Genomic DNA, 57,671 nt, shown 5'->3' on the forward strand with positions numbered 1-57,671 from the left:
AGTTGTGTTTAAAACCCTGGACGGCTGAATTCGATGGAGCGCCGTGTGCGGTGAAAGTCGCATGCACGGTGTGGAGCGGGGGAAAATCCGGAGATAACTTCAAAGGATTACCTATCGCTATCGGGTGCAAAATCACAGGGAATCAAGCAGCTCATGTCCGGTGGCGGAGTAATCCTTATCGGTACACAGCTGATTCCACTGCTTAGTGGATTGTTTGGTTAAAAGGAGGGAGTAATCCATGTTCGATGGCATTTTTGATGCAATTGAAGAGTGGATGCGAGAACTTCTAACGGGGATGATCCATTCCAATCTGGACAGGATGTTTACGGATGTCAATCAAAAGACCAGTGAGATCGCTGCCCAGGTTGGACAGACTCCACAGGGGTGGAATGGCAGCATTTTCAGCATGATACAAAATCTGTCGAATTCGGTCATCATGCCGATAGCAGGAATTATCATTACTTTCGTACTTTGTTATGAGCTGATCACGATGATTACAGAGCGAAACAATATGCATGACATCGATACATGGATGTTCTTCAAGTACTTTGTAAAAATGTGGATCGCAGTTTATCTTGTGAGCAACACATTTACCATTACTATGGCAGTATTTGATGTGGGACAGCATGTGGTCAATTCAGCTACTGGTGTAATTACCGGAAATACAGCAATTGATATTACATCAGCGATTACGAATCTGGATACGACTCTGGAAGCAATGGAGATAGGGGAACTGGTCATCTTGGCATTGGAAACCCTGATCGTTAGCTTATGTATGAAGATCATGTCGGTACTGATAACAGTCATCCTGTATGGAAGAATGATTGAAATATACATCTACACTTCGGTTGCACCGATTCCGTTCGCCACGATGTCCAACAGGGAGTGGGGACAGGTCGGAACAAACTATTTCAGAGGGCTCATGGCTCTGGCATTCCAGGCATTTCTGATGATGATCTGCGTGGCTATTTATGCGGTACTGGTAGCTGGCATTCAGTATTCAGATAACTTAAGTTCCTCATTATTTGGCATTATGGCTTACACAGTTGTACTCTGTTTCAGTTTATTTAAGACTGGATCTTTGAGTAAACAGATCTTTGGAAGCCATTAATCTTTAGAAAGGAGACGATAGCTTATGGCTTATGTCAGTGTTCCCAAGGATTTGACAAAAGTAAAAAATAAACTGGCATTTAATCTGACCAGAAGACAGCTGATCTGTATCGGGATCGGAGCTGCAATAGGAATTCCATTCTATTTTCTGACCAGAAATGTCATTGGCATGTCAAACGCAGCAACGGTTATGGTGCTGTTAATGCTTCCGGCATTTATGTTTGCCATGTATGAAAAAGACGGACAGCCACTGGAAGAAATCCTGATGAATATTATCAGGGTGAAGTTCTTACGACCATCTGTCCGCAAATATGAAACTGAAAACTACTATGAGTCAGAATTAGAAAATGATGACCATGGTAATAGCAATGAGAAAGGAGGCAAAAAGCGTGTCTAAGAAAAAAGCACCTGCCATTCAGGATCCCAAGAAGGATAAGAAGAAAAAGAAGTCATCTGCGGATAAGAAGAATGAAAAAAAGATTTCTGCCCAGAAGACGATCCGATATAAGGAAATGGCAAAAGATGGTATCTGCCGGGTGCAGGGCAAAACCTATTCAAAGACAATTCGCTTTTATGATATCAACTATCAGCTGGCACAGAACGAAGACAAGAATGCTATCTTTGAGAACTGGTGTGATTTTTTAAATTACTTTGACAGCAGCATTCATTTTCAGCTCAGCTTTATCAATCATAAGAGCAATATGAAAGAATTTGAACGTGTGATTCGCATCCGTCCTCAGAATGATGCTTTTGATGATGTGCGAATGGAATATGCACAGATGCTTAAGAATCAGTTGGCAAAAGGAAATAATGGTCTGGTAAAGACAAAATACATTACTTTTTCTGTAGAAGCTGACAGCATCAAGCTTGCAAAACCGAAACTGGAACGTATTGAGTCTGATATTCTCAATAACTTTAAGATTCTGGGTGTTCCGGCTTATCCATTGAATGGTGTGGAGCGATTGCAGATCCTCTATGAAACCTTTAATCCGGATCAGACGGGATTCAACTTTGAATACAGTCAGCTGTTAAAAAGTGGTCTTGGAACCAAAGATTTTATTGCACCAACAAGCTTTGTGTTTAAGGATGGAAGCACCTTCCGTATGGGTGACACTCTGGGAAGTGTGTCATATCTGCAGATTCTGGCACCGGAACTTACAGATAAAATGCTGGCAGAATTTCTGGATATTGATAAGGATTTAAGTGTCAATCTTCATGTACAGTCTGTGGATCAGATGAAAGCGATCAAACTTGTAAAATCTAAGGTGACAGATATTAACCGAATGAAGATTGAGGAACAGAAAAAAGCAGTCAGAGCTGGTTATGACATGGATATCATTCCCTCCGATCTGAATACTTATGGCGGAGAAGCCAAGCGACTTTTGGACGATCTGCAATCCAGAAATGAGAGAATGTTCTTGGTGACAGTTCTCTTTTTAAATACCGCAAAGACAAAGCAGAATCTGGACAATGCAATTTTGCAGACTGCGGGTATTGCACAGAAATATAATTGTGTACTCCGTAAACTGGATTATTTACAGGAAGAGGGATTAATGAGCAGTGTACCATTAGGGGTCAATCATGTGCCGATCAAACGAGCACTGACCACAACAAGCACTGCTATTTTTGTGCCATTTACTACACAGGAGTTGTTCATGCCGGGCGAATCTCTTTACTACGGATTGAATGCTCTTAGCAGCAATATGATCATGGTAGACCGAAAGAAATTAAAGAACCCGAACGGACTGATCCTTGGTACACCGGGTTCCGGTAAGTCTTTTGCAGCAAAAAGAGAAATTACCAATGCTTTCTTTGTAACCAACGATGACATCATCATAGGGGATCCGGAAGGCGAGTACTACCCTCTTGTACATGCTCTTGGGGGACAGGTCATCCATATTTCACCAACCAGTAAGGATTATATCAACCCGATGGATATCAATATGGATTATTCCGATGATGATAATCCTCTTGGTGTGAAATCAGACTTTGTACTCTCTCTGTGTGAATTGATCATGGGTAGTCGAGATGGTATCGAGGCAGAAGAAAAATCCGTCATCGACCGATGTCTGCCACTGGTGTATCAGAATTACTTTGCAGATCCCAAACCAGAGAACATGCCGATTCTTGGAGATCTGTATGAATGCTTGAGAAAACAGGAAGAGCCACAGGCACAGCGTATTGCGACAGCTTTGGAAATCTATGTCAACGGTTCGCTTCGTGTATTTAATCATCAGACCAATGTGGAGCTTAACAATCGAATTGTTTGTTTTGATATCAAGGATCTTGGAAAACAGCTCAAAAAACTTGGAATGCTGATTGTTCAGGATCAGGTTTGGAACCGAGTAACCATCAACCGTGGCTCTCATAAATCCACCCGGTATTACATTGATGAGTTCCATCTGCTTCTGAAAGAGGAACAGACTGCAGCGTATTCGGTTGAAATCTGGAAGCGATTCCGTAAATGGGGAGGAATCCCAACCGGTATCACACAGAATATCAAAGATCTTCTTGCCAGCCGTGAGATTGAAAATATCTTTGGTGCGACACGTTGACGCACAAACATCGCTCTATGAGGGTAAAACTTCATAGACTTATGGCCATGCGATGCTAAAATCGTCGGGCTTACTTCCATACGAGGTAAGCAACAACTGATAATTCGAAAGGTAGAATGATGGGGTAACGCCCTGAAATGCCTTCTCTGATACTTCGACCGGCTCTGACTGTAATGGTTGGGGTCTGGAGCTCGATAAAGTCGGCGGAAGTCTGCCGAAACAGTGTAGAAATACAGCTGTCGAAAGTGCGGTAGAGGTACCGTATGCAGATGACACGTCGGGAGTCTATAAAATATCTATGGTGAGAATGTCCACGACGGACTGACGAAAACCGCGAATGTACGGGTCTAGATGTTTACCATATAGAAATGTATGGACACTTAATTGTGGGTCAGTGCGGTGGAGTAAGAATCGAAAATATGAAACTCCGTATTGTGTTATAGGCACAATCAAGCTGACAGGACTATAGCGGACACCTAAGGATATATGCACAGATAGAATTATCGGAACGTGGAAAGGTACAGAGTTGCTCATAAGCAATCTGCGGACGAATCATATAAGCCGCTTAATCTGTGCTGAAAAGCGAAGCTCGAACCTATGACAGCCCTACGAAAAAGGCGGGCTCGAGGAATGGGCTTTAGTCGGTTAGAAACAATTATTGTCATTCAATCTTATAAGGATTACGAGTATGACAAAAAGGGACACTTTCCCAAGAAAGGAGAGTGATGCCTTATGACCATGAAAAAGAAAAAGCAACTGCTATGTGAAGATAATCTGCGTCACAACGAGTATTACGGAATGCAGAATACGATTGATAATCTATACCAGGCAAGTTTGAACGGAGAAGTTTTCACAGATTTAATGTCTGTCATCCTTCAAAGGGAAAACATTCTTCTAGCGTACAGAAATATCAAGAAAAATACAGGAAGTAAAACAAATGGCACAGACAATCTCACAATCGAGGACATCGGAAGATGCTCCCCCGATGAAGTTGTTGAAAAAGTTAGATTTATTATTAATGGAAGTGAACATGGGTATCGCCCAAAACCTGTAAGGCGTAAGGAGATACCAAAACCATACGACCCAAGTAAGACAAGACCCCTAGGGATCCCATGTATTTGGGACAGGCTTGTTCAACAATGTATCAAACAGGTAATGGAACCCGTTTGTGAAGCTAAGTTCAGCAAGAACAGCTATGGATTCAGACCGAACCATTCGGTAGAGAATGCCATAGCAAGAAGTTATCAGCTGCTTCAACATGCCAATCTTCACTATGTCATTGAATTCGATATAAAAGGATTCTTTGATAATGTGAATCACGCCAAGCTGATACGACAGATATGGGCTATGGGTATTCATGACAAGAAGTTGATTTTTGTCATAAGACGAATTCTCAAAGCACCTATCAAACTGGAGGACGGGACTTTTATCACGCCCGACAAAGGAACCCCACAGGGAGGTATCATATCGCCACTCCTGGCTAATATCGTGCTTAACGAATTAGACCACTGGGTGGAAAGTCAATGGCAATGGTGTCCGATTTGCAAACGGAATACCAGACCCGACAATGGCTATCGACAGGCTAAGAAATCTAACCTGAAGGAAATGTTCATTGTCCGCTATGCAGATGATTTTCGAATCTTTTGCAGGACTAAGGACTCTGCTGAACGCACCAAATGTGCAGTCACTCTGTGGCTGAAAGAAAGGCTCAAACTGGAAATTTCTGAAAAGAAAACGAGGATTGTAAATGTAAGAAATCATTATTCTGATTTTCTCGGATTCAAAATGAAAGTGCACAGGAAGGGCAACAAACTCGTGGTTATATCTCATATCGCAGATAAAAATCTGGAGCACAAAAGGGAGAAGCTAAAAGAACAGGCAAAGAGAATTGCTCACCCTCGCAAAATATATGGCGAACAGGGTGAAATCAGACTCTATAACAGTATGGTCACTGGCATGCAGAATTACTACTGTATTGCCACACATGTTAATCATGATTGTGCTTCCCTTAACCGCACAGTCATGACCTTGCTGACAAACAGGCTTAGCACTCGCACAGGCAACCGCCTTGTGAAAACAGGGCGAGAGCTTACGGAGTTTGAAAAAGCCCGTTTTGGTAAATCCAAAATGATGCGATATGTCGCTGGTACGAATGAGCCCGTGTATCCAATAGGATACACACAGCACAAAAATCCGCTTTTCCGTAAGAAGAGCTGGAATTATTACACTCCCGAAGGACGTGAAGGTATTCACAACTGTCTGAGAATCAACATCCCTATGATGTTGGCTCTCATGCGTCAACCAGTCTATTCCAATAGTGCGGAATACGCAGACAATCGAATATCTCTCTTTTCAGCCCAATGGGGAAAATGTGCTATAACCGGTGTTGAATTCTCCTCTGTTGGGGAAATTCATTGCCATCATAAGTTACCTCGACATTTAGGCGGTACGGATGCCTATGAGAATCTTATTCTCATAAAGAATTCCGTCCATAAACTCATTCATGCTTCAAAAGCGGAAACTATTTACAAATATATGGATTTACTACAGCTAGATAACAAACAGCTTATAAAGGTTAACCACCTTCGTGAGTTGGCTTCCATGCAACCTATTTAATCTTATTTCAACTACTACAGTTTTTATTCTATTCAAAGGTTGATTGTTTAGACAATGAAAAATACTAACCGATGGAACGCCGTGTGCGGTGAAAGTCGCATGCACGGTGTGGAGTGGGGGAAAAGCCCGAGATGATATCAGAGGCTTACCTATCACTATAAAACAGCGACTTTATCCTGATGCTCAATCAGGCTGCCGGTGACAGACAGATTCTTGCAAAACAGCTGAATATTTCTCCATACCAGTTATCTTATGTAACAAATTCCGGTGAAGGTGAGGGGCTTCTGTTCTATGGAAGCACCATCATTCCATTCAAGGATAAGTTTGATAAATCTTTGAAGTTATACAGTCTGATGACAACTAAGCCGGAGGAAGTGGAAGCCCGAAAAGAATGGGAGGCTTCCCAAAAATCATGAGAAAGCTTTTTTCAGGAATCATGTTGCTACTCTCACTCTTCTGTATCTCTGTCAGTATCTACATACTGGCAGGGATGAAATTGGAAGATCATAAAAGCGATAAAGCATTTGAAGAAATCAGGGAAGTATTTGATCAGGAATATCCGGAGAATTCAAAAGATAACTCAGAGGATGAGCCAAATATCAATCCGGGTCTTCTAGAACTACATGAAAAGAATCCGGACTGTGTAGGGTGGATTCAAATTGAGGATACACACATTGATTATCCGGTCATGTATCATCCGGAAGAAAAGAATTACTACTTAAGAAAGAATTTCAACCAGAAATATGACATAAGTGGAACTCCTTTTATTGCTGAGATTTGTGACCCGGAGAATTTTGATAACCTGATCATTTACGGTCATCACATGAACAGTGGTGCAATGTTTGCAGATCTTGATAAGTATAAGAACGAATCTTTCTATCAGGAGCATAAAAAGATAATTTACAGCACTCTTCATGGCGATGAAATTTATGAGGTGATGGCTTGCTTTGCTGTTCCTGTCTATACAGGGAACGATTTTGCGTATTACGCATTTACTAAGGCAGAAACGCCTCTGGAATATAAAAACTTTGTTGATATTTGTATAAAGAAGTCCTATTACAACACAGGAGTCATGGCTGAATATGGGGATCAGTTACTTACCCTGTCTACTTGTGAGTACAGTCATAAAAACGGGCGGATGGTTGTAGTTGGGAAATTGATCAGAGAGGACGATTAAGTGATGAAAAAGTATTTTGATTATTATGAACATGAACCACTGATGGTAGATCGAGAAAGCCTTCATAAGGGAATTCGCACGATGCTGGCAGAAGAAAATCTTCTGGAATGCCAGAGAGCTTATCTGCAGCTGATTGAGGATTTGCATACCAGTCTTGCTTCAATCTATGAGCTGTATGACCGAATGAAGGAAAAAGAGTTGCTCATCAGCAAGGAAGAACTTGCGGAAATGGAACATATCGCAAAGAAAAATGAGAAAACATTGGAAGTATGGGAGCGGCATCTTCTCAGAAGTTCATTCTGCAGTGGAGAGAGCTGCTTTTAATTTGCCTGTTTTGGAGAGGAGGTGAAAGGATAAATGGCAGGACAGGAATATACGGGGAAAGATAAAATCGTTCAGAAGATGTCCAGAGACGGGCTAACAGAAGAAAACCTGCATGAAGGTACGTCAAAACGAAATAAAAAATATCAAAATACGAAAGATCTGATCCGGGAGCCCCCGTCCAGAGCTGCTCCGTCAGAAGAACCTTTCACGGAAGAAGAATCAGTGATAGAAAAAAAGATTTCCCGTAATAATTCTTCTTATCGAAAAAAGCTTCATGCTCACGAAGGTATTCCCAAGGAAGAAAGCCTCGAAAGCAAAGAAGCGATTCAAAAGAAAAGACAGAGAAAAAGGCTCACTGAGGAACAAAAGAAAGTTTCGAAGTTATCGTTTGACGATGAAGGTGGCATGATTGCCGGTGCCGGAACAAGTTTCGGAAAGAAAGCTGCTGGAATTGGTGGTGCTGCAGTCGGTGCATATGTACATGAAAAACTGCATCATGCAGAGGATGACAATGTGGGATTAGAAGGTGCCCATGCGAGTGAAATTGCTGTGGAAGAAGCTACCAGAAGCCTTCGCAGTGCACAGATCAGAATGAATCGAACCTCTGGCAGACTGGCAAAGAAAGGGTATCGTGAAACAGAATCTCCAACAAGTGGACGTTTAACGTTTGAAGAGATGGAGAAGTCAGTCAGGGAATCTGCAAAAGAAACGGCAAAGAAAAAAGTGTGGAATCGATTCTGGCAAAGAAAAAGATATAAGGATTCTTATATTGCAGCCAAAAAAGGGAAAAAAGGGATGGATACTGTCAGTGGTGCTGCTACTGCTGTTACAGAGTCTTTCACAGAAAAAGCGAAAAGAGCAACCGCAGAAATATTCCGTAAGAACAAGGCGATTTTTATTGGAATAGGTGTGTTTGCTCTTTTATTTATGCTCATCTCTACTTCCCTTACCAGCTGTTCAGCGTCTATTCAAGGTGCTGGCTCATTGATTGGCATGACAACTTATCCCAGCACAGATGATGATATCCACTCTGCGGAAAATGCTTATAAAGCATTGGAGAATGCTCTGAACCGGCAAGTCAACAACATCGAATCCAGATATCCTGACTATGACGAGTATCGCTACAACATTGATGAGATCTCCCATAATCCTTATCATCTGATTTCGTTTCTTACCGTGAAATATGGTGAGTTCAAATATACGGATGTAGAAGATGTGATTCAGGAATTGTTTGAAGCACAGTATGGCATGGATGTGGAAGGAAAAACAGAGACAGTCACAGAGACCAGAACGGTTCGAGTCGGAGAATCTCTGGGACAAGTTGTAACCAGTGGATATTGCAACTGCTCCATCTGCTGTGGCAGATGGTCTGGTGGTCCAACTGCCAGTGGAGTCATGCCAAGAGCCAATCATACCATTGCAGTAGATGCAACGAATCCTACCGTACCAATGGGAACCCGAATCGTCATGAACGGTGTGGAATACACTGTGGAGGATACAGGTGCATTTGCAAGATATGGCGTCGATTTCGATGTTTATTATGATTCGCATGCTGCAGCATCTGCCCATGGACATCAGACATGGGAAGCATTCCTTGCGGATGATAATGGAAGCCGGGAAGTCACAGTTACAAATACCACAACGAAGAAGATTCTTTCAGTGACTCTGACTAATAAAGGATTTGATGCCATTGCCAGAGCGAATCTGGATGAAGAAGAACTGATTCTCTATAACGCATTAAATACCACCTACGGAAACAGAGATTATCTGTTTGACCTTCGGACGATTTCAGGCGGCAGTGGCGGCATGAGCTATGACATTCCACCGGAGGCATTGTCGGATCAAAGATTTGCGAACATGATCCGTGAAGCAGAGAAATATCTTGGTTATCCATATGTCTGGGGCGGGGCATCCCCATCTACAAGTTTTGATTGCTCTGGATTTGTGTCCTGGGTGATTAATCACTGCGGCAATGGATGGAACTATGGTCGCAGGACTGCAGAAGGGCTTCGTGGAATCTGTACTTATGTACCGCCAAATCAGGCGAAACCGGGAGATCTGATCTTCTTTGAGAAAACTTATAACACATCAGGAGCCAGTCATGTAGGAATTTATGTTGGAAATGGAATGATGATCCATTGTGGAAATCCTATCCAGTATGCCAACATCAATTCTTCCTACTGGCAGCAACATTTTTTATGCTTCGGACGTCTGCCATAAGGCGTTCCGGAGCTTTGAAGGAAGGTGAACGAATTGAACAGGCGAATCAAGCGATATCTTGAAGAAATTGATAAAACAGAGCGAAAGATTGCAGAGCTGCAGCAATATCTCAAAGGCGTTCAATCTGCACTAAAGCAGGAAGAAAATAATGAGATGATCAAAAGTATTCGTGGTATGAAACTGAGCAGCAAGGAACTCTTTGACCTGCTCAATGGTATTCAGGATGGAAGCGTTCGTTTTCAGGTAGATGGAGATTCTGAGGAAAACATCCCCGTAGAAGAATCATCCGATGAGATGAGAGAAAGAGAGGATAACAATTATGGTGAAGATCAAGAGGATGAATAAAATGCTGGCTGTTCTTTTTTTATCGGCAAGCATGATTTTTGCAACAGGTACTACTGCTTTTGCTTATGTGGATGAATCTGCCGAAGCAAGTAAAACAGAATCTGTGGAAACAGAGGAGACAGAGAAAGATACCGTAGTGGAAGAAAACCAGATTAATACAGAAGAGCCATTCTCCGTTCCGGGAAATGCTCAGGTTCAGGATGATATCACAAACAGTAAGAATAAGGAATTTCTTACTATCACAACGAAGAATAATAATACCTTCTATTTGATTATTGACCGGTCTGCAAATGTGGATAACGTGTATATGCTGTCCCAGATTGATGAAAATGATTTGCAGGAATTCTTAGAAGAAGATTCATCTGCATCTACAATCGTGGATGTAACACCAGAGGTTGTGATCAATGAGAATACACATTCAGAGCAGGCGGAACAGCCTGCGACAGTGAGTCCGGAAAAAGAAGGGACTGCTTCTAATCTGGGAGCACTTGTAGCAATCTTCATTGCAGCAATCCTTGGTGTAGGTGCTTATGGATATATAAAATTCATCAAGCCCAAAAAAGATGAGGATGATGGTGATGACGAAGGTATCGAGATGATTGGTGAATCCGATCCATTTGAAGAGGATCAGGAATCCGAAGATTTCGATAATTAAAATTGTTCCACTGAGGGGATAGACAGTGGCATTGATATAGATATTTTGGACCGGTTGCAGATTCTGTAGCCGGTCTTTTTGGAGGTAAGACATGTATTTAGTAATTGCAGAAAAACCGAGTGTGGCGAGGAGTATTGCACAGGTAATAGGTGCTAAAGAACGCAAAGAGGGTTATCTGGAAGGGGATGACTGTATTGTGAGTTGGTGCTTAGGACATCTTGCCGGATATGCTTATCCGGAACGATACGATGAACGCTACAAAAACTGGAACTTTGAGGATCTTCCCATAATTCCAACTTCTTGGAAGGTGGAAATATCCAAAGATAAAAAGGACCAGTTTTATATTTTAAAACAGCTATTGAATCAACCGGGTATGGACTATGTGGTAAATGCCTGCGATGCAGGACGTGAGGGAGAGCTTATCTTCAAACATGTCTATGACTTATCCAGAACCAAACTGCCGGTAAAGCGTCTGTGGATCAGTTCTCTGGAAGATTCTGCTATTCTGGATGGATTTGAACATCTGAAAGATGGCGAAGAATATCGTAATTTGGCGAATGCTGCCGTGTGTAGATCTCAAGCAGACTGGCTGATCGGTATGAACGCAACAAGAGCTTTCACTTCAAAATATTATAAGCGGCTTACTGTGGGGCGTGTGCAGACACCGACTTTAGCCATGCTGGTTGAAAGAGACAATCAGATTAAAAATTTTAAAAAGCAGAAGTATTTCAACGTGGAACTGGACTGTGATGGCATGAAAGCAGTCAGAGAAAAAATCTTTGATGAACGAGAAGCGGATCAGTTGCTTTGTAAATGTGACGGGAAAGATGCATCAGTCGTATCCCTATCGGAGAAAGAAAAACGTGTCAAACCGCCAAGACTGTATGATCTTACTTCTCTTCAGAGAGATGCAAACCGTATCTATGGTATGACAGCAAAGCAGACACTGGATGCAGCACAATCCCTGTATGAAGCAAAGCTGATTACTTATCCAAGAACAGACAGCCAGTATTTGACAGAGGATATGGAAAGCACAGGAAAAAGTGTGGTTCGTAGAATTCATGAAGTATATCAGATTCTTGGTCCATTTGAGGAACCAACAAAACCAGATATGAAGAAAGTCATGAATAATGCCAAAGTATCGGATCATCATGCCATTATTCCAACGATGGAGCTGGATGGCAATGTGATTCGTGATTTGAAAGAATCTGAGGAAATGATTTTATTCATGGTAGCGATCCGGCTTTTAGCAGCTACGGATGCAGAGCATATCTTTACGGAGATTCATGCCGATGTGATTTGTGAAGGCGAGCATTTTTCAGCCGGTGGTAAAAAAATTAAACATCATGGTTGGAAGCTGTATGAAGAATGTTTTAAAAACAAAGATCGTCTTGCCATGCAGGAAATGGATGCTGTCGGTAAAGAAGAATTTCCGAATGTGACAGAGGGCAAAACCTATCACAAAGTCACTGCAGAGAAAACAGAGCATTTTACTTCTCCGCCAAAAGCATTTAATGAGGATCTTTTGCTTCATGCGATGGAAACATCTGGGAACAAAGAATTCGATGAAGATACCGAGAAAAAAGGACTTGGTACTCCTGCGACCCGTGCCGGAATCATCGAAAAACTTGTCTCTGATAAATACATCGTAAGAAAAGGAAAAACGCTCACTGTCACAGAGGATGGCAAGGCGTTGATCAGTGTGATGCCGGAGTGTTTACAATCTGCCAGTATGACTGCAGAGTGGGAAAACCAGCTTTTGCAAATGGAAAAAGGACAGATGGATCCAGAGATGTTTCTTCGGGGAATCTGCAATTTGTTATCCGTGATCTTAAATGGTCTGGAAGAACTTCCAGCGGAAGAGACAACCCGATTTTCCAAGCACAAGAGCATTGGAAACTGTCCAATCTGTGGCAGTCCTGTGTTTGAGGGAAAGAAGAACTTCTATTGCTCCAACCGGGAATGCAGATTCTCTCTCTGGAAGGAAAACCGGTATCTGGAAACGATGAAAAAGACTATAGATACTGCAACAGCGGTGGCACTTCTGGCACATGGAAGAGCCCATATGAAGGACTTGTATTCCAGAAAAAAGGATATGTATTTTGAAGCAGATCTGTTGGTGGAGTTTAAGGATGGAAGGGCAAATTTCTCTTTGGAATTTCCAAAGAATAGTAACTCAAAAACAAAGAAATAAAAGAAAGAACGAGGTAGTTTTATGGATTTTAAATCTTTTACAGAATCAATTCAGGATATGATCAAGGAATTTCTTCCAAGTGATTTTAAAGACGCAACAATGGAGCTTGTACAGCATAAAAAACTGAATGAACAGTATACCGGACTTGTGGTTCGCAAAGAAAATCAGGTGGCAGTGCCTACCATCAATCTGGAAGCACTCTATGACGCTTACGATTCCGATCACATTTCTCTGGTTGAGGCAGTAACACAGGCTGCAGCTATGGTTCAGATGCAGCCAGAAGGCTTTGAGGTGGATTCCTTACGCATCACGGATTATGATACTACAAAGCATAAGCTTTTCATCCGAGTAAGCAATGCAGAGAAAAATCAGGAAATGCTGCAGGATGCCCCACATATGCTTCGTGAGGATTTAGCGATTACATATCATATCGCTGTCAGCATGGATGACGACGCAGGCATTGCTTCTACCCTAGTCAACAATCACCTGATGAATATGTATGGTATTACACAGGAACAGCTCCATGAAGATGCGATGAAGAGTTCTCCGATTCTGTTTCCCGCAACTGTTACTTCCATGGGAGAGGTCATGAAACGTATCATGATGGCTGATATGAAAGAAGCAGGCATGGATCAGGAAATGATGGATGCCATTTTAAGTGATATATCATCAGAAGATGTTCCGATGACAGTGGTTACCAATGAGCAGGGAATCAATGGAGCTTCCACACTCTTCTATCCGGATCTTATGGATCGGCTCGCAGATAGATTAGGTGGAGATTATTTTATTCTTCCATCATCTGTGCATGAAACTTTGGTTGTCCCGGATGATGGAAAGATGTCATTCCTTGAGCTTCGCAGTATGGTGACAGAAATCAATGCAACACAGGTACGCCCATCGGAACGTCTTACGGATGAGGTATATCATTATGATTCCAAAGACAAAGTATTCGAAAAAGCAGCCACCTTTGATGCTCGCCAGAAGGCAAAAACAAAACAGCAGGAAAAGGATGTTTCCAATAAGGATCAGAATTTTGGAAATGCTGTGAAAACACCTAAGAAACATAAGAGTAACGATATGTCACTCTAATACTGATACCTCCGTTTGGTTTCGTCCAGACGGAGATTCTTTTTTTGGAGGAAAACAATGCAGGAAAGAAAAGATACAATTTCTTTTGATGATTTAAAAGAAAAGATCAATGAAATGGAATCTGAAGAATTCATCATAGAAGTGCCACTTGGAGGTGATACGGATGGCAGAGAATAATACACCAAGGATTCACGATGAAAAGAAGGATAATGTGCTGCCACAAGTTGCAATCCGAATGGTACAGGAAAGACCGTTGATCAGCACCGAAAAGATGGATTCTCCAAAAGCAGCGATCCATGTCATGAGTGAGTTCCTAAGTCAAATGGACCGGGAACTTGTTTGTGTAGTGAATCTGCAAAGCGATATGAAACCAATCAATATGAACATCGTAAGCATGGGAGCTTTGAGTGAGTCATTGGTTCATCCGAGGGAAATGATGAAGTCAGCGATTTTATCCAATGCACATTCCTTTATGATGATACACAATCATCCGTCAGGGAATCTAGTCCCTTCAAAAGACGATGTTCTAGTAACAGATCGCATGCATCAGGTTGGAGAGCTTTTGGGAATTCAAATGGTGGATCACATCATAACCGGTAGAGGAAATGAGTATTATTCTTTTCATGAGAAAGATACCATTCCTATTTCTCGGAATCATTTTACGAGCGATATCGAACAACTGCAGATTGGAAATAAAGTAGCTGAAGAACAGACTGGATATTCAACAGAATCCAACCCGGTCAAAAATGACCGTGTTCAAACAACTGCCCTGCCGGTTCAGGGAAAAGATATGAATAGCATCATGCAGTCATTAGAGATGGGTGTGCAGAATTTCTTAGAAGGTGATCAGGAACGTTATAAGGAATTTCTGAAGGTCATGACAAAGTTCCACAATTACTCCGTAAACAATACACTTCTCATTGCCATGCAGAGACCAGATGCCACACTCTGTAATTCATATAAACGATGGCAGTCTCTTGGCAGGCAGGTAAAACGAGGGGAAAAAGGAATCACGATCATTGCTCCGGCACCCGTGAAAACTAAACAGACAAGAGAACGAAAGGACCAGTATCAGCAACCGGTGATTGGTGAAGATGGACAACCGGAACTGGAAGAGGTGGAGGTTGTTATCCCAAGATTCAGACCAACTACCGTATTTGCTTATGAGCAAACAGAGGGAGAACCACTGCCCTTTCTTGTGCCAGAGGAGCTGACAGCCAGTGTTGAGAATTATGAAATATTCATGGAAGCAATCACCAGAGTATCCACAGTACCGATTCGATTCGATGAGATTACGAATGGAGCAAAGGGGTATTACAGCAATGCTACAAAAGAAATTGTTATCAATAAAGGCATGAGCGAGAGCCAGACCATGAAAACTGCAATTCATGAATGTGCCCACAGTCTTCTTCATGATAAAGACATTATGATGTCGAATCATGTCGAAAAAGACCGTATGACAAAAGAAATTGAAGCCGAAAGCTGTGCTTTTTGTGTTTGTGCTGCTTTCAATCTGGATACAGGTGATTATTCGTTTCCCTATATTTCCGGATGGAGTAAGGAGCATGACATGAAAGAGCTAAAAGGCTCTCTGGATTTGATTCGTAAAACATCCGGGGAATTCATTGATAAGGTAACACAGGAAATGCAGGCAATTATTGAAGAACGAACAAAGGCTGTGGAAGTACAGATGGAAGGAACGATTACCTTTTATGTAGCAGAATGTATGGAATTTCCGATAATGGGTGAATTTCATGACGGATTATCTTTGAATGAGGCAATCAAGGTATATGAATCCATTCCATCGGATCGGATGCATGGGATAAAAGGTATCGGTTTTGATCTGCAGGATGGCAGTATCTATTCCGGACAATATGAGCTGTTTAGCGGAGGCAAAGTCTTGTATGATGCCATAGATTTAGTGGACCACTATAAGAAGAATCCAATCATTCAGGATGCCATGAAGAAATTGGAAACCTATGCGGCGGAGAAAAAGCAAAAGAATCAATTTGTTTCAAATACCCAGGAAAAGAAACAGGAGCAGGTGGCAGACAAACCACCTATGAAGAAGGAGGCAATGTCACTATGAGAAAAATAGTATTTGAGATCTCTGAGTTAGAGCTTATTGCAATTTATGAGAGACCAACCAGAATTGAAACCATTCAATATATTTGGGAAGCAATGAAAATTATTCCCATTGAAAAAGATGATGATCTTGAACTAATTAAGCTGATGATCAGTGCTGTTTATAAGCTTGCTTTTATCAGTAATGAGATATTTCAGGAATTAAATGTAAGCTCTTATTTGCAAGATCAGGATGATGATTTCCATGAAGCTTAATCAATATGCAGTCTACCGAGTGGATCAAACCTCATCCGGTAAGGCTCTTTGGAGATTGCCCTATGATATGGTCCAAAAGAAAAAGATGCAGATTCGTATGGAATTTTACCGGCAGCAGCGTATCGAAAAAGTATCTGCAGATGATACAGCAATGACCATTTGGAATCGCAGGAAAGATACGTTTGAGGTTAGCGATGTTCTGGTTCTCAATAAAGAAGGAGAACTGACCACTTATTACATCAGTGAGGATTATCTGACACCGATTGAAGGCTTTATCCGCATGAACAGTTCCGGTGCATTGATTTCCATGGATACTGTCGATTATCATTTGGAAAATCGCAAAGGAAGCTGGATGGCAACGGATTATATCATCATTGATGGCAAGCAATTTTTCTTATTGGAGCATACCGAATATCGTGATAAGGTTCCGGCAGTTGTTTTAGATGCTTATGGAAAAATCATGGCGGACAACGTGAAAAATGGTTTTGACGATGCTGTAAAGCAACAGATTCGGGATCAGATCCGACCACAAGAACAGACAAAGCTAACGCCACAGAAACAACAGTTACAACGACTGGAAATCTGGCAGAAATATTATCAAAATGGCGAATGGCTTAGGCAGGCGGAATCCGGTGGAGAAGCCAACTATGATATGGTGGATGGTCGTGTGAATAATCTTCCAAAGCAGCCAGAAAAAACCAAAGCAAAGAAACGTAAGAAGAAAGAATCAGTAATCGGAAAGCTTCATAAAAAGCAGATTGAGATTGCGATTCGATCAGGAAAGCCAATCCCGAAATACTTGGAACAAAACAGAGAACTGAATAAACGTTAAGGTGGAGCCTTTCATTACCGTATCTGGTAGTGAAGGGCTTTTCTTTTTGAAAGGAGAAACAACATGAGTACAAAGCGAATTAAGAGTATAGAATCCAATATTTACCATAGACCAACTTGTAAATACATAGGCTTTATGAAGCCGGGAAACAGAGAAACATTGCTCTGGGAAGATGTCAAGCATCGTGGCTATTGCGCCTGTAGATACTGCAATAACATGAGCTTTCTCTGCAGTACTGAAAAGAAAACCATTGAATGGAATAAAAATACTCGGAACATGGAGTTCAAATACATAAAAGGAATTTTGTATGTGAAGACAGATATGGGATGCTGGAAACTGGTCTATTCCAGAGGTATGGAACAGATTGCTCTATATCATCGAAATTCCAGACAGGCTCCGTTAGATTTCAAACATCCGGAAATAGGAAGATACCATCAGCAGAAGGATCAGCTCTATTTCAAGAATATTGCTTTGGCACTGAATTACATTTATGACCATGACAAGTACAAGGCTGCTGTAAAACGTGGAGATAAAAGAATTGTGTATAAGAACAAGAAATATGAAAAACAGGCAAAGAAACGAGAACAACGAGCTGCGCTGCGAAGGGTGGACCGGTTGTTTGAGATGATTGAGAAAGATAATCAAAAATGTAAAAGTTTTTCTGTTAGTTAATAGTTTTTATGAGTCAAATTATTGCGTTTATATTGCGTTTTGTATTGATAAATATGTGTTGACGAAATATGATTTTTGTGATATAGAGGTGACAGGTTTGATAAATATATAGATTATTTGGATTGCAATTAAGAAGTAAAAACCCGTTAAAACTAGGCGTTTTTGAAAAAATAAAAATAAAAAAGATGAAACAGAAACGAAACAGAAACGATTTTTCGGAAAAATAAAATCAAAAAGTATTTGACATCAAAACGATACTTTGGTATTATTTCAAGTGAGAGAGGAGGTAGTTCGATGTTAGATGGATTTAAACAATACAATATGGCAGTCGGGACTTCTTCTGTGTCAATAACAGACAACGGAATCGCATTTAGCAAAGCGGCTATTGTGCGAATTGGGAAACCAGAGTATGTTATCTTTATGATTGATGAAGAAGGCAAAAGAATAGCAATTCAGAAAGCAGAAAAAGACGACGACGGAGCGATACCGTTTTACTCTGAGAAGAAAATTGTATCTGTACGCTGGAATAATAAAGAACTGCTTAAAACAATTGCGACAATGATGAATTGGGAGCTTTCTGGAAATGTATACAAGGCAGAAGGCGATTATATATCATCAGAAGAGGCAATTATATTCGATTTAAATAATGCAACACAATCACAATCCAAATGATATTAGCACTTATGTGTTGATATAAAAAAAGCCTATGGCACCACCCATAAGCTTTTCGTGGAAATAGTGAAATTCAAATCGCTCACTAAAACCTAGACACTTTTAGTATACCATGAATTTCACTTTTTTCAATATTAAAGTGAAAGGAGTGACCGTTTTATGAGTAAAATTTACATTGATGAAGACGGATCTAAGTATATCTTAGTAAGATATATTACACGAAAAGGTGTACGTATCTATCCTAAGAATGCAAAAGCATTTAAAATTAAAATTCAGTAACTAAAAAAAATAATCATTTCCGGAAATGTGGTGAGCGATTCATTTCCACACATTTTTTAAGGAGGTGAGAAAATGGCAGTTCACCACGGTGGAAAAGTTGGCAAAGCAGGAAAAACTCTTGCAAACAAGAATTCTTCAAAGAGTGCTAAATCTGCAGCTGGCAAAACTTTGAATGCACATAAAAACAAATGTCATTAATGATTATTAGGCAAGAGTGTATAGCTCTTGCCTTTTTCACTTTAGTGAATGGTATATACCCCAACTATATTTATCATTATACTTTGCTTGCTTATAATATTCGTAAATAAAATAATCCTTTCTCCGGGGAAATAATAACTTTATATATATAAAGATTATGTGGACGTAATTGCATTTTACTGCTATAATTACAAAAGAGTGACTGCAAATTGAATTTCAAGTGCTGAAAGGTTAAAGAAATGAAGATATCATACAATGGTCTATGGAAAATTCTTATAGATAAAAATATGCAGAAGAAAGATCTGATTAACAAAATAGGAATCAGTTCAACAACCATTGCAAAAATGGGGAAAGGAGAGAAGGTCTCTCTTGATGTTATAGAACGAATATGCAGTTATTTTGACTGTGACATTGGAGATATAATTAGTTTTGACAGAAATGGTCAAAATGACCAGACAATATTAAAATAATAAACCGGAAAGGATATTAAAATGAGCAAAACAGGCTATGTTCAAAATCTTGCTTTTGTAGATGGATTAGATGTGGAAGAAAAGTACGCTTTGGCAAGTCATTGTATTCAATTAGGTGACAGAACTGAGGGTGAAAAATACAGGGAAAAGTTGACAGAAGCAGGATTTGGAATTAATAATCTGCCGACTAAAGAGGAATTTAATAAGCAACATAGTATAACGCTGGAACCAGATAAGCCGAAGTTTTCATTTATTGATTTATTTGCCGGAATCGGTGGTTTTCGTATTGCTATGCAATCTCTTGGGGGACAATGTGTTTTTTCGAGCGAGTGGGATGAAGCAGTTAAAGAAACATACTTCCAGAATTATGGAGAGGTCCCTTTTGGAGACATTACGAAGCCGGAAATAAAAGCACTTATTCCGGATCAATTTGATGTGCTTTGTGCGGGTTTCCCCTGCCAACCGTTCAGCAATGCCGGATTAAAAAGAGGCATTGAAGATACGAGAGGAACCCTGTTTTACCATATAGCTGAGATATTACGTGATCATCAGCCAAAGGCAGTGCTTTTGGAAAATGTCAGGGGATTGATCAGTAATGATAAAGGTAATACTATTCAGACAGTATTACGAACGATTACGGGAATGGGTTACAAATGCAATGTGCCCCAGGAGTTGATAGAGAATGGTCCCATAAAAAAATTAAAAGAAGAATGTTCAAAGATGGTTCTTAGTGCAAAAGATTATGGCGTGCCGCAAAACAGACCAAGAATATACATCGTATTGTGGAGAAAAGACATTGATATTGAGACATTTGTGTATCCGGAACCAGAAAAAATAAAGACATCTGTTGGAAGCATTCTGGAGAAAAATGTTGACGATGGTTATACTATTTCAGATAAGTTATGGGCTGGACATAAAAGAAGGCGTGTAGAAAATGCTGAAAAAGGTAACGGGTTCGGATATTGTCTTTTTAGTGAGAACTCAGAATACACGAGTACGATTTCCAGAAGATATTATAAAGATGGAAGTGAAATACTGATTGAGCAGGAAGGAAAAAATCCACGTAAAATAACTCCGAGAGAAGCTGCTAATCTGCAAGGATTTCCGCGGGAATTTAAGTTGCCGGAATCAAATACAAAAGCATATCAGCAATTTGGAAATAGTGTGGCAGTTCCGGTAGTTACAAAAGTCTCGGAACAGATAGTAAAACAGATATTGGAGGTGTGATGTGATGTTTGCTGATTTAATGGATAAAGAAATTCAACCCAAAAGTATTGATGTTCGTCATCTGCCTGAAATTGAAATTTCTGACGGCTTGAAGAATGAGATACAGGAGGTACTGGAAAAAGAAGAGAGCAATTATGCTCATGTCTTTGGACGAACTGCCGTTGTTCAAACTGACAAAAATTATGTTTTTTTCTCAAATCAGTGGTTATATCTTGCTGTTCTCTGTAAAAAATATGCTGAGGCACTTAAGCCATATGGTGATTTTTTTGATAAAGAAATACGTGGAAAAAAAGACAGATTGAAAATTTTCGCTTCCAAGAATTATGAATCATCGCAGTTTAAGGAACTCATACCGGATGAGACGGATAGAGAAAGAATGATAAAGTTTGTGACCGGTGATCCTCAATTCAGACCTGGAAAATCGCTTATAAACGGAGAAAGTGCAAGGTCGACAAAAGATATTTTCGGCTCGTGTGTTCTGAAGAAAATAGCTGTACCAGACTCATCATCTGCATACTTGGGAAATCTAATCTATTATTTGTCGAAAAGACCGGAGCTGTACAATGCAATAGAAGCGGAAGTACTTAAACAATTGGGGGATACTGAGAATACTTCAAAGTTGCCTTCTGTGGTTAAGGACTGTGCAAAAGCCATAGTTGATAATATATATAAGATCGATCAGTTTGAGAGAATAAGTGAACGCTTTGAAGTGATGGATCAGAATATTAAAATCGATACATCAAATACAGATGGCTTGCTGCCGAATGGAAACTGGTTGCGCTATATGTTTGCAAGGCCATCTTCTGGTATGTATAGTCCGGAATCTTCTGACGGAAAAACAAGGGTATTTGAAAACGAATATGTAATATTTTTCAAGGGGGAAAAACTAAAATGTAAGCTGACCACAGAATGGGTCGGTAGCGAAGTGGTGGAAGGTGCACAAGGTAATAATTATCTACAGGCGTTAATCAAACTTGTCAACAGATACTATTCAGATGTTCTCGAAATAAAAGAGGAATCAGGAGAGTATTACCTGTATTTTTTGAAAAAAGAATTTCTTCTTGAAGAATTGCCAAACTCATTTGATTCTTCTTTTTCAAGAAGATATATCACATCGCTTTTGGCAAAGCCTTTTGTCATTCTGACCGGAAATAGTGGCACAGGAAAGACTCGCATATCCAAACAATTTGCCGAGTATTTGGAGGTCATTGATATAAACGGTGAGAAGAACTGGTTGATTGTACCGGTTGGTGCTGATTGGACAGATAATGCGAGAGTTCTGGGCTTTTACAATCCGTTAGCTGATAATGGTGTCGGGAAATATGAAAAAACAGGAATCATTAAACTTATTGAAAGAGCTAATGATAATCCGGAGATTCCATATTTCTTGATATTAGATGAGATGAATCTAAGCCATGTAGAGAGATACTTCTCAGATTTCTTAAGCCATATGGAGACGCCGGACAATCCTTTTGAAATTGACGGTTACAGAAACAAGGATGATGAAGACGAATCAACAGGAAAATTGCCATATCCTGAGAATTTATTTGTAATCGGTACAGTTAATATTGATGAAACGACATATATGTTTAGCCCGAAAGTACTTGACAGAGCCAATGTTGTAGAATTCAAACCTGATAAAGATGATGTTTTGAATATGTTCAGTTCTGCCAGTCAGGAAATAAAAATTACACCTGCGAAATCAGGTGTTTCAGAAGCTTTTCTTCGTCTTGCAAAAGAGATAAGAAGTGGGAAAAGCAGAGTTGATGAGTGGCAGATGGCAGAGGTACGTAATGTGTTTACAGCAATATATGATATTACGGAGAAGAATGGATATGAATTTGCGTACAGAACTGTGAGAGAGATAAAACAATATATTAGTGCAGCTTATGAGCTTTCTGGTCAGTGGGCTGATGCTGAGATATATCGTGCTATAGATGAGCAGCTTCTGCAGAAAGTACTGCCAAAGATTCATGGAAACAGAAAAGAAATCGGAACTATGCTGGATGAGCTGGAAGCAGTATGTAAGCAAAATGGAAAAGAACTCGAATTAAGTAGAAGAAAGATTGAACAGATGAAAGGAAAGCTTGCCGCTGTCCAGTACGCAAGTTTTATTTAAGCTATGATTGGTGCGATTTGCATAAGACTTAATGAAAAATGCAGAGCAAAATTATATCCTGTGGGTACATATAGCCAAATAGATTGGAATACCGAGTGTTCTACGGAGCTGGGAGATGAATTTGTTGGATATAATTTTATCGATAAATCCGGACAACAGCCGGTTATTAGTATTGCCCAGAGTCTGAATGGTGAATATATTCTTCGTTTAACAGAGACAAAAAGATATGTAGTTAAAATGGAGAACGATGATGGCGTTGAAACAGGTCTGCCTCATTTTCAGAACGAAGGAAATAAGTTCTTAAAATGTGACAAAGACAGGGATTCCGTTACTTTTCAGTTTATAAACTATCTGGGCAGATCTAAAATTCATTTTAATGAAACGGATATGACCCTTCCGTTTGAAGTCATTCCGGATAAAATGAATTATGAAGATGATTATATCAGGCTGACTGAGGCACTTGCTGAGGTGTGTTCAGAGTTATTGCTTGATTATTCAGGATCTACGTCAAACGTGTTCAGACAGTCGGAAGATAGTAAGAAAACCTTGTTGGAGCAGTTCATTTTCCTTCGGAAGTTTTGTTATGGGGAAAACCTTCAGGGGTTAATTGAGGCAATAAAAAGAAATCCTGACAGAGTGTTGGATCAAGAGGAAGAGTTAAAACCTATTGGTAGTGGAATGCCATCAAAAAAATTTTTTCGAAATCCTTTTTCATATAGTAGAGGATGGGTAAATTTAGCTGAACAAAATACAGAAAGGGGAATATATATTCCTCAGATGGTGTCTGTTACCCGTAAATTTGACAGACTGGATACTCCGGCAAATCGTTTTGTAAAGTTTGCATTGCATAAATTTGATTCTATATGTGTTGATCTTGTTCAAGTTCTGGAAGCAGACGGTCAGACTATGCAGGCAGAGTGTATAGAAGAGGCAAAAGCGATTCACAAAATCATTGAAAATATTTTTAGAGATAACTTTTTTGACGAGGTTGGAATTCTGGATATTATGCCTCAAAACAATCAGATACTTCAAAAACGAGAGGGGTATTCTCAGATTTTTGCCGCATATACAATGCTGGATCTGGCACTCCAGCTTGAATGGAAAGGTAAGGATGAAGTCTATGAAGGAGAATCTAAGAATGTAGCCCTTCTTTACGAATACTGGCTTTTCTTTGAATTGTACAAGATTGTCAAATCAATAGAAGGATGTACAGCAGTCAAAACGCAAGAAGATCCGTTTCTTTTGTTGGAAAATGGTATAACGATTTCACTTGAAGAAGGAAAGAAGTCATGCCAGTCGTTTGAAATAAAAAGGCATGGGGTTAAAATAAACCTTTACTACAACAGAACTTTTTCAAGGAAGGAATTCAAGACAACTAAATACGAGGGATCGTATTCGAGACCATTTCGCCCAGACTATACTTTGGCAATCTTTCCGATTTCATTTGGAAAGGGAAAATACAATGGAGAAGAAGAGGCGATTGCCAATGGGGCTGTAAGCTATATCCATTTTGATGCTAAATATCGCATATCAGAGTTAACGTCTCTTATTGGTAATAACAAGGAGTCAGAATTGGATGAAGCTGAGCTTGTTGATGACAAGATAGAATCCGTGGTTAATACATATAAACGTGGCGACCTTCTGAAAATGCACACATATAATGATGCTATACGCCGCACTATAGGTAGTTATGTATTGTATCCGGGATCATATAACATAAATAGTGCAGGTAATGAGACTTTTTGTTTATATGATGAAATTTTGCCGGGTGTAGGAGCCTTTTCGATAAAACCCAGTATAGGTGTTTTGGGTGAAAACGAGCTTAAATCTTTCCTCGTATCACTGATTGAATGCAAGGAAGCCAATAATTCTCGTCTGAACCGTTTGAAGTACTACACGGAAATGATATTAAGTGAACCATCAATGTTTAGAGGGCAGTCCGTGAAATCTGGCAGTGAACCAATGAAAAAGGGTGATATGTATGTGATGGGATATATACGGGCTGATTCAAAAAATGATTATTATTACTTTTTGAAAGAAAATGGTTTTCTGCATACAGGATCAGAATTTCTTTTCTATTTCTATGCCATTAAAGGCAAGGATGTATATTCTCATCACAAAGATATTTTTAGGTCAACTCATTTTAGATTCTATATAAATCAGATACATGAAACCAACACATATATGTTGGAACCAGCGGTTTGCAGGATAGTTTCTAATGAGCTTATATCAAAGAGCGAATTGGTAAATAATCTTCGCAACATGGGGTTTGATACTGATGAAGATAGCCATCATGCAGATTTCTATTATGTTCTGAAAGTGAAAGTAGAAGCCGAAAACTACCAGCGTGAAGAATTTAAAATAACGGTAGTGAACAATCAAAATGGAAATGATACGTTTAGTCCACATTCTCCGAAAGTGATGTTTTATTAAAGAGGTGATTCGCTGTGGCAGATGTTCTTACAAAAGAACAACGAAAAAGGAATATGCAAAGTATCAGATCTAAGGATACAAAAATAGAGATGATCTTAAGGAAGGCACTATGGAGCAGTGGGATAAGATATAGAAAAAACTATTCAAAGGTTCCGGGAAAACCTGATATAGCGATAACCAAGTACAAGATTGCGATCTTTTGTGATAGTGAGTTCTTTCATGGGAAAGACTGGGAACAGCTGAAGCCCCGTTTGCAGAAAGGGGATAATGGGGAATTTTGGGTAAATAAAATAGGTAAAAACCGTGAACATGATGAACAGGTGAATAAGGAGCTTGCTTTTATGGGGTGGACGGTTATCCGGTTTTGGGGGAATGACATTAAGAAAAATACAGGCGAATGTATCAAGGTGATTGAAGAAGCGATTTTTGATATTAAAATCGGAGAAACCGAAGCGAATGATTAAATGAGGGAGATTATCGAAGGTTTTTGATAATCTCCCATCCTTTGCAATTGGAGTAGAGAAGTTTTTGGAATTCTTATCCCCGGATTCTCATGTTATGCTATCTGCATATCAGCTGTGGATTCTGAAAATCCTACAGCCAATCCTAATTGCTTTTGTGTCATATGCTGTTGTTTGCGAAGATATAGTATTTTTTTGCCAACTGTAATCATGATAATAGGACCTCTGGTTGTTTAGACGGATGACGTTCTGCATCAAGTCCAAGAATCTCATCTACATTAAAGGTGACAGTTTTGAGATCTTTTTCATAATCCCGATAATATTCATAATTGCTTTGGAGCGTCTCTTTTCGATTTTCCAGAGCTTCTTTTTTTATTTGTAGCTCCTTAACGGTAGGAAACGTTCCATCTGGGAATTGTCCTTTCAGCCACTCTTTGGATTCTTTGTAAGCTGTCAGTTCCTTTTGATGCTCTTTCCGGAATTCCTTTTTGTTTAATTCTTTTGTCATTTGGTTATAAATTCGCCGATTCGCATAGTAGCTTCCGAGGTGTTTAAGCTGCATGTTTGTAACTTTTAATTCTGCAGATACTGCGTTAAGTGCAGATTTTGCCCTTTGCCCTTTGGAAAGGATTTCGTTGTATTGGTTCTGCAGATCATCTCTCGTATCGTAGCCATGTTCTTGTACATAGACGATGGTTTCTGCCATTTGTTTCAGATTTGTTAGTTTTACCTTATGTGCATAAACTTGGCTTTGCTGTGCTTTCACACAAGTCTGTAAATCTGTAACCAGACGGAGATTTGATCGGATGTATATGATAGCGATTGGATCCGCGTGATAATCATAGTTCGGATCGTAATCCTTTGTTGGTCGGATATCTGGAATCTCTACTACTGCCCTACTGCCATAAATGTTCGATAAGTATTCTTTGCCATAATGAGTGCCAAGAGATCGTTCGCTGATATTCTTTTCTCTTTCCGGAAGATGATAACTGTATCTTCCTCTTTTCTCGATAACAGTGATTTTGTATTTTTCAAAAAGCAGCGATTGGAAATCCTCGAAAGATTTTGAAACTGCAGCAAGTTCATCCACAGCATCTCTTATCTTCTGCTTCTGTGTCTGGAAATTTGTCTGGGTTGGAATATATCCATCCTCGATAATTTGTTTATTTATTTCATCGAGATTCTTCTGTCCCCTGCGCTGTCCCCAATATTCTTCCTGTGTAATTTTCGATGCAGAAGGCGATAGCAAATCAATCTGATGAAGCTTTTCACGCTCACATAGTTCCATTAAAGACTTCTGTAAATGAGTGAGAAATGCTCTTGTCTGATGATGTTTGTAACCGGCTTTGTGATCACATGGTCGCTCCATAAAATCCTCTTCTGCTACCGTTTCTTTCCGAACACTGTTTAGAACAATATGCACATGAATGTTACCGGAGTGATTGTGTCCATCTGTATGAGTTACTACTAATATTTGATGACCAGGAAAGTTTTTTCTGGCAAATTCCAAACCAAGTTGTTGTGCTTTTTCTCCGGTTAGTCCACGTTCTGTTTTATCCAAAGGATCAAAACTTAAGACATAGTGGTGACTCTTGATCTCATCGTATCGGTAGTTCTTGTGATATTTCTTATTTACCATTTCACATTCTTTTTCAAAAAACATAGGTTCGCAGTTTATGCCATCGATGTAATATTCATCTCTAAGCTGTTTCCGACCTTGTTCATCCAAGATCGGTTTCATCGTGTACTCATCATGCTGAAAGAGCAGATAGTCCAGTGCATCTCCATAGTTCATATTCTTACTTGTCTTGTGTTTCAATATCGCCATAATAATCACCTGCCACTTCCATTACCTGTCGCCTTAAATCAAAAAGTTTGTCGATACACTCATGAACTCTATCCTGTAGAATCATAGACCGAACACCACCTTGATTCAGATGCTTTGCAATTTGATTCAAATTGGAACCAATCTTGCCAATCTCTGCGTTCAATTTCTTAAGCTGCTCATTATCCGCAACGACTTCATATTTGTAAATCATTGGCTTTTCCAAAATGAGATTTCGAAGATATTCTACTCTTGAGATGTTTAAGGCTTCAGCTGATTGCTCTAAACATGCCAACTCAATATCCGTAAGCTTTAATGTTATGTAGTTTTTATGTTTTAATTTCTCTTCCTTTTTGGGTCTTGCCAAATATATTCACTCTCCTTTTTTCGGGTGGGTAAAAAAGAAATACAGATTTTCGTCACTTTGTGTCTTGCGGCTATATCCTGCAGAGAAAAAGTGCTGCAACCTCTGTTGCCAATCATCCATATGCGAGTAGTATTGCAAAACTGATGATTTTCCGAGGGTATGGGGAACGGAATCCCTATCAAGTATGCCGAAAAAGGATGACCCAAAATCCATGAAATGGAGTTTTGGGAATCCATAGGCGTATCTTGCTTTAGAAAAAAATCCCCTTATATATACGGAAAGAGAGAAAGCCTTATACAACGTGAAAAAATCAACATGGTAGAAAACAGGTATCAATGCTATAATTACAAACAAGATAGAAAGCATAGGTGATATTTTATGAAAATTAAAAGAAAATCTACTGTTTTAATTATCGGTGGATCAGATGGTTAGACAAGTATCTTTATCACAGCTTAAATAGATTAGCACCGACACTGATGCTGGCAGAGAAATTATAGGAGTTACTAGGAAGAAAGGAGACTGATTGCATTATCTTTGATAGTTGCAATAGCGTAATAGAATGATAAAATATCCATTAAATGTTACAATAGATACTAATGTATTCGAAGCAAATAAATTTGACTTTGGTGCAGATAGTACGATGAGTCTACTTGTTAAAAATGTTCAAAATGGCAAAATCAAGCTCGTACTAAGCAATATTGTAATAAGCGAAGTAGAAAAACATATATGCCGATGCGTTGACAACATATGCGGAAAAGCAAGAAAGTTAAGAAAAGAATATCTGGATATACTTCCAGAACAGTACTTAGCTGATATTGGAATGGGGATATATGTTCAAATTCCTGATAAGAAAACTATTCATCAAAGTGCAAAAGATGTATTTGCACAGTTTTTGGAAGATTGCAAAGTTGAAAGACTTGATACGGGTAGTATAAACCTTGAAGAAATTCTAGAAGATTATTTTGCTGTTCGTCCACCTTTTGAAAATAGTGAGAAAAAGAGAAAAGAATTTCCTGATGCATTTATTGCTGAAGAGATTAGAAAACGCTTCGGTAGTGATGAGATTGTAGCAATCGTTAGTCAGGATAACGGTTTCAAAAAAGCGTGTACCTACAGTAAAAACCACCTATTCTTTTCTTCTTTGGGAGAACTTTTTAATACGTTAAGCAAAAATGAAGAAGAATACACTGCTGCACTCGAACTAATAAAGAGTAATAATGAGCCTATCATCCAGACAATTAAAGGAATGATTGATGATAGCTGCGTTGAAGTTCATGGATTATCATATGATCGAGATGGTATTTCTGATGGGTATGATTATGATGAGACATATTTAGAGCATTGTTATCTTTCAGGTATGACGATTCATACAATAGATGATATAGATGGAGATATTATTACAGCATCCTTATGGATTCATGGAAATATAGATGTGAATTGTTACTTTAAAGATTTTGACAATGCTCCCTGGGATTCCGAGGACAAAGAATATGTTTTTGTTGAGTTAAGACACATTTTAGAAAAGCATAATGCAAGATTTGCTTGTAGAATTGAACTAAATAGCAAAACAGAAGAAATAAGAGTGTTGCCTTTCAAAATTGTGTTAGGAGGAGAATCAAGAAGAAGTAGAGTTGAAATTAACGATGAGCAAGAAGCTTTTTACAGAGAACTTGAAGATGCAGATAGGGAAGAACTGGGATTTTTACCATTATCGCAATATAGTGATATGTTAGAAGATGATTTGAATGAATCGAGTATGGCGCAAGCACTATTTAAATTATTTGATCAGTATAATGATATTTCATCAAGTTATGAAGAATTATCAATTCTGTATGATGAAATTTGTACGCAAGCAAAGAGTATGATGGAAGAGGATGATACTAAAGCATTTATTACTGCCCTTTCATTTGAAAAAAATATTCCAATTACTTTTACTGAAAAAGATAATAACAAATTGCTGGATGAAATTAGAGAATGGTTGGATGATAAATATGATATGGTATCCGAAAGAATGGAGCGAAATCTTCCTGACTGTATTGAGTATGGGGAAAACATAAGCATTTTAGGAACAAAATGTAGAGTTTATACTTTGTCCTTTGGTGATCTTTATGGAACACCAGAAGCTGGTTCAGAAGAACAGATAGAAATTACTCTGTTATCGGACAAAGAAATACTTGCAAGAGGCTATGTCAAACTTACAGTTGGTTATCTTGATTTTGACGAAGATGGTGGAGCAGCAGATGGAATTGAGGATAGTATTGATTATGAAGTGGACGATGTTTTGGATGCGCTAAAAGACTTGATCTCAGATTTAAAAGAGGAACTTGTTAATGAACAGAAACTTGCGAATTCTTTTAAGAATTGCTTGACGCAGAAATAGAGTAATCAATCTGAATTATAAACCAAAGATTCAAAGATGGTTTTTCATCATTATTGATTGGGATAATTCTGATTGACAAAGGCCACTTCAATATAAATAACCAATTAACAAAATAAGTTTTAGAAAATGCCTTCGTATGATTCACTTCATACGGAGGTTTTCTTTTTGCCATTTTCTTATTTTGACAAATATTTACTAAGACATGTTGTATAAGCCTCCTTTCGGATTGGGATATATAGAGGAGTAAGTACTCTCCTTCTATATGAAAGAAAGAGGTAATAAACAATGTCAGAAAAACGATGTTATACAGTGAAAGATTTACAGGAGATTTTAGGAGTGAGCAGACCGTCTGTTTATGATCTTTTGAAGAAGAATGAATTTCGTTGGATCTTAGTTGGGGGCAAATACAGAATTTCCAAGAAGAGTTTTGATGCCTGGCTTGATGAAAATGAAGAATCTGAGTAAAGCTCTCTTTGTGGTCGAAATGATTTTACCATCATTGACAGACTAAAATTATTTCGCAAAATGCGATATATTACATGAAACAGAAAGGGGGATTCGGCTTGTGATCAGTGAACAGAAGGACGCAGAATTTCATAAAGTTGCAAATGAGATTGCAAAGAATAATCCTTATCAAAGAAAAGAATCAGAAGAACGAACAATGATGACGGTCCATGAAATGGGTGATCTGCTTGGAATAAAGAAGACGGATCGCTACTGGCTGCTTCATAAAGGATTTTTCAAAACAAAAGTTGTATTAGGAAAGACTTGGGTTGATATTGCTAGCTTTGAGAAATGGTATGACAATCAGGTGAAATACAAAAAAGTAAATGGCGAAGAACCGGGGAAAGAATTGAAAGCATGGTCTTATTCTCCACAGGAGTTAGCACAGGAACTTGGTGTCACAGACAGTGTCTTATACGACATCTTAAAACGTGAAAATATTGAAACTGTTATGGTGGATTATTGGAAGCGTATTCCCAAAGAAGCATTTGATAAATGGTATGCCAGCCAGTCACGTTACCGAACCAGAGCTGATCGTGAAAAAGATTTGGCTGCAGAAGCTGCAACAATTACGATGCCGGAAATGGCTCGGTTACTTGGGACTACACGAAGTACTGTTTATTCCATTTTAAATAATCCCAATTATAAAGAGTTCTTTGATTTTGTGGTAATTGCGGATAAGAAAAGAATTACAAAAGAAAGCTTTCAGAGATTTTTAGACGGACAGGATCGATATCACTTGGATGCTCGCATTGAATATTCAGAAGTTGCCGCAGAAGAAAACATGGCACTGGCAGATTTCAGAAGAAAGAAACTTTTTAAGTCCGGTGTTCGCAGAGGAAATGGGAATAAAAACTATTTGACCAGAGCAGAAGCTGCTATGCTTGCAAAAGTGTCAAAGCCAACCATTGATTATTGGGCAAATAAAGGGCATTACACTATTTTAAAAATTGGAGAGTTGGTCCGAATACCCAGAGCAGAATTTGAAGACTGGTTAAATTACAGAGAGAATATGGAGGCGAATTAATACATGGCATCAATTAAAAAAAGAGGAAATAAGTTTTGTGTGATCTACCATTACAATGACAGTGAGGGGAAACGCAGACAGAAATGGGAAACATATGACACGAAGGCAGAGGCAAAGAAAAGAGCGAAAGAGATTGAATACCGAGCTGAGATGGGAATCATATCTGTTCCAAAATGCAAGCTGCTCAAAGAACTGATTGAGGAGTATATCTTATTATATGGAAAGGATAAATGGGCACTTTCTACATATGAAGGGAATGTAGGTCTAATTCGGAATTATATCATCCCTATTATTGGAGATACGAAACTGTCAGAGATCAATACCCGGTTCATAGAGAAATATTATCAAACACTGCTGAAAACACCTGCAGTAATCAATCCGATCTTTGGAAAAAGATTAAATGAAACGGTAGGCACAAGTACTATTCGAGATATCCATAAGCTTCTTCGCAGTGCTTTTGATCAAGCTGTAAAATGGGAGCTTATGGAAAAGAATCCCTGTATCCATGCGACAGTTCCAAAGCATAAAGCAAAGAAAAGAGAAATCTGGACAGCAGAACAATTAATGTACGCAATCGAAGTATGTGATGATGAATTCACAAAACTTGCATTGAATTTGGCATTTGCCGGGTCACTTCGTATTGGTGAACTGCTGGGGCTTACATGGGATTGTGTAGATATTTCCCCGGAAGCTATTGAAGAAGGCAGATCCTACATATATGTGAATAAGGAATTGCAGCGTGTTTCAAAAGAAGCTGTTAAGGAATTAGATGGAAAAGATGTGTTATTGATTTTTCCGGAAGAAAGCAAACGTTGCAAAACAGTTCGTATCTTAAAAACACCAAAAACTGATAGTAGCGTAAGAAAAATCTTCTTACCAAAGAGTGTGGCAATGATGCTGATAGACTGGAAAAACTCTCAGAAGGAAATCAAAGAAGTTCTGGGGGAAGAATATCAGGATTATGGACTGATCATGGCAACTTCTTATGGACTTCCTGTCAGTGGATCTTTTGTGAGAAAGGGATTAAAAAAGCTGATTGAAGAACATGATCTTCCCCCTGTTGTGTTTCACAGTATAAGACATACCAGTGTTACTTACAAATTGAAACTCAATGGTGGAGATATCAAAGCAGTTCAGGGTGATTCCGGTCATGCCCAGGTCAATATGATTACTGATGTTTACTCTCATATTATAGATGATGACAGAAGAAGAAATGCGGAATTGTTTGAAGATGCTTTCTATAATAAGAAGAACTTAGATCCACAGATCCATGAAGCGCCCGCTGGTAATACAGTGCAGGTGCCGGAAGGGGTGGATGCAGAGCTGCTTTCAAAAGTATTATCTAATCCTGAAATGGCTGCTCTTCTATCCTCTCTTGCAAAGAGTCTGCAGAAATAGTTGTGGACGAAAGTTCTTAACAAATTAGTATTCTTGTAGTATAATAAATTTGTAAAAAGAATGATTCGAAAAATTGAATATTGTTTCACCATTTCCGTTTTGTCAGAGGTTTCCGGTGATCGATATTTATGCCTTCGAACTTTCTCGTGAACATTCCCCAAATGGTGGCAAATGCCAAAGGTTTGCTAACAAAAAGGGGTGTACAGCTAATAACAAAGAATAACAAGGATTGTCTCGGACGGGATTCGGAACCGAAAAAAGCCTTGATTTTACTTGACTTGGGAGCACTTCGCTTAACTGTGTTTGACACCGTGGCGTGGTGCTCCTAAGCGCTAGCTGTGGGTTCGATTCCCGCAGGGGACGGTTACAAATAAAGCGGTAATGATTAGCAGAAAATGCTATGTCATGAACCGCTTTTTTGTTTTCAATGAGATGAAAAAAAGCAGGTCGGGAATGAATTTCCAGCTAATTAGAAGTGGTTTTCGTTAGCTGGCAGCTAATCAAAAATACTGTTTTGCAAACAGGAAAAAATACGATTCCTGCTAACATCGGGGTTCGGTCTTGTTGCAACCTCAGATTGGGGATGTAAAACAGTGTAAAAAAGGGTAAAATCCTTTATGGAGTAAACACTCTGCTAATTTTGGTTAGCTGAAACAATAGAATATTTCATTAGCTACAGCTAAGTCAAAGAAACCTCCACTGGAGCTTCCTTTGACATGCTAAGGCATGGCAAGCGAGATGCTCGTTTGGATCAGATTCAATAAAAAAGAATCTAATCTGAACGGGCTTTTTTGTTTGGATTACAGGAAAAGGAGGAGTTGAATGGCAGAAAAAGAAGCAGCCACTCAGTTTGATGATGAACAGATAATTGAAATTGAGATTGAAAGGCTCAGATCTTTTAAAGATCATCCATTCAAGGTTGAAGATGATAAGGATATGCATCTTCTGAAAGACAGCATAAAGAAATATGGTGTTTTAAATCCGCTGATTGTCAGACCTGTACCAGATGGTGTGTATGAAATCATTTCAGGTCACAGAAGAAAATATGCGGCACAGCAGCTTAGATATCGGAAAGTGCCTGTGATCATTCGGGTTATGAACGATGAGGAGGCCATTATAAAAATGGTGGATTCTAATCTTCAAAGGGAACGGATCAGTTACAGTGAGAAAGCTTTTGCTTACAAAATGAAGAATGATGCTATGAAAAGAACTGCAGGAAGACCCCGTAGCCAAATCGACCACAATTTAAAAGGTAAAAGAACAGTGGAAATCATAGCAGAAGAAACAGGTGAAAGTCCAAAGCAAGTGCAAAGATATATTACTCTTACGAACCTGATCCCGGAGCTTTTACAACAATTAGATGATGATCTTATTTCCTTCAATCCGGCAGTTGAACTGGCAGCATTAAAGGAAAAAGAACAAAAACAGTTGATCGAAGCTATGGATTATGCTCAGTCAGTGCCCTCTCTTTCTCAGGCACAGCGAATAAAAAAATTGAGTAAAGATGGAAAGCTGACTTTAGAAAAGATGCAGGAAATTCTTAGTGAAATAAAAAAAGGAGAAATAACCAGAGTCACATTTACAAATGAACAGCTTCACAGATACTTTCCCAACAACTATACACCGGAAATGATGAAGCGTGAAATCGTAGCAATCTTAAAAATATGGATGGAACAATACTGGGATAAATAAGAAACGGAGGAATGAAGAATGTGTAAAGTAATTGCTGTTACAAATCAGAAAGGCGGAGTCGGAAAGACCACGACAACCGTAAATTTAGGGATTGGTCTCGCAAAAGAAGGGAAAAAAGTGCTGTTGATTGATGCAGATCCGCAGGGAAGTCTGACTGCCAGTCTTGGATATGTGGAACCGGATGATATTGGTATTACGCTGGCAACCATCATGCTGGCGGTAATTAATGAGGAAGAAATACAACCGGATGACGGAATTCTTCATCATGAGGAAAATGTAGATCTGTTACCGGCAAACATTGAACTATCAGCTTTGGAAGTGACACTGGGAAATGTAATGAGCAGAGAAATGATCATGAAGGACTATATCGAAATGATGAGAGAACGATACGATTATATTCTGATCGATTGTATGCCCAGCCTGGGAATGATGACGATCAATGCATTGGTTGCTTCGGATGCGGTTCTGATTCCGGTACAGGCAGCATATCTGCCGGTGAAAGGTCTCCAACAGCTGATCAAAACAATTTCCATGGTAAAGAAGAGACTGAACCGGAAATTGAAGATCATGGGAATTCTTCTGACTATGGTAGATTTCAGAACAAATTACGCAAAAGATATTTCAACCATGCTCCACGTTACCTACGGTTCAAAGATCACGATTTTTGAAAATGTAATACCGTTATCGGTAAAAGCGGCAGAAACAAGTGCAGAGGGAATCAGCATTTATGCCCACTGTCCTAAAAGTAAAGTATCCAATGCTTATAAGAATCTGACACAGGAGGTTTTAGAAAATGAAAAATAGAAGCGGCGAGAAAATTAAATTAACAAGCATCGACGAATTATTGGGTGTTGTAAATGAAGAATCAGCTATGGAGATTGAAATTGATAAAATAAAGCCCTTTGCAGGTCATCCATTTAAAGTAATTGATGATGAGAAAATGCAGGATCTCATAGAAAGCATCAGTGAATCAGGAGTTTTGACCCCGGTTCTGATCCGTCCGGATCAAAATGATGGATATGAAATGATCTCCGGCCATCGTCGGATGCATGCGGCACAGAAAGCAGGGTTAATAACAATACCGGCAATCGTCAGAGATATGACGGACGATGAAGCAGTGATTGCTATGGTAGATGCCAATATCCAGAGGGAGGAACTGCTTCCAAGTGAAAAGGCATTTGCTTATAAAATGAAAATGGAAGCAATGAAAAGGCAAGGGGCTCGAAATGATTTAACTTCTCGCCAAAATGGCACGAAGTTTAGAACAGATGTTGCGATAGCTGAGCAAACAGGAGAAAGTGCAAGAAATGTACAGCGTTTTATCCGCTTGACAGAACTTATCCCAGATTTACTTGAATTGGTAGATAAGAAACGTCTGAACTTTACAATTGCTGTTGATATCTCATATATTCCGCAGGATGTACAGAAATGGATTTATGAATATATCTGTGACAATGGCTTTATCAAACCAAATCAGATTGCTGCTTTAAGAAATTATCTTGGACAAGGACCGGTTACCCAGAGTCTGATGATCAGTATTCTGAACAGCCATATTCCGGTAAAGGCTCCTGCAAGAAAGGTAACGTTGAACGAAAAGAAGCTGACGAGATATTTCCCGAAAAATTATACATCGGAAGACATGGAGAAAGTGATTGAATCATTATTGGAAAAATGGAAACAGGAACAGGAGGTAATGTGATGGATATTAAATATATGTATGGAAACCAGGCGGATCAGTATTCTTTTATACATATTCCAAAGATGCTGGTTACTGAAAAAATATTTACGGGAATTACCCTTCATGCAAAAGTTCTCTATGGTCTTCTTTTAGACCGTATGGGAATGGCGGTAAAGAATAAGTGGGTTGATGAAAGAAACCGGATGTATGTAGTTTATCCGATTCAGGAAATCCAGAAAGATATGGGTGTAACCAGAAAAAAAGCAAGGGAATGTTTGGCGGAGCTTGAAAATGCCGGACTCATAGAAAAGCAATTTAGAGGCATGGGACTGCCGAGTATTTATTACGTAAAAGACTTTGCGGTAGCGTGAGTAAGAAGTGTACATTACGGAACTACTACCGCAGGAAAGGAGAAAATATGGATCAGAAATTGACATTTCGATATTTTTACGGGAATGAAGCTGATCAGTACAGCTTCTACCGGATACCAAAACTTTTATTCAAAAATGAATATTTTAAAAAACTGAGCAGTGATGCAAAGATCTTATACGGTCTGATGCTGGATAGAATGTCTTTGTCCATCAAAAATCAGTGGTTTGATGAACAGAACCGGGCATACATCTATTTTTCCATTGAAGATATCATGGAACTGCTGAACTGTGGAAGGAATAAAGCTGTAAAATCGCTGCAAGAACTGGATGATGAGAATGGAATCGGTTTGATTGAAAAGCGCAGGCAGGGATTTGGAAAAGCAAACATCATATATGTAAAAAGCTTCATGGTCTATGAGGAACAGGCGGAACAATCAGCAGAGGAAGCACAGAAGTTTACAAAACAAACCAATGTTGATACTCTGGAAGATGCAGAAGTTTATAAAACAAACTCCATGAAGTCCCAAAAACAAACTTCAAGAAGTCCTGAAAATAAACTTCAAGAAGTTTGCAATTCAAACTCTAATTATAATAATACTAGCGATATTAAAGAGAGTAAGAATAAATCTGATCAAATCATATCCGATAGACAGAGATCAGATGTTGATGTGATGAATACGGTATCCGCTTATCAGGATCTCATCAAGGAAAACATAGATTATGAGTCATTACTTATTGCGCATCAGTATGACGAAGCATTGATTCAGGGCATTTATGAGCTTATTTTGGAAACAGTTCTGTGCAGTAGCGAAAAGATCCTGATTGCAAGCAACTGGTATCCAGCGGAGCTGGTACGCAGTAAATTTTTAAAACTGAATTATTCCCACATTGAGTATGTTTTGGATTGTTTTAAGCGGAACACATCAAAAGTGAAGAATATCAAGAAATATATGCTTGCTGCATTGTTCAATGCCCCAACAACAATTGACGGGTATTACAAAGCGGAAGTAAACCATGATATGCCCCAGTTCGCTGTTTGACTGAGAGGAGGAGACATATGTTTTGTTTAAAGCTTATTGGAAAAATATTATTGTTGCCGGTATGGCTTGTTTTGTTGGTTGTAGGAATCCCCGTTAAGCTGATCGTAAATATGATTTCAATTGCTAAATCATTTGTAGTGCTTGGACTGGTAGCTTTGGCAATAGGAACGATTATCTGTTACCAGGATTGGGTGCAGGTTGTATTTTTGTTCTGTCTGATCGTTTCAGCATTTCTGGTTTTCTATATAAGTGTATTTATAGATGCTGCGATTGATCTGGCCCGGGAAAAATTAGTGAGAATATTGTTAGCATAGAGGAGGAGAAGAACCATGATTAAAGAAAATGATTATATCCAATTACCACCGCTTCGTAGAGATACGGATTTGAAAGTGGTTATGGCATTGTGGGAATATGTAAAGATGCCAGAAAAATCCAGGCAAAAGGTCTTAGCATTTTTAGATGAATCAGAAAAGAATAATCCAAGTGGGGAGCTTCCCCCACTTGATTATCTGCAATCACTTCTTGTTGAAGATATCAATGATTTTGATAAAGTTATGGGAAAGATTATTAGTGACATTATTGTAGAAGCATGTGATCTGGCTTGTTGGGTATATGTCTGTAAGTTTATAGAAGGATTGTCATTGGAACAGATTGTGGAGCAGAATAGAAGCGCAGAACAGTTTATTGCTGCTCTATTCTCTATGTTTGATAAATACATAGATATTCCTGATAACGATAGTAATAATATCAGACCATCATGAGTAAATTGATGCAGAACTGGGAATAAATATGATATACTAATGTAGTTCCTTATTTTTTTACCTGTATACTTCGTTATACCTAAGTATTTTGCATTGGAATATACAATCTGATAAGTTTCCTTAATTATAAGTACAATAAGGGTATCATATCGGAAATGAGGTGTAGAATACTTGCAAGCTGAGAACTATATTATTGCCAGGATTGAGCAGTTGTGTGAAAAAAAGAAATTTAGTAGGTACAGACTCGCTCAGAAATCTGGAATTGCCCAGTCATCTATTTCTACATTGCTTAACAGGAAGAGTGTTCCAACGATTCAGACTCTTGAGAAAATATGTGAGGGATTTGATATCACCCTTGCACAGTTTTTTGCTGGTGATGAAGAAATTCCTGATTTAACAGCAGATCAGAAACAGCTGCTTTCTGACTGGAATGCGATGGATGAACATCAAAAAGAGCTGGTAAAAGCGTATATACAGGGCATTATTAGAAAATAAGGACGTCTGTGCTGAGGGATGGCATAGTACGTCCTTATTTCAGCTTCGGGGGTTTTTATGAAACGATGTAATATTATATGCTTTGTGCTACTTTTAGGAATTACGCTTTGTGGCTGCCAGGCACAGCCGGTAGAAACAGCAAAAACAAAACAAAAGTTGAATCAGACGGAGTATGAATCCGATGATGACTTTGAACTGTCACTTCAATCATCAATCGGTAAAGAACAATGTTTTATTTGCGGAACACCGGCAGGTGGTCTTCTGGAATATTATAGAAAATTCGATTCGATTGGGATCATCCATTGGGCCGATATGTCAGTCACTGACACTCGGATCCGGGAATATGATGATGACGGAAATGAAAAGATTGATTCTGGGCATATGAGCACAATGGTAAATTCTTTTGGAGAGGATTATGGTACTATTATGACACACTCTCACCCGGATAGATGTATTGCGGAACCCAATATACACCTTGGAGAGAAAGATACGATAGACTGTGAAACTCTCAAAGATCAATTGTGTCAGGATTGTCTGGATAAGGTGTGTGAATTTTATGAAGATCAGGTAAACAGTGATAATGATGAATATCTGGAAAGCACAGGGTACTCACTGATTGATTTTACAACAGGAGAACTTTATACCCTATCCGATCCGTATCGCGGATATAGTATTCGGGATTATATGATCCGGTATGATTATAGAGAACAGGGAGACGGAGAAAAATATATAGATTTGCTGATCTTCTATGCTCCGATCCGGGGAGAGGAAGGTTAAGAAAAGAGGAAACTATGCAGACAAGGCAGGAGGTAATACAATATTGTCATTCATTTAAAGATGTATATGAGGATTATCCTTTTCATGACGATAACTGGTGTGTCATGCGCCATAAGGAAAATAAAAAGACATTTGCACTTATCTATGATAAAGATGGACATATTTGGATCAATGTAAAGTGTGATCCGGAATGGAGAGAATTTTGGAGAAGCGCTTTTGCAGCGGTTGTACCGGCATATCATATGAATAAAGAACACTGGAATTCTATTATTTTGGACGGAACTGTTCCGAATCTGGATATAAAACAGATGATTGCGGAAAGTTATGATCTTACGAAAGGAAAAAGACGATGAGGATATTAGTAGATGCGGATGCCTGCCCGGTGGTGTCCATCGTAGAACGGACAGCAAAAAAATAAGACATTCTGTTATACTCTTATGTGATACAAACCATGTTTAATATTCAGATTATAGTGAAGTGATTACGGTAGGGGCCGGTGCGGATGCAGTGGATCTTAAACTGGTCAGTTTATGCCGGAAAGGCGATATTGTTGTAACACAGGATTACGGAGTAGCGGCTATGATTCTGGGTAAAGGTGCATATGGTATTCATCAGAGTGGTAAATGGTATACAGATGAAAATGTAGATCAAATGCTGATAGAGCGATATCTAGCGAAGAAAGCCAGAAACGCAAAAAAAAACGTCATTTGAAAGGTTCGTCTAAAAGGACGGAGGAAGACGATAAAAGGTTTGAAGTGTTTTTGAATAAATTGATTGAGATGTATATTAAGGATAGGTAGCAGAAAAATAAGGACGTAGGGTTTCACTCCCCTATGTCCTGCTTATTCTATTCCCAATTCTACAAACTGGAATTTAAGGAGAAAAACAAAATGAGACAATATATCGTAGACGCATTTACAAATATACCTTTTACAGGAAATCCGGCTGCGGTCTGTGTCATGGAAAGCTGGCCATCTGAAGAATCTATGATGAAACTGGCGATGGAAAATAATCTTTCCGAAACCGCTTTTATCGTAAAGGAAGAAAAAAGGTATCATCTGCGCTGGTTCACACCGGGTACAGAGGTGGAGTTATGTGGTCATGCCACACTGGCATCGTCCTTTGTTATCTTGAATTATTATGAGTCTGACAGCAAGGAAGTGAAATTTGATACCCTTAGCGGTGAGTTGACGATTCATCGGAATGGGAATCTGTATGAGATGAATTTTCCCACCTACGAATTGAAGGAGATTCCAGTCACGGATGCAATGGAAAGGGCTTTCGGCGCACGCCCGGTTAAAGCGGTATTGGGTCTTGATCTGATATGTATATTTGATTCGGAAGATACCGTTAGAACTATGAATCCGAATCAGACACTTCTGGCCGGTATTGGGGGAAGAATCCAAAATGCAACTTCGATGGGAAAAGAAACCGATTGCGTATCGCGCAGCTTCTGTCCGAAGTTGAGTATCCCAGAGGATCCGGTTTGCGGTTCTGCCCATTGCCAGATTGCCGACTATTGGTCAAAAGAGCTGAATAAAAAGGAAATTTATGCGTACCAGGCATCGAAGCGCGGTGGATACTTGCATTGCAGAATGGAAGAAAACCATCGTATAGTGATTAGTGGAGAGGTAACTCTGGTGGCCATCTCTGAAATTGCAGTTGCGCTGTAAATTTCAGGCTTCTGTTGAGCTGAAAGCACGTATGAATTTGAATTTGACGAATTGTATTAAGGTTAAAATTAAATAGTGGCTTCATTGATTGAAACCACTATTTGTTACAAAGAATGATTAATCATCGCACCAACCATAGCTTTCACCATCTAAAATACCCACATCGTATTTTTGTTTATATTTAGATTTTGACGCTGAATTTCGCCGATTTAAAATATTAGCGTTATACGCTTTGTTGTTTGGATTATGCTGATTTGCATAATCGTCAAGCTGTTGTTTTGTATGTGTTTTTGAAGAAACACTTTTTGATTTAGCCATTTAATCATTCTCCTTTCTCCGTAAAATATTAGAAATATGCATTAGTACATTGGAAGGCTACCTAGAGTCATTTTAATTCAATTATGCATTTTCTTCCTTTACGGAAGGAGCTTAATTTGCTTTACAAAAGCAAATGTTAGCATACTAATTCTAACATAGTATATAACCATTTTCAATTTAACAAATTCAAATTTGACTTGCCTATTTTCTTAAAATCTCATGTGGAGCTTCTATTTCATTTGCCAAGGTATGCTCTGTTAACTCTGACATCAATTTCAATTTTTTATTAATCAATGGTCGCATACAATTAGGAACATGTTCCTGATGCGCTCTGTGGATTGCTACACATTCCTTACAGTTTCCGTGATAACGACAGGCTTTCAGGCAAGGACAGTGATCTTTGTCTTTATACTCCTTACGAAATTCCGCTGCAAATTCTTCTTGCAGTCTCAGCCCCTCGACACGGTTTCCCTTATGAAATTCTACCATTGCATCCAGTTCTTTCTGGTTCCCTTCAATCTTCATGTTATTATAGCGCCTCCATTTCAACTATTCCTCATTTTCTGATAAATTCCAATTTTGTTGTCATCTTCATTATATTTCATCGCCTATCGAAAAGATAGCATATTTTATGAAAATTGTCGGCTGGGAACATCTTCTTGATGACCTCAATCTCATTATCCGGGATATAAGAATGTAAAAATCATTGAAAATAAAGGATTTTTGGAGTACAGATAACAGCCTACTTTGCATTCACCTCCATTATGCGAAGCTTTGCATAAAAACGGCAAATCTCCGGTCTGACGAACAGAAATAACATGAGGCTACAGTTAAGGATAAGGTTGCCATACAAACTGAAGTCCAATAACTACTCGGAATTAACTGTGGTAGATGTGGCAGATATGTGGAGAGAAAGAAACGTGTGGTACCAAGGGAGGTCTTGTCAGCAAGTGGAAACAGAGTATGAAACTTGTAGTAACAACGAATGGCAAGAAGTCAGCAGAGGTCATAGTACCATTGTGGTTGCAAACATAATGGGAAGGACTGAACTTTAGGAGATGTGAGTAAATGAATGTAACCAAAGATGGAATTAAGGACAGACAACTTCATATTGAGGACTATCTGCAAATGGTATCTGCGGAACAGAAAGAGTATGCAGAAGTGTCCGCCCATCAGAGGATTGCTGAAAACAACGACATCATCACAGATTTTCAAACGGACAGACTGATGGAAAAGATTTTATCAAATGACAATCTTAATCAAGCATACAAGAAGGTAAAATCCAATAAAGGAGCAGGCGGAGTTGATGGGATGAGCGTGGATGAACTTCTATCGTTTCTCAGAAACAACGGAGTGCAACTGAAACAACAGTTAATGGATGGTAAATATAAACCCAATCCAGTCCGAAGGGTAGAAATACCCAAAGAAACAAAAGGCGAGTTCAGAAAACTGGGAGTACCAACGGTAGTTGACCGTGTTTTTCAACAGGCAATTACACAAGTACTTTCTCCAATTTATGAAGAACAGTTTTCAGAAAACAGTTCTGGCTTTCGCCCAGGCAGAGGTGCACACGATGCACTAAAGCAATGCCAGACAAATGTAAACGATGGTTACGGATATGTGGTAGATATGGATTTGGAGAAATTCTTTGATACTGTATGCCAAAGCAAACTCATAGAAGTATTATCACGAACCATCAAGGACGGAAGAGTCATCTCGCTCATCCATAAATACCTTAATGCTGGAGTAATCAGCAGAGGGGTATTTGAAAGGACAGAAGTGGGAATGCCACAAGGCGGTCCGTTAAGCCTGTTACTCAGTAACATAATGCTGAATGAACTAGACAAGGAACTGACACGCAGAGGACACAGATTTGTGCGTTATGCAGATGACTGTATGATATTCTGCAAAAGCAGAAAAAGTGCAGAAAGAACCTTGGAAAACATCACACCATTTATCGAAGGAAAACTTTTCTTAAAAGTAAATCGAGAAAAGACTTGTGTGTCACATTCTAGTAAAGTCAAATACCTTGGATACAGTTTCTATAACTATCGAGGCAAATGCAGATTCAGAGTACATCCAAAGTCGGTTACAAAGATGAAGAATAAAATCAGAGAACTGACAAATAGAAGTAATGGATGGGGGAATGAATATCGTGCATTAAAACTGACACAGTTCATAAGAGGATGGGTAAACTACTTTGGAATGGCAGATATGAAGAAACTCTTAAAAGAAACAGATGAATGGCTACGCCATAAAATAAGGGCGATTTATTGGAAACAATGGAAGAAGGTCAGAACAAAATACAGAGAACTCAAAAAGTTAGGTGTGGATAAGGAAAAGGCATGGATTTGCGCCAATATGCGAAATGGAAACTGGTATTGCAGTGGATATTTTGTTTTGCAAACTGCATTTAACAATAAGAAACTCCGTGAACTTGAATATCCAACATTCACAGAGTTCTATTTGAAAACATGTGAAAACTAAAGAACCGCCGTGTACGGAACCGTATGCACGGTGGTGTGGGAGGACGGTAAATAAAATAATTATTTACCTCCTACCCGATCTAATAGAATATGCAACAAATGGATGACCCAATAAATGATAAAAATTGACAAATTGTGGATTTTTTGATGTACAAAATAGATAAAAACAAATTTAAAATATTTAGCTAATTGATGAAAATGTTAAATTGGCTTGAAAATTGATTTTGTTGTGATAAAATTATATATAGGAAATGGGTGACCCAAAATATCGAAAATAAGATGTATGAAGACATATAAATATCGAAAAACGGCCATTCTGATTATGATTAATGATAATAATTAAACAAAATGGATGAGCCAATTCAAGGAGGATTACCATTGTTATTTATACGATTTATTCTGGCAATGCTGCCGATTATCTGGTTGATCGTTGCACTCTGCAGACTTAAGATGGCGGGGCACAAGGCTTGTGTGATTGCTTTGCTGATCACTATGGTGGAAGCAATCGGCTACTGGAAATTAGATGCCGTCTGTACAGCGACCGCTGCTGTGGAAGGAATATTGAACGCATTATGGCCGATATGCCTTGTGATCGTCGCAGCACTCTTTACCTATAATCTGACAATGAAGACCGGTGAAATGGAGCAGATCAAAAAAATGCTCGCCAGTGTATCGAAAGATAAACGTGTTCTGGCACTGATCATCGGGTGAGGATTTGGAAGCTTCATGGAAGGTATGGCAGGATTTGGAACAGCCGTTGCGATTCCGGCTTCCATGCTCGCAGGAATCGGACTTGATCCATTTAGTGCTGTTATCGGATGTCTGGTTGTTAATTCGACACCGACAGCATTTGGTTCCGTAGGTGTTCCTACAGTAACGCTGGCATCTGTAACAGGAGTGGATCTTCTTTCCTTATCGGGAAATGTAGCCGTGATCCAGAGTGTACTGACATTTATCTCACCGTTTCTTATGGTCTGCATCTGCGGGCGGGGGATTAAAGCGCTGAAAGGAATGATTCCTACAACGCTGGTTGCGTCTTTATCATTTTTGATCCCATGGTTTGCAGCAGCGAAACTTCTCGGACCGGAACTTCCGGATATTATCGGCTCTATCTGTTCCATGGTATGCGTGATTATTGCAGCAAGGATTTTTAACAATAATCCGGATTGTAATTACTCCATAGATGTGGATGAGCAGCAGGATGCAAATTCAAACAACGCGCTGACTGCCCAGGAAGGCGTAAAAGCCTGGAGTCCTTTTATTCTCATTTTTCTGCTGCTCATGCTTACATCAACACTCTGACCGCCGATCCACAACGCGATCGCAGACATCAAGACAACGGTTGTTGTGTATGCAGGTGAAAATGGGAATTCACTTGGGTTCAGCTGGATCAATACACCGGGCGTGATGATCTTCATCGCAGCGATCATCGGAGGATTTATCCAGAAGGCATCTGTAGGAGAAATGGTGCAGGTGCTTGGTGAGACATTAAAGAAATACTGGAAGACGATCCTGACGATCTGTTCCGTCATGGCAACGGCAAAGATCATGGGATACAGCGGGATGATCTCTGACACCGCAGAACTTCTGGTAGTAGTAACCGGTTCATTCTATCCGGCAATCGCTCCACTTATCGGAGCACTGGGAGCATTTGTCACAGGGTCCGGAACTTCCACATGTGTTCTCTTTGGGGGATTGCAGAGCCAGACAGCTGCATCACTGGGACTTGGCGAATCGTGGATGGCAGCAGCCAATGTCATGGGCGCAGGAATCGGTAAGATGATCTGCCCACAGGGAATTGCGATCGGTGCAGGAGCGATCAGTATGGTAGATTCTGAGAGCAAGATCCTAAGTTCCGTATTCAAATATTTTCTTTTGTATGTAGTGATTGCAGGCATCATCTGCTTTGCAGGGTCTGTGATCTGATAAAATAAAACATAAAAACCATTTCAATAAAGGAGGCAAATAAAATGTACAATCAGTTGACACCTGAAATCGTTGCTCAGATCAAGGCGGTTTCTGACCATGTGTTTGAGGGAGCAGACATTAATCCTGATTACGCGAAAGATGAAATGCCAATCTATGGCACAAAGATGCCGGATCTCGCAGTTCAGCCACGTTCCACAGAGGAAGTTGCTGCTGTTGTGAAGATCTGCTATGAGAATAATATTCCTGTAACACCAAGAGGAGCCGGTACAGGACTTGCAGGAGGAGCTGTTCCGCTTTACGGAGGTGTCCTCATTGATATTTCCAAGATGAACAGAATCGTTTCCTATGATATGGAAAACTTTGTAGTAAATATTGAGGCAGGTGTTCTTTTGAACGATCTTGCTTCTGACTGCCAGAGCAGAGGCATGCTGTATCCACCGGATCCAGGTGAGAAATTTGCATGTGTGGGCGGTAACGTTGCTACAAATGCAGGCGGTATGAGAGCTGTCAAATATGGTGCAACACGTGACTATGTAAGAGCAATGACAGTTGTTCTTCCTACAGGTGAGATCACACATCTTGGAGCAACCGTATCCAAGACATCTTCCGGATATTCTCTTCTGAACCTGATGATCGGATCAGAGGGAACACTTGGAATCATCACAGAGCTGACTCTGAAGATCATTCCGGCACCAAAGAAAGTCGTATCCCTTATCATTCCTTACAAGGATCTTGATACAGCACTTTCAACAGTACCGAAATTCAAGATGGCTCATATGGATCCTCAGGCAATCGAGTTCATGGAAAGAGAGATCGTTCTTGCATCCGAGCGTTATGTTGGAAAAGCAGTATTCCCACAGAAACTGGAGGATACAGAGATCGGAGCATACCTTCTTGTTACACTGGATGGTAATTCCGAGGATGAGGTTGAAAATATGATCGATCAGGCAGCAGAGATCGTTATGGAAGCAGGTGCGATCAATGTTCTGATCGCAGATACACCAACCAGAATCAAAGATGCATGGGCTGCACGTTCTTCCTTCCTGGAAGCAATCATGGAAGAGACAAAACTTCTCGACGAGTGCGACGTTGTTGTACCTGTAAATAAAATCGCTGAGTACCTTGCATTTGTAAATAAGACAGGAGAGGAATGCGGTCTTGTGATCCGTTCATTCGGACATGCAGGAGACGGAAACCTTCATATCTATCAGTGCTCCAATGATCTGTCGGAAGAAGAATTCAAGGAGAGAGTGGATAAATTCTTTGAGATTATTTACAAAGCTGCTACAGACTGTGGCGGTCTTGTATCCGGTGAGCATGGAATCGGATCCGGAAAGATCAAATATCTGGTAGATTCTGTCGGAGAGACAAATATGGCTCTGATGGAAGGTATCAAGAGAGTATTTGATCCTAAGATGATTCTGAATCCGGGAAAGGTTTGCTACAAACTGTAAGATTTCGTATAGAGTAACAATGATGACAATGTTTGAATTAATAGGAGAATAAGATGAATATTTGTGTTTGTATTAAACAGGTGCCTGATACAAATGAAATTAAGATCGATCCGGTGAAACATACACTGATCCGTACAGGCGTACCAAGTATTGTAAATCCATTTGACACATATGCCCAGGAGGTTGGTGTCAGATTAAAAGAGAAACTCGGTGGAAGACTTGTAGTAATCACAATGGGACCTCCGCAGGCAAAGGAAGCGATCAGATCCTGCCTTTCAGTTGGAGCAGATGCAGGTTATCTGATTTCTGGAAGAAAATTCGGTGGATCCGACACACTTGCAACAAGTTATATTTTATCCGAGGCGATCAAAGCAGTAGAAGAAAAAGAGGGAGTAAAATTTGATCTGATCCTCTGCGGAAAACAGGCTATCGATGGTGATACAGCTCAGGTTGGCCCTGAGATCGCAGAGCATCTTGGAATTCCGCAGGTTACCTATGCACTGGATATTCAGGAAGTAGACGGAGATCTGCAGGTAAAACGTGAGTGTGACGCAGGATATGACATTATCTCTGTGAAACTTCCGGCAGTAGTAACTGTTGTGAAGCTTCCATATGAGCCAAGATATCCAACGTACAGAACAAGAAAAGAAGCCAGGACAAAAGAGATTCCTGTCCTTGCAGAAGCAGATCTGACAACGATTGATCTGGACCGCTGCGGACTGGGCGGTTCTCCGACAAAAGTAAAGTCTACATATACACCGGTGAGAGAGAAGACAGGTATGACGATCCGTGGTATGGGAGCAGAGGCTGCTGCAGCTAAACTTGTAGAATTGGTTCATGATGCAAAGATTTTATAGGAGGACGAGAGAATGAGTAATCTTGGTGATTATAAAAATATGTGGATATTCATTGAGACAGAGTGCGGCAAAGCCAAGAATGTCGGATATGAATTGTTGAACGCCGCAAAACCTCTGGCTGAGCAGAAAGGCTGCGAGCTGGTTGCAGTGGTTATTGGAAATAACGTGGAAGGCGTTGCAAAGGACGCAATCGCATACGGTGCAGATTCTGCAATCGTTGTGGATGGATCGGAATATGAATATTATACAACAGACGCATTTACTAATGCGATCGTTACACTGATCGAGAAACATAAACCGGAGACACTGATCATCGGAGCTACAAACAATGGCCGTGATATGGGACCGAGAGTTTCCTGCCGTATCAAGACAGGCCTGACAGCAGACTGTACAGAGATCGGCATCGATGAAGAGACCGGAAATATGGCATGGACACGTCCGACATTCGGCGGTAACCTGATGGCTACAATCATGTGTCCGGATCACCGTCCACAGATGGGAACTGTACGTCCGGGAGTGTTCAAAAAAGGTGCTTATGATGAGAGCCGTACAGGAAAGATCATCAAAGAAGATGTTCATGTTCCGGAAGAAGATATCCGTACTTCCCTCGTAAAGCGTGTACAGGAAGTTTCTGAAGCGGTTGATCTTGCCGAGGCAGAAATCATCGTTTCCGGCGGACGTGGAGTTGGATCAGCAGATAACTTTAAGATTCTCGAAGAACTTGCAGATGTACTGGGAGCTACGATCGGATGCAGCCGTGCAGTTGTAGATGCAGGCTGGAAACCGCAGGTATTTCAGGTTGGTCAGTCCGGAAAGACGGTTGCACCGAAGGTATATTTTGCAATCGGTATCTCCGGAGCTATCCAGCATTTGACGGGTATTTCAGGATCTGATACGATTATTGCAATTAACAAAGATCCGGAAGCTCCGATCTTTGATGTTTCAGACTATGGTATCGTAGGAAACCTGAACGAAGTTGTGCCGGCATTGACGGCAGCATTTAAAGAAATGAAGGAGAAATAATGAAAATCAATCTTCCGTTTTCAACAACAGGAATGATGCTTGATCTGGATGACAGTCTGGATTATGAGATACTGGAATCGGCGATTGTCTCTATGCCGAAACCGGAGAAGACAGAGGATGAACTGGTGCAGGAGGCCATGGAGCATCCCATCGGTTCTCCGAGACTGTCTGAACTTTCCAGAGGAAAGCAGAATATAGTGATCATCTGCTCAGATCATACAAGACCTGTTCCGTCTAAGCATATTATTCCATTTATGCTGAGAGAAATCAGAGAAGGAAACCCGTCCGCAGACGTTACACTTCTTATTGCGACCGGTTTCCACAGAGAGACGACCAGGGAAGAGCTGGTCAGCAAATTTGGTGAGGAGATTGTGGATCATGAGAAGATCGTGATCCATGACAGCCGGGATATTAGTCAGATGGTGGATCTCGGAGTTCTGCCATCCGGAGCACCGCTTCTGATTAATAGAGTGGCGGCCGAGGCTGATCTTCTTGTGAGCGAAGGCTTTATTGAAACCCATTTCTTTGCAGGATTTTCAGGAGGACGAAAGAGTGTCCTCCCGGGAGTCTCAAGCAAAGTGACAGTGCTTGGAAATCATTGTTCCAAATTCATCGATTCTCCGTACAGCCGTACCGGAATACTGGAGAATAACCCGATTCACCGGGATATGGTTGCTGCAAGCCGTATGGCAAAACAGCAGTATATTGTGAATGTGGTCATTGACTCTGATAAAAAGGTCGTCCATGCCGTTGCCGGAGATGCGATCAAGGCACATGAGGCAGGATGTGATTTCCTCAGAAAGTACTGTCAGGTCACACCAAAGGAGAAAGCAGATATTGCCATTTCCACAAATGGAGGATATCCTCTTGATCAGAACATGTATCAGTCCGTGAAGGGTATGACTGCAGCTGAGGCGGCAGCGAAAGAGGACGGAATTATCATTATGGTTTCAAACTGTGGCGACGGTCATGGCGGAGAGGGCTTTTATAAGGCGCTTCGGGACTGTGAGAGTCCACAGGCACTCATGGATGAGATTCTGAAAGTTCCGCAGGATAAGACGAAGCCTGACCAGTGGGAGTATCAGATCCAGATCCGGATACTGATCCAGCACAAGGTCATCTATGTAATGTGTGAAGAGTACCGCGAAATGGCAAAAGAGATGGGATTTGAAGTAGCAGCAGATGTGAATGAGGCGCTTTGGATGGCCATCGCAGAGAAAGGGCACGATGCCCACATTGCAGTGATACCGGACGGAGTATCTGTAATGGTGCATTAATTCAGGTTGCTCATATTTATTATATATTAATAGGACGGCGGTCGGATTACATTTTTGTATCCGATCGCCGGAAACAATAAAAGCAAATGCGAGGATAGCACTTGCTTTTTTTTTAACAATCATATACAATTACAATATTGCATAAGAACAGATTTTGAGGGAGATTGCCATGGATATTACCAGAGTTGCGGGAACAAAGACATATGAATATGTTTTTAACTATTTTTCTGAGCAGATCTTATCAGGGGAACTGAAGATGAATGATAAGATTCCTCCGGAGAGAGAGATTGCAGAGAAGCTCGGGGTTAGCCGTAATTCTGTCCGTGAGGTTATGCATATGCTGGAGATCAGCGGATTGATCGAATGTCTGCAGGGGAGCGGCAATTATATCCGCTGTGATACGAATGAATACATGACCCGTACAGCCAATATGGTTATGGCTCTTCTGGATATTGACTACACAGAGATCTTCTATCTGAGGCAGGGATATGAGATTGTAGCTCTGAAGCGTGCGATGGAAGAGGCAACACCCGAAGAACTGGAGAAGATGCATCAGATCCTTCTTAAGATGGATGAAGCTGTCGGAATTAAAGAGAGTACGGATCTGGATATACAGTTCCATGCAGTACTCATGGAAGCATCCCATAATCGGCTTCTGCAGATGTATTACAGTATGCTTGGGAATCTTATGGATCAGTTCATCAAGGATTTCCGCTCAAGGATACTGGTGGATAAGAGGCGCGCGGAGAATCTCCGGAAATCGCACTGGGGGATTTATAATTCACTGATGGAGAAGAACCGCAGGGCAGGAATGGAAACACTGGAGAGACACTTTGAAATCGTCGGAGAGCAACTGAGAAAATATGAAGATAAATAGATTATACTGCAAGAGGTAAATGTCCCCTTGCAGTTTTTTGTGGTGCGCCTTGCGGCGCACGTTTCTAACGGGTGAAAGTCCCTAATCCGCCCTAGTAGTGGGAAGGATACAGCCAAGACCAAGGGTGTCCTTTTCATAGCAACGACTATGATTAACGCAAGGGGAATCTGAAGGAAGGTGGAGGTTATGAAAAGCTACACATTATGCAAAGTTGGCGATAGAAATCCTTATGAATAAAGGATTCTTTGGTTGATTTACTTTCCATAATCTATCACGATTTAAGTGTATTTTTATCAAATCACTTAAGGAGGAACACAAGGTGGAAAATTCAACTTTGCAGCAACTAATCAACCAGACTGAGGAAGCACTCATTCAGGCAGGTGCATCCAACTATTACCAAAACGTATTTAAAACTCTTACAAAACAACTTTTACTCTACGCCGAAGAACACGACACAGATTCTTTCAGCATGGACTTTGGATTACAGTTTTTAGAAGATCATTATTCCATGTCATCTAAAATCAAGCAGAAAAAATGGTGTGCAACCTATTCCCGTTGTATAAATGCTTTGGCAGAATACCAACGTTCAGGAAATGTCACTCTCTATCTTGTTATGGATAAAAGAGCATACACCTTTCCGGAAGGATTCAAAAACAGCGCAGAAGCATATATTTCCCATCGGGAGAAAATCGGAATTATCAAAAAATCGAATAAGATTTCCAGTTTATATCTGGAATGATGTTGTATAAATAAAGTTGACACCTTATTCTCAAAGAATTCATGTATAATAAAGAGAATAAGGAGGAACTCTCAATGTCACGTACTCAACGAAAATACGACCATGAATATAAGGTCCAGGCTGTCAAACTTGCCAGAGAAATCGGCGGTGCTAAGGCAGCCAAAGAATTAGGTATTCCAGAAGGAACCATCCATACATGGCTGAAAGCAGTTAGAGCCGGCACATTGGATATTGGCGACGGTGTACATACTCCAGAAAGTGCAATGAGCCTCGCTGAGGAACTTGCTATGCTCCGCAAACGTGTTAAGGATCAGGATAAAGAAATCCGGCGTCTGAAAGAGGAAAATGAATTTCTCGAGGAAGCAAGTGCTTTTTTCGCAGCCAGCCGTCGGAAGTCAGCAAGAACCAAAGAATGATGTTCATTGCCATAAAGACAGAAGACGGCGCGATTAAGGGAAAACTCTCATTCTATTGCCGGATGCTTGGTGTCAGCCGCCAGGGGTTCTACAAATATCTTGCTAATAAAGACCGGCCCTGGAAATATCAGGATCTCGCTGATGCTATGATAGCAATCCATACTGAAGATGAATACAATGATACATATGGGCGCATTCGCATGTATCAGGCACTTCTCCTTAAGAAACTGGAAGGACTCAAGATTCCTAGTGAGCGAACCGTCTACAGGGTCATGGATGAAATAGGCCTTAGTCATCAACCAAAGCGTAAGCCGAATGGTATTACCAAGGCCGATCGGGAAGCTCGTAAGTCAGATGATCTTCTGAAGCGAGATTTCAAATCTGATAAGCCACTTGAAAAATGTGTAACTGACATCACAGAAATCAAGGCTAAAGATGGAAAACTGTATGTTTCAGCTATCTTTGACTGCTTTGATTCCAGTGTCCTTGGTCTGGCAATGGAAACCAACATGAAAGCAACTTTGTGTGAGCATACCCTGGATAATGCCTATCTGTCATATCCTGATCTGCGAGGGGCTATTGTACACTCTGACAGAGGAACACAATATACCAGTGAAACTTATCGTAAGGCTCTTGCTAAATACGGTATTATTCAAAGCATGAACAGTGCTGGTGGCAGGTGCCACGATAATGCCCGATGCGAAAGCATGTGGGCCAGAATGAAAAGCGAGCTTCTCTATGACCGCTACAATACGGAGACCATGACCATAGAGGAACTGAAGGTTCTCATTTGGAGATACTTCATTAGTTACTGGAATAACAGGAGGATCTGCTCTGCCAACGGTGGGCTTCCTCCGATAATTAAGCGCCAGAGATACTACCAATCTCTGGAACAGGCTGCATAGGCAGTGATATCTTTGAGATAAATGTGTCAACCAATATTGACAATATCAAAATTAATTACAGCATTAAAAGTTAATCAAAAGGAAACTGTACATTATTTACATGGACTAATCAGTTTTCGAGAATATTATGAGTCTTGTCAAAGTTATGTATTGTCTGTGATTGATAAATCTCAAAATAAAAGTGAGATAGGTGCTGGGCTACGTTGTTGGATTGCATCGACTATATGGGCCGGCTATACCCCAGAATATGTATATCGCTTTCTTAGAAACTCATTCAATATTGATATAGACAATCCTAAAGAGAGTATTGAACAATTTATTAATCATTTTCAGTTGAACGAGAACGAATATGACGTGTACTTCTTGTTTATGGGATCAATATCACAGTATAAGGAGCTATTAACCAATCGTTTGACGGTATTTTTTGAAGAAGACCCATATTTTAATAAATTAAAAAAGAAAGATAATAAAGCTTTTGTAGGGAAATTAAAAGTTAAAGCAATCGATCCCTATGTAGCTATGCAAATGGCTTATGAGAATTTAAATATTTTTATGAGTTTTTATCGGGTAATTAGTAATAGAAAAAAGGAGCTGCTTGGTAAAAATTGTTTTGTAAGAAACTGTGAAACTAATGAGGAAATGACGATACCAACTATTTCAACGGGATTTAAGAATATTGAAATAGAACCGAAATTGGATTTACAAGAGACAATAGATCATGCAGTTATTGGGTGCCAAAGCAAGCCGCAAGATACCTATTTTGCACTGAATAAAATTATTGCACTTCATAACATGGCCTTGCGACAGAGAGACATGAATGATGCTTTTGTGAATTTGTGGTCAGTTTTGGAGGTTGTAAGTAAAGACACAGAAATAAATTCAAAAATCGAAAGAGTAATAAAAAGTGTGCTTCCCATTTTACAAAACGATTTCTTCAATAAATATTTTGTGTCAATTTTACATGATATAGAGGATTCATTAACGAAGAGCGAGATAAAACAAATGTTTTCAGGTCTTGAAGATGAAGACATGCAACAGGATATATTATATGAATTAATATGTTTGATCACACAACCTGAATATGAAAAAAATAGAGATGAGTTGTTTAAAAAATTGACTTTATACCCTAATATCCGTAACAAAATTTATAAAGTATATAAATTAAGGGAGCATAAAGATCAGGTGTTTGATTTATCGGTTCAGTATGCACAAAGACTAAAATGGCACTTGTACAGATTGTATAGAGTTAGAAATGGTATCGTGCACGCAGGAGATAAAAGCAGACATATTCAAGTGCTTGGAGAACATCTGCACATATATTGTGATGGTATCATTATGGAATTGATAAGTAAACTTGCATCAGAAGTATCTTTTGTTACTATACAAAATGTATTGGTTGATACAAAACTGCTGATTAGTTCAAAAGAAGACTGGTTTAAGGATAATGGTGAATTTTCAAGAAAGGATATATCTTACTTAATCGAATCGTCATTTAAAAACCTTAGTGATAAAAGTAAAAGTTTGTAAAGTATTTCATTTCCCCTCTTGACAAATTCAGGTACGGGAAAAACCTATGCGTCTGCATTTGCCATGCGTGAGCTGGGATTTAAGAGAGTCTTATTTTTGGTACATAGAAACCAGTTGGCTAAACAGGCAAAACGTTCTTACGAAAAAGTATTTAATAAGCAAGTTACTATGGGTATCGTAGGCGCGGGAAACCATGATTACGATGCAGATTTTGTGTTTGCGACCAGAGATACTTTATGGAGAGAAGAACATCTGCACCACTATAAGCCAACAGATTTTGATTGTATTATTTTAGATGAAGCACATCATTCTGCTGCAGATACTTACCAGCGAATCATGAACTACTTTACACCAAAGCTGTGGCTTGGTATGACTGCGACTCCGGATAAGCGAGATGACAATATAGAGGGACGAAATATTTATGAAATCTTTCATTATCAGATTGCATATGAGATTCGTCTTCAGCAGGCTATGGAAGAGAATATGTTGTGTCCATTTCACTACTTTGGTATCAGTGATTAATCCATGATTGGTGATGGGAAAGGCAGGAATAAGACAATTACAACAGAAGATTTCAATCTTCTTACCAGTGATGAACGAGTAAAACATATCATAGAGCAGGCAAACTATTTTGGGTACAGTGGGGATCGCGTAAAAGGATTGATTTTTTGCAGTCGTATTGCAGAATCAAGAGAATTGTCGGACAAATTCAATAAGATGATTAATCCAGATACTGGGAGGTATTTCAGAACGATTGCCTTAAATGGAGATACCGATGAAAATGAACGAGCAGAAGCATTTGAGCGGTTGGCGATGGATGAAGCGGATGCTACAGATGATCTTCAGCCCTTGGATTATATTTTTTCTGTTGAGATTTTGAATGAGGGTGTGGATATTATCGAGGTGAATCAGGTGATTATGCTCCGACCAACCCAGTCTCCGATCGTCTTTATACAGCAGCTTGGCCGTGGGCTTCGTAAGGCGGATGGGAAAGAGTTCGTTGTGATTTTAGATTTTATTGGCAATTACGAGAAGAACTTTATGATTCCGATTGCTCTGTCTGGTGACCGTACATATAATCCGGATACAATTCGGAAGTACGTGATTAGTGGTAATAGTACGATACCGGGAGCGTCTACGGTTCATTTTGATGCAGTCGCAAAGGAAAAAATCTTCCGATCCATTGATAAGATTCGTGGAATGAAAACAATTATTAAAGAAAGTTATATCTCATTAAAAAATAGATTGGGACGAGTTCCATATCTCATGGATTTTTACGAAAATGGGGAGATCGATCCGCTTGTAATTATCAGGGAGTATAAAACTTATCAGGATTTTTTGGTTTCGGTTGAAAAAGAATGCTATGGGAACTTGTGACATCCTATCAGCAGTTGGTGATAAAAAGATGGATAACAACGGAAAGATGAAGGACATCACGAAGGTTACCATGAAAATGCATCAACCAGTCAGAGAAGATCTGCTGAAATATTTGGAAAGTAATCTGTTAGATGAGGAGAACAAAGCGGTATGAAAACCATAAGAGTTGTTGCAGCTGTTATTTGCGATAGTTTTGAGACCAAATCAAAGATATTTGCCACGGCCAGAGGATATGGAGAACTGAAAGGCGGTTGGGAATTCCCTGGCGGCAAAGTGGAGCCAGGAGAAACACCGCAACAGGCGCTGAAACGAGAAATTATGGAAGAGCTAAACACCGAAATCGAAGTCGGTGAGTTGATTGATACCATTGAATATGATTATCCGACGTTTCATCTCTCTATGGATTGCTTCTGGGCGAAAGTGAGTGCGGGGGAATTGGAACTCAAAGAAGCGGAAGTTGCGAAGTGGCTTACAAAAGATGAATTAGATAGTGTAGCGTGGCTACCGGCG

The 57,671-nt window shown here is 39.7% G+C and carries 52 protein-coding genes and 6 pseudogenes (1 of these 58 running past the window's edge); 54 read left to right on the forward strand and 4 right to left on the reverse strand.

All coding sequences use genetic code 11. The features are described 5' to 3' along the window. Positions 1 to 123 precede the first annotated feature (123 nt). From ABE613_RS01895 to ABE613_RS02010, 24 genes and pseudogenes are all read left to right on the forward strand, one after another. Positions 124 to 222 (forward strand): annotated as a pseudogene (locus ABE613_RS01895) (Maff2 family mobile element protein); the annotation flags it as partial. Positions 223 to 238: 16 nt separating this feature from the next. Beyond that, entirely contained in the window at positions 239 to 1,111 is an 873-nt protein-coding gene (locus tag ABE613_RS01900; RefSeq protein WP_347375473.1) for a VirB6/TrbL-like conjugal transfer protein, CD1112 family, read from the forward strand. Between the two features lie 24 nt (positions 1,112 to 1,135). Beyond that, a complete protein-coding gene (locus tag ABE613_RS01905; protein WP_347375474.1) occupies positions 1,136 to 1,507 on the forward strand; it encodes a PrgI family protein in 372 nt (123 codons plus the stop codon). Further along, positions 1,479 to 3,665, forward strand: a complete 2,187-nt coding sequence (locus ABE613_RS01910) for a VirB4-like conjugal transfer ATPase, CD1110 family (RefSeq protein WP_347375665.1) — start codon at positions 1,479 to 1,481, stop codon at positions 3,663 to 3,665. Before ABE613_RS01905 ends, ABE613_RS01910 begins: the two co-directional genes overlap by 29 nt. A 738-nt stretch (positions 3,666 to 4,403) precedes the next feature. Continuing rightward, on the forward strand, positions 4,404 to 6,281 hold the full coding sequence (ltrA, locus tag ABE613_RS01915; protein ID WP_373241737.1) for a group II intron reverse transcriptase/maturase: 1,878 nt from the start codon (positions 4,404 to 4,406) through the stop codon (positions 6,279 to 6,281). Positions 6,282 to 6,442: 161 nt separating this feature from the next. Further along, positions 6,443 to 6,697: pseudogene (locus ABE613_RS01920) on the forward strand (hypothetical protein); the annotation flags it as partial. After that, entirely contained in the window at positions 6,694 to 7,458 is a 765-nt protein-coding gene (gene srtB, locus ABE613_RS01925; RefSeq protein WP_347375476.1) for a class B sortase, read from the forward strand. The pseudogene ABE613_RS01920 and the gene srtB, both read left to right, overlap by 4 nt. Positions 7,459 to 7,461: 3 nt before the next feature. After that, entirely contained in the window at positions 7,462 to 7,782 is a 321-nt protein-coding gene (locus ABE613_RS01930; RefSeq protein WP_347375477.1) for a hypothetical protein, read from the forward strand. 78 nt (positions 7,783 to 7,860) lie between these two features. Then, entirely contained in the window at positions 7,861 to 10,002 is a 2,142-nt protein-coding gene (locus ABE613_RS01935) for a C40 family peptidase (RefSeq protein ID WP_347375666.1), read from the forward strand. A gap of 33 nt (positions 10,003 to 10,035) precedes the next feature. Continuing rightward, positions 10,036 to 10,347 (forward strand): DUF4315 family protein, encoded by a 312-nt coding sequence (locus ABE613_RS01940; RefSeq protein ID WP_441049959.1) that lies wholly within the window; start codon positions 10,036 to 10,038, stop codon positions 10,345 to 10,347. After that, positions 10,322 to 11,002: a CD1107 family mobile element protein gene (locus ABE613_RS01945; RefSeq protein ID WP_347375479.1), complete on the forward strand. Its 681-nt coding sequence runs from the start codon at positions 10,322 to 10,324 to the stop codon at positions 11,000 to 11,002. The genes ABE613_RS01940 and ABE613_RS01945 overlap by 26 nt, the downstream gene beginning before the upstream one ends. A gap of 91 nt (positions 11,003 to 11,093) precedes the next feature. Then, positions 11,094 to 13,196 carry a DNA topoisomerase 3 gene (locus ABE613_RS01950; RefSeq protein WP_347375480.1) on the forward strand — a complete coding sequence of 701 codons (2,103 nt, stop codon included), beginning with the start codon at positions 11,094 to 11,096 and terminating at the stop codon, positions 13,194 to 13,196. A gap of 21 nt (positions 13,197 to 13,217) precedes the next feature. Beyond that, positions 13,218 to 14,285: a DUF5688 family protein gene (locus ABE613_RS01955; protein WP_347375481.1), complete on the forward strand. Its 1,068-nt coding sequence runs from the start codon at positions 13,218 to 13,220 to the stop codon at positions 14,283 to 14,285. A gap of 163 nt (positions 14,286 to 14,448) precedes the next feature. Beyond that, positions 14,449 to 16,374 carry a JAB domain-containing protein gene (locus ABE613_RS01960; protein ID WP_347375482.1) on the forward strand — a complete coding sequence of 642 codons (1,926 nt, stop codon included), beginning with the start codon at positions 14,449 to 14,451 and terminating at the stop codon, positions 16,372 to 16,374. Continuing rightward, positions 16,371 to 16,625 carry a transposon-transfer assisting family protein gene (locus ABE613_RS01965; protein WP_347375483.1) on the forward strand — a complete coding sequence of 85 codons (255 nt, stop codon included), beginning with the start codon at positions 16,371 to 16,373 and terminating at the stop codon, positions 16,623 to 16,625. The genes ABE613_RS01960 and ABE613_RS01965 overlap by 4 nt, the downstream gene beginning before the upstream one ends. Continuing rightward, on the forward strand, positions 16,615 to 17,457 hold the full coding sequence (locus tag ABE613_RS01970) for a DUF4316 domain-containing protein (RefSeq protein ID WP_347375484.1): 843 nt from the start codon (positions 16,615 to 16,617) through the stop codon (positions 17,455 to 17,457). Before ABE613_RS01965 ends, ABE613_RS01970 begins: the two co-directional genes overlap by 11 nt. A 63-nt stretch (positions 17,458 to 17,520) precedes the next feature. After that, entirely contained in the window at positions 17,521 to 18,129 is a 609-nt protein-coding gene (locus ABE613_RS01975) for a hypothetical protein (RefSeq protein ID WP_347375485.1), read from the forward strand. A gap of 294 nt (positions 18,130 to 18,423) precedes the next feature. Then, positions 18,424 to 18,801, forward strand: a complete 378-nt coding sequence (locus tag ABE613_RS01980) for a hypothetical protein (protein WP_347375486.1) — start codon at positions 18,424 to 18,426, stop codon at positions 18,799 to 18,801. Between the two features lie 351 nt (positions 18,802 to 19,152). Next, positions 19,153 to 19,278: a hypothetical protein gene (locus ABE613_RS01985; protein ID WP_347375487.1), complete on the forward strand. Its 126-nt coding sequence runs from the start codon at positions 19,153 to 19,155 to the stop codon at positions 19,276 to 19,278. Positions 19,279 to 19,517: 239 nt separating this feature from the next. Next, the gene (locus ABE613_RS01990) at positions 19,518 to 19,748 is read left to right on the forward strand and encodes a helix-turn-helix domain-containing protein (protein ID WP_347375488.1); all 231 of its coding nucleotides are present in this window, start codon (positions 19,518 to 19,520) and stop codon (positions 19,746 to 19,748) included. Positions 19,749 to 19,769: 21 nt separating this feature from the next. After that, complete coding sequence (locus tag ABE613_RS01995; RefSeq protein ID WP_347375489.1) at positions 19,770 to 20,975, forward strand: DNA cytosine methyltransferase; 1,206 nt, start codon at positions 19,770 to 19,772, stop codon at positions 20,973 to 20,975. A 4-nt stretch (positions 20,976 to 20,979) separates the two neighbouring features. Further along, positions 20,980 to 23,094, forward strand: a complete 2,115-nt coding sequence (locus tag ABE613_RS02000) for an McrB family protein (RefSeq protein WP_347375490.1) — start codon at positions 20,980 to 20,982, stop codon at positions 23,092 to 23,094. Positions 23,095 to 23,097: 3 nt separating this feature from the next. Further along, positions 23,098 to 25,527, forward strand: coding sequence for a DUF2357 domain-containing protein (locus tag ABE613_RS02005; protein WP_347375491.1), 2,430 nt, complete (start codon positions 23,098 to 23,100; stop codon positions 25,525 to 25,527). Between the two features lie 14 nt (positions 25,528 to 25,541). Beyond that, entirely contained in the window at positions 25,542 to 25,991 is a 450-nt protein-coding gene (locus tag ABE613_RS02010; RefSeq protein WP_347375492.1) for a very short patch repair endonuclease, read from the forward strand. Positions 25,992 to 26,196: 205 nt separating this feature from the next. Here the strand turns inward: ABE613_RS02010 and ABE613_RS02015 are convergent, their stop codons facing one another. Together ABE613_RS02015 and ABE613_RS02020 are read right to left on the reverse strand one after the other, a co-directional pair. Next, positions 26,197 to 27,816: a relaxase/mobilization nuclease domain-containing protein gene (locus ABE613_RS02015; protein WP_347375493.1), complete on the reverse strand. Its 1,620-nt coding sequence runs from the start codon at positions 27,814 to 27,816 to the stop codon at positions 26,197 to 26,199. Further along, positions 27,788 to 28,180: a plasmid mobilization protein gene (locus tag ABE613_RS02020; RefSeq protein WP_347375494.1), complete on the reverse strand. Its 393-nt coding sequence runs from the start codon at positions 28,178 to 28,180 to the stop codon at positions 27,788 to 27,790. The genes ABE613_RS02015 and ABE613_RS02020 overlap by 29 nt, the downstream gene beginning before the upstream one ends. Before the next feature lie 559 nt (positions 28,181 to 28,739). Here ABE613_RS02020 and ABE613_RS02025 point away from each other — a divergent pair. The 16 genes and pseudogenes from ABE613_RS02025 (at position 28,740) to ABE613_RS02100 (ending at position 41,976) form a co-directional block, all read left to right on the forward strand. Further along, positions 28,740 to 30,560: a PIN domain-containing protein gene (locus ABE613_RS02025; protein ID WP_347375495.1), complete on the forward strand. Its 1,821-nt coding sequence runs from the start codon at positions 28,740 to 28,742 to the stop codon at positions 30,558 to 30,560. A gap of 285 nt (positions 30,561 to 30,845) precedes the next feature. Continuing rightward, positions 30,846 to 31,025, forward strand: a complete 180-nt coding sequence (locus ABE613_RS02030; protein WP_297872936.1) for a helix-turn-helix domain-containing protein — start codon at positions 30,846 to 30,848, stop codon at positions 31,023 to 31,025. Positions 31,026 to 31,125: 100 nt separating this feature from the next. Next, entirely contained in the window at positions 31,126 to 32,091 is a 966-nt protein-coding gene (locus tag ABE613_RS02035) for an excisionase family DNA-binding protein (protein WP_347375496.1), read from the forward strand. 3 nt (positions 32,092 to 32,094) lie between these two features. Continuing rightward, positions 32,095 to 33,489 (forward strand): tyrosine-type recombinase/integrase, encoded by a 1,395-nt coding sequence (locus ABE613_RS02040; protein WP_347375497.1) that lies wholly within the window; start codon positions 32,095 to 32,097, stop codon positions 33,487 to 33,489. A gap of 822 nt (positions 33,490 to 34,311) precedes the next feature. Further along, positions 34,312 to 35,181: a ParB/RepB/Spo0J family partition protein gene (locus tag ABE613_RS02045; RefSeq protein ID WP_347375498.1), complete on the forward strand. Its 870-nt coding sequence runs from the start codon at positions 34,312 to 34,314 to the stop codon at positions 35,179 to 35,181. A gap of 18 nt (positions 35,182 to 35,199) precedes the next feature. Next, positions 35,200 to 35,985 carry a ParA family protein gene (locus ABE613_RS02050; RefSeq protein ID WP_347375499.1) on the forward strand — a complete coding sequence of 262 codons (786 nt, stop codon included), beginning with the start codon at positions 35,200 to 35,202 and terminating at the stop codon, positions 35,983 to 35,985. Next, positions 35,975 to 36,880, forward strand: coding sequence for a ParB/RepB/Spo0J family partition protein (locus ABE613_RS02055; protein ID WP_347375500.1), 906 nt, complete (start codon positions 35,975 to 35,977; stop codon positions 36,878 to 36,880). Before ABE613_RS02050 ends, ABE613_RS02055 begins: the two co-directional genes overlap by 11 nt. Then, positions 36,880 to 37,230 carry a replication initiator protein A gene (locus ABE613_RS02060; protein ID WP_347375501.1) on the forward strand — a complete coding sequence of 117 codons (351 nt, stop codon included), beginning with the start codon at positions 36,880 to 36,882 and terminating at the stop codon, positions 37,228 to 37,230. The genes ABE613_RS02055 and ABE613_RS02060 overlap by 1 nt, the downstream gene beginning before the upstream one ends. Before the next feature lie 47 nt (positions 37,231 to 37,277). Beyond that, on the forward strand, positions 37,278 to 38,270 hold the full coding sequence (locus ABE613_RS02065; RefSeq protein ID WP_347375502.1) for a DUF6017 domain-containing protein: 993 nt from the start codon (positions 37,278 to 37,280) through the stop codon (positions 38,268 to 38,270). Between the two features lie 17 nt (positions 38,271 to 38,287). After that, positions 38,288 to 38,584 (forward strand): hypothetical protein, encoded by a 297-nt coding sequence (locus ABE613_RS02070; RefSeq protein WP_347375503.1) that lies wholly within the window; start codon positions 38,288 to 38,290, stop codon positions 38,582 to 38,584. Between the two features lie 15 nt (positions 38,585 to 38,599). After that, positions 38,600 to 39,031 carry a hypothetical protein gene (locus ABE613_RS02075; protein WP_347375504.1) on the forward strand — a complete coding sequence of 144 codons (432 nt, stop codon included), beginning with the start codon at positions 38,600 to 38,602 and terminating at the stop codon, positions 39,029 to 39,031. Between the two features lie 171 nt (positions 39,032 to 39,202). Then, on the forward strand, positions 39,203 to 39,526 hold the full coding sequence (locus tag ABE613_RS02080) for a helix-turn-helix domain-containing protein (protein ID WP_347375505.1): 324 nt from the start codon (positions 39,203 to 39,205) through the stop codon (positions 39,524 to 39,526). 57 nt (positions 39,527 to 39,583) lie between these two features. Continuing rightward, positions 39,584 to 40,303 (forward strand): hypothetical protein, encoded by a 720-nt coding sequence (locus ABE613_RS02085; protein WP_347375506.1) that lies wholly within the window; start codon positions 39,584 to 39,586, stop codon positions 40,301 to 40,303. A 14-nt stretch (positions 40,304 to 40,317) separates the two neighbouring features. Beyond that, a complete protein-coding gene (locus ABE613_RS02090; RefSeq protein WP_347375507.1) occupies positions 40,318 to 40,656 on the forward strand; it encodes an MmcQ/YjbR family DNA-binding protein in 339 nt (112 codons plus the stop codon). Beyond that, positions 40,653 to 41,103 (forward strand): annotated as a pseudogene (locus tag ABE613_RS02095) (YaiI/YqxD family protein). Before ABE613_RS02090 ends, ABE613_RS02095 begins: the two are co-directional and overlap by 4 nt. A 90-nt stretch (positions 41,104 to 41,193) precedes the next feature. Next, complete coding sequence (locus tag ABE613_RS02100) at positions 41,194 to 41,976, forward strand: PhzF family protein (protein WP_347375508.1); 783 nt, start codon at positions 41,194 to 41,196, stop codon at positions 41,974 to 41,976. Positions 41,977 to 42,093: 117 nt separating this feature from the next. Here the strand turns inward: ABE613_RS02100 and ABE613_RS02105 are convergent, their stop codons facing one another. Together ABE613_RS02105 and ABE613_RS02110 are read right to left on the reverse strand one after the other, a co-directional pair. Then, positions 42,094 to 42,294: a hypothetical protein gene (locus ABE613_RS02105; protein ID WP_347375509.1), complete on the reverse strand. Its 201-nt coding sequence runs from the start codon at positions 42,292 to 42,294 to the stop codon at positions 42,094 to 42,096. A 201-nt stretch (positions 42,295 to 42,495) separates the two neighbouring features. Then, positions 42,496 to 42,819 (reverse strand): hypothetical protein, encoded by a 324-nt coding sequence (locus ABE613_RS02110; protein ID WP_004613237.1) that lies wholly within the window; start codon positions 42,817 to 42,819, stop codon positions 42,496 to 42,498. A gap of 543 nt (positions 42,820 to 43,362) precedes the next feature. On the opposite strand from ABE613_RS02110, the gene ltrA (ABE613_RS02115) reads away from it, so the two are divergent. From ltrA (ABE613_RS02115) to ABE613_RS02180, 14 genes and pseudogenes are all read left to right on the forward strand, one after another. Beyond that, positions 43,363 to 44,781: a group II intron reverse transcriptase/maturase gene (gene ltrA / locus ABE613_RS02115; protein WP_347375510.1), complete on the forward strand. Its 1,419-nt coding sequence runs from the start codon at positions 43,363 to 43,365 to the stop codon at positions 44,779 to 44,781. A gap of 449 nt (positions 44,782 to 45,230) precedes the next feature. Then, positions 45,231 to 46,706, forward strand: a pseudogene (locus ABE613_RS02120) (L-lactate permease). Positions 46,707 to 46,750: 44 nt separating this feature from the next. After that, positions 46,751 to 48,163 carry a D-lactate dehydrogenase gene (locus tag ABE613_RS02125; RefSeq protein ID WP_347375511.1) on the forward strand — a complete coding sequence of 471 codons (1,413 nt, stop codon included), beginning with the start codon at positions 46,751 to 46,753 and terminating at the stop codon, positions 48,161 to 48,163. A 53-nt stretch (positions 48,164 to 48,216) separates the two neighbouring features. Continuing rightward, positions 48,217 to 49,020, forward strand: coding sequence for an electron transfer flavoprotein subunit beta/FixA family protein (locus ABE613_RS02130; RefSeq protein WP_347375512.1), 804 nt, complete (start codon positions 48,217 to 48,219; stop codon positions 49,018 to 49,020). A 12-nt stretch (positions 49,021 to 49,032) separates the two neighbouring features. Beyond that, positions 49,033 to 50,043: an electron transfer flavoprotein subunit alpha/FixB family protein gene (locus ABE613_RS02135; RefSeq protein ID WP_347375513.1), complete on the forward strand. Its 1,011-nt coding sequence runs from the start codon at positions 49,033 to 49,035 to the stop codon at positions 50,041 to 50,043. Next, positions 50,043 to 51,320 (forward strand): nickel-dependent lactate racemase, encoded by a 1,278-nt coding sequence (gene larA, locus ABE613_RS02140; RefSeq protein ID WP_347375514.1) that lies wholly within the window; start codon positions 50,043 to 50,045, stop codon positions 51,318 to 51,320. The genes ABE613_RS02135 and larA overlap by 1 nt, the downstream gene beginning before the upstream one ends. A 169-nt stretch (positions 51,321 to 51,489) precedes the next feature. Then, on the forward strand, positions 51,490 to 52,197 hold the full coding sequence (locus ABE613_RS02145) for a FadR/GntR family transcriptional regulator (protein ID WP_347375515.1): 708 nt from the start codon (positions 51,490 to 51,492) through the stop codon (positions 52,195 to 52,197). A gap of 319 nt (positions 52,198 to 52,516) precedes the next feature. After that, positions 52,517 to 52,936: a hypothetical protein gene (locus ABE613_RS02150; RefSeq protein WP_347375516.1), complete on the forward strand. Its 420-nt coding sequence runs from the start codon at positions 52,517 to 52,519 to the stop codon at positions 52,934 to 52,936. A 74-nt stretch (positions 52,937 to 53,010) separates the two neighbouring features. Next, on the forward strand, positions 53,011 to 53,352 hold the full coding sequence (locus ABE613_RS02155; RefSeq protein WP_347375517.1) for a transposase: 342 nt from the start codon (positions 53,011 to 53,013) through the stop codon (positions 53,350 to 53,352). Continuing rightward, positions 53,349 to 54,257 carry an IS3 family transposase gene (locus tag ABE613_RS02160; RefSeq protein ID WP_347375518.1) on the forward strand — a complete coding sequence of 303 codons (909 nt, stop codon included), beginning with the start codon at positions 53,349 to 53,351 and terminating at the stop codon, positions 54,255 to 54,257. Before ABE613_RS02155 ends, ABE613_RS02160 begins: the two co-directional genes overlap by 4 nt. A 36-nt stretch (positions 54,258 to 54,293) precedes the next feature. Further along, positions 54,294 to 55,784, forward strand: a complete 1,491-nt coding sequence (locus ABE613_RS02165; protein WP_347375519.1) for a hypothetical protein — start codon at positions 54,294 to 54,296, stop codon at positions 55,782 to 55,784. Positions 55,785 to 55,799: 15 nt separating this feature from the next. Continuing rightward, positions 55,800 to 57,143: pseudogene (locus tag ABE613_RS02170) on the forward strand (DEAD/DEAH box helicase); the annotation flags it as partial. A gap of 46 nt (positions 57,144 to 57,189) precedes the next feature. Further along, complete coding sequence (locus ABE613_RS02175) at positions 57,190 to 57,315, forward strand: hypothetical protein (protein ID WP_347375520.1); 126 nt, start codon at positions 57,190 to 57,192, stop codon at positions 57,313 to 57,315. Next, positions 57,312 to 57,671: pseudogene (locus ABE613_RS02180) on the forward strand ((deoxy)nucleoside triphosphate pyrophosphohydrolase); its annotated part runs 36 nt beyond the window's last position; the annotation flags it as partial. The gene ABE613_RS02175 and the pseudogene ABE613_RS02180, both read left to right, overlap by 4 nt.

Source organism: Dorea chungnamensis (assembly GCF_039832125.1).
Taxonomy (GTDB): Bacteria; Bacillota; Clostridia; order Lachnospirales; family Lachnospiraceae; genus JAFBIX01.

Bases quoted from the DNA above. Each gene is read 5' to 3' on its own strand.
- ABE613_RS01900 (WP_347375473.1), top strand. From the start codon at position 239: ATGTTCGATGGCATTTTTGATGCAATTGAAGAGTGGATGCGAGAACTT.
- ABE613_RS01905 (WP_347375474.1), top strand. From the start codon at position 1,136: ATGGCTTATGTCAGTGTTCCCAAGGATTTGACAAAAGTAAAAAATAAA.
- ABE613_RS01910 (WP_347375665.1), top strand. From the start codon at position 1,479: ATGAGAAAGGAGGCAAAAAGCGTGTCTAAGAAAAAAGCACCTGCCATT.
- ltrA (WP_373241737.1), top strand. From the start codon at position 4,404: ATGAAAAAGAAAAAGCAACTGCTATGTGAAGATAATCTGCGTCACAAC.
- srtB (WP_347375476.1), top strand. From the start codon at position 6,694: ATGAGAAAGCTTTTTTCAGGAATCATGTTGCTACTCTCACTCTTCTGT.
- ABE613_RS01930 (WP_347375477.1), top strand. From the start codon at position 7,462: ATGAAAAAGTATTTTGATTATTATGAACATGAACCACTGATGGTAGAT.
- ABE613_RS01935 (WP_347375666.1), top strand. From the start codon at position 7,861: ATGTCCAGAGACGGGCTAACAGAAGAAAACCTGCATGAAGGTACGTCA.
- ABE613_RS01945 (WP_347375479.1), top strand. From the start codon at position 10,322: ATGGTGAAGATCAAGAGGATGAATAAAATGCTGGCTGTTCTTTTTTTA.
- ABE613_RS01950 (WP_347375480.1), top strand. From the start codon at position 11,094: ATGTATTTAGTAATTGCAGAAAAACCGAGTGTGGCGAGGAGTATTGCA.
- ABE613_RS01955 (WP_347375481.1), top strand. From the start codon at position 13,218: ATGGATTTTAAATCTTTTACAGAATCAATTCAGGATATGATCAAGGAA.
- ABE613_RS01960 (WP_347375482.1), top strand. From the start codon at position 14,449: ATGGCAGAGAATAATACACCAAGGATTCACGATGAAAAGAAGGATAAT.
- ABE613_RS01965 (WP_347375483.1), top strand. From the start codon at position 16,371: ATGAGAAAAATAGTATTTGAGATCTCTGAGTTAGAGCTTATTGCAATT.
- ABE613_RS01970 (WP_347375484.1), top strand. From the start codon at position 16,615: ATGAAGCTTAATCAATATGCAGTCTACCGAGTGGATCAAACCTCATCC.
- ABE613_RS01975 (WP_347375485.1), top strand. From the start codon at position 17,521: ATGAGTACAAAGCGAATTAAGAGTATAGAATCCAATATTTACCATAGA.
- ABE613_RS01980 (WP_347375486.1), top strand. From the start codon at position 18,424: ATGTTAGATGGATTTAAACAATACAATATGGCAGTCGGGACTTCTTCT.
- ABE613_RS01985 (WP_347375487.1), top strand. From the start codon at position 19,153: ATGGCAGTTCACCACGGTGGAAAAGTTGGCAAAGCAGGAAAAACTCTT.
- ABE613_RS01990 (WP_347375488.1), top strand. From the start codon at position 19,518: ATGAAGATATCATACAATGGTCTATGGAAAATTCTTATAGATAAAAAT.
- ABE613_RS01995 (WP_347375489.1), top strand. From the start codon at position 19,770: ATGAGCAAAACAGGCTATGTTCAAAATCTTGCTTTTGTAGATGGATTA.
- ABE613_RS02000 (WP_347375490.1), top strand. From the start codon at position 20,980: ATGTTTGCTGATTTAATGGATAAAGAAATTCAACCCAAAAGTATTGAT.
- ABE613_RS02005 (WP_347375491.1), top strand. From the start codon at position 23,098: ATGATTGGTGCGATTTGCATAAGACTTAATGAAAAATGCAGAGCAAAA.
- ABE613_RS02015 (WP_347375493.1), bottom strand. From the start codon at position 27,816: ATGGCGATATTGAAACACAAGACAAGTAAGAATATGAACTATGGAGAT.
- ABE613_RS02025 (WP_347375495.1), top strand. From the start codon at position 28,740: ATGATAAAATATCCATTAAATGTTACAATAGATACTAATGTATTCGAA.
- ABE613_RS02030 (WP_297872936.1), top strand. From the start codon at position 30,846: ATGTCAGAAAAACGATGTTATACAGTGAAAGATTTACAGGAGATTTTA.
- ABE613_RS02040 (WP_347375497.1), top strand. From the start codon at position 32,095: ATGGCATCAATTAAAAAAAGAGGAAATAAGTTTTGTGTGATCTACCAT.
- ABE613_RS02045 (WP_347375498.1), top strand. From the start codon at position 34,312: ATGGCAGAAAAAGAAGCAGCCACTCAGTTTGATGATGAACAGATAATT.
- ABE613_RS02050 (WP_347375499.1), top strand. From the start codon at position 35,200: ATGTGTAAAGTAATTGCTGTTACAAATCAGAAAGGCGGAGTCGGAAAG.
- ABE613_RS02055 (WP_347375500.1), top strand. From the start codon at position 35,975: ATGAAAAATAGAAGCGGCGAGAAAATTAAATTAACAAGCATCGACGAA.
- ABE613_RS02060 (WP_347375501.1), top strand. From the start codon at position 36,880: ATGGATATTAAATATATGTATGGAAACCAGGCGGATCAGTATTCTTTT.
- ABE613_RS02065 (WP_347375502.1), top strand. From the start codon at position 37,278: ATGGATCAGAAATTGACATTTCGATATTTTTACGGGAATGAAGCTGAT.
- ABE613_RS02070 (WP_347375503.1), top strand. From the start codon at position 38,288: ATGTTTTGTTTAAAGCTTATTGGAAAAATATTATTGTTGCCGGTATGG.
- ABE613_RS02075 (WP_347375504.1), top strand. From the start codon at position 38,600: ATGATTAAAGAAAATGATTATATCCAATTACCACCGCTTCGTAGAGAT.
- ABE613_RS02085 (WP_347375506.1), top strand. From the start codon at position 39,584: ATGAAACGATGTAATATTATATGCTTTGTGCTACTTTTAGGAATTACG.
- ABE613_RS02090 (WP_347375507.1), top strand. From the start codon at position 40,318: ATGCAGACAAGGCAGGAGGTAATACAATATTGTCATTCATTTAAAGAT.
- ABE613_RS02100 (WP_347375508.1), top strand. From the start codon at position 41,194: ATGAGACAATATATCGTAGACGCATTTACAAATATACCTTTTACAGGA.
- ABE613_RS02105 (WP_347375509.1), bottom strand. From the start codon at position 42,294: ATGGCTAAATCAAAAAGTGTTTCTTCAAAAACACATACAAAACAACAG.
- ABE613_RS02110 (WP_004613237.1), bottom strand. From the start codon at position 42,819: ATGAAGATTGAAGGGAACCAGAAAGAACTGGATGCAATGGTAGAATTT.
- ltrA (WP_347375510.1), top strand. From the start codon at position 43,363: ATGAATGTAACCAAAGATGGAATTAAGGACAGACAACTTCATATTGAG.
- ABE613_RS02125 (WP_347375511.1), top strand. From the start codon at position 46,751: ATGTACAATCAGTTGACACCTGAAATCGTTGCTCAGATCAAGGCGGTT.
- ABE613_RS02130 (WP_347375512.1), top strand. From the start codon at position 48,217: ATGAATATTTGTGTTTGTATTAAACAGGTGCCTGATACAAATGAAATT.
- ABE613_RS02135 (WP_347375513.1), top strand. From the start codon at position 49,033: ATGAGTAATCTTGGTGATTATAAAAATATGTGGATATTCATTGAGACA.
- larA (WP_347375514.1), top strand. From the start codon at position 50,043: ATGAAAATCAATCTTCCGTTTTCAACAACAGGAATGATGCTTGATCTG.
- ABE613_RS02145 (WP_347375515.1), top strand. From the start codon at position 51,490: ATGGATATTACCAGAGTTGCGGGAACAAAGACATATGAATATGTTTTT.
- ABE613_RS02155 (WP_347375517.1), top strand. From the start codon at position 53,011: ATGTCACGTACTCAACGAAAATACGACCATGAATATAAGGTCCAGGCT.
- ABE613_RS02160 (WP_347375518.1), top strand. From the start codon at position 53,349: ATGATGTTCATTGCCATAAAGACAGAAGACGGCGCGATTAAGGGAAAA.
- ABE613_RS02175 (WP_347375520.1), top strand. From the start codon at position 57,190: ATGGATAACAACGGAAAGATGAAGGACATCACGAAGGTTACCATGAAA.